This is a genomic window from Streptomyces sp. HUAS YS2 (assembly GCF_033343995.1).
In the GTDB taxonomy this organism is placed as follows: Bacteria; Actinomycetota; Actinomycetes; order Streptomycetales; family Streptomycetaceae; genus Streptomyces; species Streptomyces solicathayae.
Genome location: NZ_CP137573.1, coordinates 1,873,378 through 1,931,048, shown reverse-complemented (window position 1 = coordinate 1,931,048; position 57,671 = coordinate 1,873,378). Strand labels below are relative to the sequence as shown.

48 protein-coding genes (2 of these 48 only partly in view) are annotated in these 57,671 nt (G+C 71.9%); 34 read left to right on the top strand and 14 right to left on the bottom strand.

Features of this window, described 5'->3' with window-relative positions; all coding sequences use genetic code 11:
- A protein-coding gene (gene msrB, locus R2D22_RS08765) for a peptide-methionine (R)-S-oxide reductase MsrB (protein ID WP_318102425.1) crosses the window boundary here: on the top strand, positions 1-273 show its 3' portion. The gene continues 135 nt to the left of window position 1, outside the view; the window shows 273 of its 408 coding nt (coding positions 136-408); the start codon falls outside the window, past its left edge; it ends in the stop codon at positions 271-273.
- Positions 274-305: 32 nt separating this feature from the next.
- On the opposite strand, the gene R2D22_RS08760 is transcribed toward msrB, so the two are convergent.
- Positions 306-1,616, bottom strand: a complete 1,311-nt coding sequence (locus R2D22_RS08760) for a COG1470 family protein (RefSeq protein ID WP_318102423.1) — start codon at positions 1,614-1,616, stop codon at positions 306-308.
- Between the two features lie 198 nt (positions 1,617-1,814).
- Between R2D22_RS08760 and R2D22_RS08755 the strand changes: the two genes are divergently transcribed.
- The 21 genes from R2D22_RS08755 to R2D22_RS08655 all read left to right on the top strand — a co-directional run bounded on the left by R2D22_RS08755 (position 1,815) and on the right by R2D22_RS08655 (position 27,783).
- Positions 1,815-2,462 (top strand): response regulator transcription factor, encoded by a 648-nt coding sequence (locus R2D22_RS08755; RefSeq protein WP_318102421.1) that lies wholly within the window; start codon positions 1,815-1,817, stop codon positions 2,460-2,462.
- Positions 2,463-2,663: 201 nt separating this feature from the next.
- On the top strand, positions 2,664-6,674 hold the full coding sequence (locus R2D22_RS08750) for a hypothetical protein (RefSeq protein WP_318102419.1): 4,011 nt from the start codon (positions 2,664-2,666) through the stop codon (positions 6,672-6,674).
- Positions 6,675-6,687: 13 nt separating this feature from the next.
- Positions 6,688-7,350 (top strand): Pvc16 family protein, encoded by a 663-nt coding sequence (locus tag R2D22_RS08745; RefSeq protein ID WP_318102417.1) that lies wholly within the window; start codon positions 6,688-6,690, stop codon positions 7,348-7,350.
- Positions 7,350-9,371 carry an ATP-binding protein gene (locus R2D22_RS08740; protein WP_318102415.1) on the top strand — a complete coding sequence of 674 codons (2,022 nt, stop codon included), beginning with the start codon at positions 7,350-7,352 and terminating at the stop codon, positions 9,369-9,371. Before R2D22_RS08745 ends, R2D22_RS08740 begins: the two co-directional genes overlap by 1 nt.
- Positions 9,372-9,502: 131 nt before the next feature.
- Positions 9,503-10,222, top strand: a complete 720-nt coding sequence (locus R2D22_RS08735) for an eCIS core domain-containing protein (protein WP_318102413.1) — start codon at positions 9,503-9,505, stop codon at positions 10,220-10,222.
- On the top strand, positions 10,219-13,674 hold the full coding sequence (locus tag R2D22_RS08730; protein WP_318102412.1) for a hypothetical protein: 3,456 nt from the start codon (positions 10,219-10,221) through the stop codon (positions 13,672-13,674). Before R2D22_RS08735 ends, R2D22_RS08730 begins: the two co-directional genes overlap by 4 nt.
- Positions 13,675-13,714: 40 nt before the next feature.
- Positions 13,715-13,984 carry a ribbon-helix-helix domain-containing protein gene (locus tag R2D22_RS08725; protein WP_318102410.1) on the top strand — a complete coding sequence of 90 codons (270 nt, stop codon included), beginning with the start codon at positions 13,715-13,717 and terminating at the stop codon, positions 13,982-13,984.
- Positions 13,981-14,421, top strand: a complete 441-nt coding sequence (locus R2D22_RS08720; protein WP_318102408.1) for a type II toxin-antitoxin system VapC family toxin — start codon at positions 13,981-13,983, stop codon at positions 14,419-14,421. The genes R2D22_RS08725 and R2D22_RS08720 overlap by 4 nt, the downstream gene beginning before the upstream one ends.
- A 134-nt stretch (positions 14,422-14,555) precedes the next feature.
- Complete coding sequence (locus R2D22_RS08715; protein ID WP_318102406.1) at positions 14,556-16,133, top strand: phage tail sheath family protein; 1,578 nt, start codon at positions 14,556-14,558, stop codon at positions 16,131-16,133.
- A gap of 21 nt (positions 16,134-16,154) precedes the next feature.
- The gene (locus R2D22_RS08710) at positions 16,155-16,598 is read left to right on the top strand and encodes a phage tail protein (protein WP_318102405.1); all 444 of its coding nucleotides are present in this window, start codon (positions 16,155-16,157) and stop codon (positions 16,596-16,598) included.
- Positions 16,599-16,704: 106 nt separating this feature from the next.
- Positions 16,705-17,073 carry a hypothetical protein gene (locus tag R2D22_RS08705; protein ID WP_411977129.1) on the top strand — a complete coding sequence of 123 codons (369 nt, stop codon included), beginning with the start codon at positions 16,705-16,707 and terminating at the stop codon, positions 17,071-17,073.
- On the top strand, positions 17,070-17,225 hold the full coding sequence (locus tag R2D22_RS08700) for a DUF6760 family protein (protein WP_318102401.1): 156 nt from the start codon (positions 17,070-17,072) through the stop codon (positions 17,223-17,225). The genes R2D22_RS08705 and R2D22_RS08700 overlap by 4 nt, the downstream gene beginning before the upstream one ends.
- A gap of 1,191 nt (positions 17,226-18,416) precedes the next feature.
- Positions 18,417-19,736 carry a hypothetical protein gene (locus R2D22_RS08695; RefSeq protein ID WP_318102399.1) on the top strand — a complete coding sequence of 440 codons (1,320 nt, stop codon included), beginning with the start codon at positions 18,417-18,419 and terminating at the stop codon, positions 19,734-19,736.
- Between the two features lie 31 nt (positions 19,737-19,767).
- Positions 19,768-20,202 (top strand): phage tail protein, encoded by a 435-nt coding sequence (locus R2D22_RS08690; protein WP_318102397.1) that lies wholly within the window; start codon positions 19,768-19,770, stop codon positions 20,200-20,202.
- A gap of 12 nt (positions 20,203-20,214) precedes the next feature.
- On the top strand, positions 20,215-20,991 hold the full coding sequence (locus tag R2D22_RS08685; RefSeq protein ID WP_318102395.1) for a CIS tube protein: 777 nt from the start codon (positions 20,215-20,217) through the stop codon (positions 20,989-20,991).
- Between the two features lie 5 nt (positions 20,992-20,996).
- On the top strand, positions 20,997-22,856 hold the full coding sequence (locus R2D22_RS08680) for a VgrG-related protein (protein ID WP_318102394.1): 1,860 nt from the start codon (positions 20,997-20,999) through the stop codon (positions 22,854-22,856).
- A 34-nt stretch (positions 22,857-22,890) separates the two neighbouring features.
- On the top strand, positions 22,891-23,172 hold the full coding sequence (locus tag R2D22_RS08675) for a PAAR domain-containing protein (protein WP_318102392.1): 282 nt from the start codon (positions 22,891-22,893) through the stop codon (positions 23,170-23,172).
- 5 nt (positions 23,173-23,177) lie between these two features.
- Positions 23,178-23,615, top strand: a complete 438-nt coding sequence (locus tag R2D22_RS08670) for a GPW/gp25 family protein (RefSeq protein ID WP_318102390.1) — start codon at positions 23,178-23,180, stop codon at positions 23,613-23,615.
- Positions 23,612-25,558, top strand: coding sequence for a putative baseplate assembly protein (locus tag R2D22_RS08665; protein WP_318102388.1), 1,947 nt, complete (start codon positions 23,612-23,614; stop codon positions 25,556-25,558). The genes R2D22_RS08670 and R2D22_RS08665 overlap by 4 nt, the downstream gene beginning before the upstream one ends.
- A gap of 18 nt (positions 25,559-25,576) precedes the next feature.
- Entirely contained in the window at positions 25,577-26,095 is a 519-nt protein-coding gene (locus R2D22_RS08660) for a phage tail protein (RefSeq protein WP_318102386.1), read from the top strand.
- Positions 26,096-26,244: 149 nt separating this feature from the next.
- Positions 26,245-27,783, top strand: a complete 1,539-nt coding sequence (locus R2D22_RS08655) for a BTAD domain-containing putative transcriptional regulator (protein ID WP_318102384.1) — start codon at positions 26,245-26,247, stop codon at positions 27,781-27,783.
- 9 nt (positions 27,784-27,792) lie between these two features.
- Here R2D22_RS08655 and R2D22_RS08650 read toward each other — a convergent pair whose 3' ends face one another.
- Complete coding sequence (locus R2D22_RS08650; RefSeq protein WP_318102383.1) at positions 27,793-28,638, bottom strand: discoidin domain-containing protein; 846 nt, start codon at positions 28,636-28,638, stop codon at positions 27,793-27,795.
- Positions 28,639-29,045: 407 nt separating this feature from the next.
- Positions 29,046-30,116, bottom strand: coding sequence for a LacI family DNA-binding transcriptional regulator (locus tag R2D22_RS08645; protein WP_318102381.1), 1,071 nt, complete (start codon positions 30,114-30,116; stop codon positions 29,046-29,048).
- Positions 30,117-30,295: 179 nt separating this feature from the next.
- Between R2D22_RS08645 and R2D22_RS08640 the strand changes: the two genes are divergently transcribed.
- The 7 genes from R2D22_RS08640 to R2D22_RS08610 all read left to right on the top strand — a co-directional run bounded on the left by R2D22_RS08640 (position 30,296) and on the right by R2D22_RS08610 (position 36,351).
- Entirely contained in the window at positions 30,296-31,195 is a 900-nt protein-coding gene (locus R2D22_RS08640) for an ABC transporter substrate-binding protein (protein ID WP_318102379.1), read from the top strand.
- A complete protein-coding gene (locus R2D22_RS08635) occupies positions 31,192-32,310 on the top strand; it encodes an amino acid ABC transporter permease (RefSeq protein ID WP_318102377.1) in 1,119 nt (372 codons plus the stop codon). Before R2D22_RS08640 ends, R2D22_RS08635 begins: the two co-directional genes overlap by 4 nt.
- Position 32,311: 1 nt before the next feature.
- Positions 32,312-33,055 (top strand): amino acid ABC transporter ATP-binding protein, encoded by a 744-nt coding sequence (locus R2D22_RS08630; RefSeq protein ID WP_318102376.1) that lies wholly within the window; start codon positions 32,312-32,314, stop codon positions 33,053-33,055.
- Entirely contained in the window at positions 33,052-33,783 is a 732-nt protein-coding gene (locus R2D22_RS08625; protein ID WP_318102375.1) for a type 1 glutamine amidotransferase, read from the top strand. The genes R2D22_RS08630 and R2D22_RS08625 overlap by 4 nt, the downstream gene beginning before the upstream one ends.
- A gap of 118 nt (positions 33,784-33,901) precedes the next feature.
- On the top strand, positions 33,902-35,425 hold the full coding sequence (locus tag R2D22_RS08620; RefSeq protein ID WP_318102374.1) for a TerD family protein: 1,524 nt from the start codon (positions 33,902-33,904) through the stop codon (positions 35,423-35,425).
- A 138-nt stretch (positions 35,426-35,563) separates the two neighbouring features.
- A complete protein-coding gene (locus tag R2D22_RS08615) occupies positions 35,564-35,776 on the top strand; it encodes a hypothetical protein (protein ID WP_318102373.1) in 213 nt (70 codons plus the stop codon).
- Between the two features lie 80 nt (positions 35,777-35,856).
- Positions 35,857-36,351: a peptidylprolyl isomerase gene (locus tag R2D22_RS08610; protein ID WP_318102372.1), complete on the top strand. Its 495-nt coding sequence runs from the start codon at positions 35,857-35,859 to the stop codon at positions 36,349-36,351.
- 36 nt (positions 36,352-36,387) lie between these two features.
- On the opposite strand, the gene R2D22_RS08605 is transcribed toward R2D22_RS08610, so the two are convergent.
- The 7 genes from R2D22_RS08605 to R2D22_RS08575 form a co-directional block, all read right to left on the bottom strand.
- Entirely contained in the window at positions 36,388-37,722 is a 1,335-nt protein-coding gene (locus tag R2D22_RS08605; protein WP_318102371.1) for an MFS transporter, read from the bottom strand.
- A gap of 3 nt (positions 37,723-37,725) precedes the next feature.
- Entirely contained in the window at positions 37,726-38,202 is a 477-nt protein-coding gene (locus tag R2D22_RS08600) for a DUF5825 family protein (protein ID WP_318102370.1), read from the bottom strand.
- Entirely contained in the window at positions 38,199-40,064 is a 1,866-nt protein-coding gene (locus R2D22_RS08595) for a RiPP maturation radical SAM C-methyltransferase (RefSeq protein ID WP_318102369.1), read from the bottom strand. The genes R2D22_RS08600 and R2D22_RS08595 overlap by 4 nt, the downstream gene beginning before the upstream one ends.
- A gap of 82 nt (positions 40,065-40,146) precedes the next feature.
- Positions 40,147-40,269, bottom strand: coding sequence for a hypothetical protein (locus R2D22_RS08590; RefSeq protein ID WP_318102368.1), 123 nt, complete (start codon positions 40,267-40,269; stop codon positions 40,147-40,149).
- A gap of 97 nt (positions 40,270-40,366) precedes the next feature.
- Positions 40,367-41,152 (bottom strand): HAD family hydrolase, encoded by a 786-nt coding sequence (locus R2D22_RS08585; RefSeq protein WP_318102367.1) that lies wholly within the window; start codon positions 41,150-41,152, stop codon positions 40,367-40,369.
- Positions 41,153-41,273: 121 nt separating this feature from the next.
- The gene (locus R2D22_RS08580; RefSeq protein ID WP_318102366.1) at positions 41,274-42,470 is read right to left on the bottom strand and encodes a hypothetical protein; all 1,197 of its coding nucleotides are present in this window, start codon (positions 42,468-42,470) and stop codon (positions 41,274-41,276) included.
- A gap of 71 nt (positions 42,471-42,541) precedes the next feature.
- Entirely contained in the window at positions 42,542-43,012 is a 471-nt protein-coding gene (locus R2D22_RS08575; protein WP_318102365.1) for a MerR family transcriptional regulator, read from the bottom strand.
- A gap of 27 nt (positions 43,013-43,039) precedes the next feature.
- Between R2D22_RS08575 and R2D22_RS08570 the strand changes: the two genes are divergently transcribed.
- A complete protein-coding gene (locus R2D22_RS08570) occupies positions 43,040-43,174 on the top strand; it encodes a hypothetical protein (protein ID WP_318102364.1) in 135 nt (44 codons plus the stop codon).
- 353 nt (positions 43,175-43,527) lie between these two features.
- A complete protein-coding gene (locus R2D22_RS08565) occupies positions 43,528-43,821 on the top strand; it encodes a YciI family protein (protein ID WP_318102363.1) in 294 nt (97 codons plus the stop codon).
- A 115-nt stretch (positions 43,822-43,936) separates the two neighbouring features.
- On the opposite strand, the gene R2D22_RS08560 is transcribed toward R2D22_RS08565, so the two are convergent.
- Complete coding sequence (locus R2D22_RS08560) at positions 43,937-44,857, bottom strand: NmrA/HSCARG family protein (RefSeq protein WP_318102362.1); 921 nt, start codon at positions 44,855-44,857, stop codon at positions 43,937-43,939.
- 124 nt (positions 44,858-44,981) lie between these two features.
- Here R2D22_RS08560 and R2D22_RS08555 point away from each other — a divergent pair, with 124 nt between their 5' ends.
- Positions 44,982-45,524 (top strand): TetR/AcrR family transcriptional regulator, encoded by a 543-nt coding sequence (locus tag R2D22_RS08555; protein ID WP_318102361.1) that lies wholly within the window; start codon positions 44,982-44,984, stop codon positions 45,522-45,524.
- Between the two features lie 421 nt (positions 45,525-45,945).
- On the opposite strand, the gene R2D22_RS08550 is transcribed toward R2D22_RS08555, so the two are convergent.
- Complete coding sequence (locus R2D22_RS08550) at positions 45,946-46,323, bottom strand: hypothetical protein (RefSeq protein WP_318102360.1); 378 nt, start codon at positions 46,321-46,323, stop codon at positions 45,946-45,948.
- Positions 46,324-47,033: 710 nt separating this feature from the next.
- On the opposite strand from R2D22_RS08550, the gene R2D22_RS08545 reads away from it, so the two are divergent.
- On the top strand, positions 47,034-54,725 hold the full coding sequence (locus R2D22_RS08545; protein WP_318102359.1) for an RHS repeat-associated core domain-containing protein: 7,692 nt from the start codon (positions 47,034-47,036) through the stop codon (positions 54,723-54,725).
- A 1,068-nt stretch (positions 54,726-55,793) separates the two neighbouring features.
- Complete coding sequence (locus R2D22_RS08540; protein ID WP_318102358.1) at positions 55,794-56,738, top strand: Dyp-type peroxidase; 945 nt, start codon at positions 55,794-55,796, stop codon at positions 56,736-56,738.
- Between the two features lie 12 nt (positions 56,739-56,750).
- On the opposite strand, the gene R2D22_RS08535 is transcribed toward R2D22_RS08540, so the two are convergent.
- Entirely contained in the window at positions 56,751-56,936 is a 186-nt protein-coding gene (locus R2D22_RS08535) for a DUF397 domain-containing protein (protein WP_318102357.1), read from the bottom strand.
- On the bottom strand, positions 56,933-57,671 hold the 3' portion of the coding sequence (locus R2D22_RS08530; RefSeq protein WP_318102356.1) for a helix-turn-helix domain-containing protein. It continues 83 nt past the right edge of the window; 739 of the gene's 822 nt are visible here — the last part of the coding sequence; its start codon lies off the right edge, out of view; the stop codon is at positions 56,933-56,935. Before R2D22_RS08530 ends, R2D22_RS08535 begins: the two co-directional genes overlap by 4 nt.

The following is a 57,671-nucleotide window of genomic DNA, read 5'->3' as shown; positions in this document are numbered from 1 at the left end:
TACTCCTGCCGGGCGTGCGGCGCCGAACTGTTCACCTCGAAGGAGAAGTTCGAGTCGCACTGCGGCTGGCCGTCCTTCTTCGACCCGAAGGACTCCGACGCCGTCGAGCTGCTCGCGGACACCTCCCACGGGATGATCCGCACCGAGGTCCGCTGCGCGAAGTGCGGCTCCCACCTCGGCCACGTCTTCGAGGGCGAGGGCTACCCGACCCCGACGGACCAGCGGTACTGCATCAACTCCATCTCGCTGCGGCTGCGGCCCGACGAGGGCTGAGCCGCCCCCGGGCCGGGAGGGCGGCCCAGGGGCTACTCGAGCGTGCCGCTGAAGAGAGCGGCCGAATTGCAGCGGGTCGGGGCCGGGCCGGCTGGCGGCCGGCCGACCGTGCGGCAGGAGATCGTCACCGTGATCTCCTGCTTCGGTCCCGCCAGGATCGCCGACGCCCAGTGGAAGTCCTGCTCGCGGAAGTTCTCCAGAGCGGGCGCGAGCAGGGGCTTGCCACCCACCGAGATCGTGACGGTACCCGCGTCGCCCTGCGGGTTCTCCAGGACCAGGTCCGTCAGCCGCAGCACCTTGCCGTCCGGGACCTTGTAGGTGGCCGAGTCCGTGCCGTTCGCCGGGGCGGAGGCGGTCAGCCGGTGGGAGAACAGGGCCGCCCCCGGGAGCGGGGCCGGACCCGTGCCCGGCGTCGCCGAGGGCGACGGCCCCGGACTCGCGCTGCCGTCCGATCCGGGCTTGTCGTCGCCGGAGCCCCCCGACGCGGCGTCCTTGGCCTCGTCGGCGGCCTTCTTCGCGTCGGCGGCCTTGGACTCCGCCGCCGCGACCGGGCCCTTCACAGCCTCCTTGGCCGCACTGCGGACGACCGGACGCAGCAGCCCGAACCACAGGCCCGCCAGCACGCCCAGCAGCACCAGCAGCAGGAGCAGCAGCTTCAGCAGGCCCGCCGAGACGATCGGACGCTGCAGCAGGCTGCCGTCGAGCTGCGCCGGGGGCACCTCCGGCGCGCCGTCGGGGCCGGCGGACGGAGCCGCGGTGATCTGGAAGACGTGCGGCACGGCAACACCGCGCCACATCCACCGCTTCGGCCCGACGGGCAGCTTCACGAACGCCGCCCGCCCCGGCTCCACCACCGTGGGCTCGTCGGGCAGCCCGAATTTCAGCAGGTCGCTCTGGTCCTTGCCCGAAAGGGCGACGGACAACGGGTAGTTGCCGCGGTTGTCCAGAGCCACCTGGAAGCGGGCGCCGGTGCGGCCCTGGCCCAGCCGCGGGGTCAGTTCCGCGGTGAGGTCGGCGTACGGGCGGATGTGCAGGACGCCCTCGGGAACCGTGGCGTACTGGCCCTGTTCCTGCGGCAACACCCGCACGCCGTAGGTGAGTTCACCCGGTGGGACGGTCGAGTCCCGGGGCGGCCGGACCACCAGTTCCACCTGGCCGGCCGTGTCCGGGTACAGGGACAGCGTCGCGGGCTCGACCACCATCCACTGCGCGCCCGGCCCCAGCACCTCGAAGGCGTAGGCCTCGACGACGTTCCCGCTGTTGCGTACCTCGAGCGGGATCCGGGCCTCCTCGCCGGGCAGCACCGAGACAGGGGCGGCGTCCAGATGAGCGGAAGTGGTCATGTGAGGACAGTAGGAAGCCGGGCCGGAGGGCCACCGCTCCCATACGGACACACCCGGGGGCACGCTGCGTTGCCCGTTGAGTCCGCGTGGAGTGCCTGCTGACTGCCCGGGTGTTCACTGGGCCCACGGTGAGGCGGACCACGTACGGAATGCGGGGCTCTCACAGGGCGTGGGGGCGCCGAGCAGGGGGTGTACACGATGCGTTACCAGGGAGAGTGCGGTGCGGAGCGGATCCGGGTGCGGTTGACCGCCCAGGACCCGATCTCGCGGGCGGGGCTGGCGGGGCAACTGAGGAACTGTCCCGAACTCCAGCTGCTGGGTGAGGAGGAGGACGACGTGCCCCACGTGGCCGTGGTGTCCGTGGACCGGGTCGGCGAGGGAGAGCTGCAGACGCTGCGCCGCTTCCAGCGGGCCGGTGACAGCCGCATCGTGCTGGTGGCCACGGAGATCGACGACACCGGGCTCGTCGCCGCCGTCGAATGCGGGGTGGTGGGTGTCGTCCGGCGCGGTGAGGCCTCGACGGAGCGGCTGGTGCAGGTCATCACGGCGGCCGCGCGCGGCGAGGGCAGTGTTCCCGCCGACCTGCTGGGGCGACTGCTGGATCAGGTGGGCCGACTGCAGCGGCAGGTGCTCGATCCGCGCGGACTCGCGTTCACCGGGCTCGCGCCGCGGGAGATCGACGTCCTGCGGCTGGTCGCGGAGGGCAGCGACACCGCGGAGATCGCGCGGGCGCTGGCGTTCTCGGAGCGCACGGTCAAGAACATCCTGCACGACGTGACGACACGGCTGCAGCTGCGCAACCGCTCGCACGCCGTCGCGTACGCGATGCGGCAGGGCTTCATCTGAGCGAAGCCGGCGGCTGCCTCTTAGGGCAGCGGTGGCTACCCCCACCGCTGCCCCTCGCCCGGCTGTTCGTGCGGTGCGGCAGGCGACAGGGTTTCCCTGAGGAGGGCTGTCCGGACGCCGTCGGCACCGCCCCGGGGCGTCCCCGGAGCGCGCGGGGGAACCGTCCGGCGGACGCGCGTGCGACGAAGTGGCTTCGGCTTCATGCGAGGTCGGCGAGGGCTCGGTCTGCTGCTCGCCATGGTGCTGGTGGGCACGGTGCCGGCGGTGGGTCCTGCGGTCACGGCCGCCGAACCGCCGCCCGCGCGCGCCGCGGCCGACGAGCCCGCACCCGACCCGGGCCGGATCGCGTACGTAGGCGACGGCCCGCACCGCAGCGTGGCCACGGTCGGACCGCGCGGCGCCCTCACCCCGCTGCTGCCGGCCGGCACGGCGGGCAACGACTGCCAGGCCTCGGCGCGCGGCGACGACCTGGTGTGGGTCAGCGACCGCGACGGCACCGGGGAGGGCCTGTTCCGGCGCACCGGGGACGGACCCGTCACGCTCGTCCTCGCGCGCCAGGGGGTGCGGATCGCCGATCCCGTGCTCTCCCCCGACCGGCAGTGGATCGCCTTCGTGTCCTGGGAGAACGACGGCGGGGACGGCAGCTACTCGTCCCGGGACCGCTGCGACGCCTCCCGCGGCCGGTCCGGCGAGGGAGAGTCGGAGCCCTCCGTCTGGGTCGTCCGTACGGACGGCACCGGGCTGCGCGAAGCCGTCGAGGACGCGGACTGGGCCGACTGGTCCCCGGACGGTACGGAGTTCGTCTTCACGCGGGACGAGCGGGCCTACCGGACGACCGTGGCCGCCGGCGGCGCAGAGGTGCCGGTCTCGTACGGGGAGAGCCCCGCGGCCAAGCCCGTCTGGGAGCCCGCGCACCAGGGCGGCGGGGACCGCATCGCGTACATCACCCGGATCGTCGACCGCCGTCGGCAGGCGCTGGTCGTGGTACCGGCCGCCGGCCGGGGCGCGGTACCGGAGCAGCAGCTCGCGGTCGGGGAGGCGTACGCCTCGTCGGCACGGCACGCCGCCGCCTGGTCGCCGGACGGCGGGAAGATCGTGTTCCTCAACGACGAGCCGTACCTCGTCGACCCGGCCCAGCCGTGCGACTGCAAGGGCACGCCGCTCTTCGACCCGGAGGCGGTGGTGCTGTACGAGACCGAGAGCGTCGGCTGGTACACCCCGGCCGGCGGCGGCCCCGTCGTCATGGTGTCCGGGAAGGACCCGGAGGAGTTCGACATCGAGCGCCAGCGGGCTGCCGTACCGCTGGAACGGCTCGAACTGCGGGCCGCGCAGGGCGAGGAGAGCGCCCTGACCGGCCCCGCGTACGCGCCGGACGGGCAGCGGATGGCCTTCGTACGGATCACCGGGCAGCCGGAGTCGCCGGACACCGAGCAGATCCTGATCGGCCAGGAGCTCGGACTGGCCGGGGCGGTGCCGCTGCGGTACGAGGGGATGGGCGAGGGCGAGTACCAGCAGCGGCCGGCCTGGTCCCCGGACGGCACCAGGCTCGCCTTCGCACGGCGGGCGCGGCCCTCCTCCGACAACCCGCAGCCCAGGTCGGAGATCGCGGTCGTGGACGTCTCCCGTGGACCGCAGGACGGGCGGCTGCTCCACACAGTGCCGGGGCGTTCGCAGCCCGGGTACCTGTGTCTGTCGGACGACCGCGACCCGGCCTGGTCGCCGGACGGCGGCACACTCGCCTTCTCGAGGTGGAGCGTGTGCTGGGGGGAGATCGGCCTGGTCCCGGACACGTCCCGGAACGACGGCGGTCGTACGAGGGACGGCGGGACGGTGCCGGGCGACGGCGGTGGCACCTCCGACGGCGGGACCCCGCCCGGCGGCGGCGCGAGCAGCTCCGGGGGCGACGGCAGCAGTACCTCCGACGGTTCCGCCCTGCCTGAAGGAGACTCCCGCGACCGGCACATCTGGACCGCGCCCGCCCGGAGTGGCGGCGGCGCGCAGTTCGACGTCTCGGCGGCCCAGTGCGGCGAAGCCGACTGCCGTGTCGTCGACGTACGACCCGCCTACCGGCCCGGCGTCGGCAGCATCGCCTTCGTCCGCCAGACCGCTGTGCCCGTCGACGGCCCCGGGCTGCTCGCGGCTCCGCCCTCCGGCTACGAGGGCCCGCGCATGGTCCTCGACGTGCACGGCGACGGCACGGCCTGCCGCGCACTCCTGCCGTTCGGGAACCAGTGCCCCCTGACGGTGCCCGGGCCGGACGGCGAGGAGCTGCCCTACGACGAGCCGGACAACCCGGCCTGGTCACCCGACGGCACCCGGCTCGCCGTCGATGTGCGGGTGTCCGGCTGGGACGGCGTGCGCGACCGGCGGATCAGGGTGCTCGATCCCGCGGACGGCCGTGGCGAGACCCTGCCCGGCAAGCTCTCCAACGGCCAGCAGGAGCCCACCTGGAAGCCGAGCTCCGACCTGCGCGTGTCGCTCACGACCGACGACTCGCCGCTGATGCTGGGCGACACCGGGACCGTCGTGCTCGTCGTGCGGAACCAGGGCGTGGCCGACTCCCCGCGTACCCGGGTCCGGGTGAAGCTGCCGCCCGGCCTGGAGTCCGTCGGTCCGAGCGACCCCGCCGGGGCCTGTGCCGCCGATCCGTCCGACGCCCTGCAGCTGGTCTGCGAGGTGGGCGTCCTGCGATCCGGGACGCAGACGCGCATCACGCTCGGCGTGAAGGGCCTCGCACCGGGCGAGCAGAAGATCGAGGCGACGGCGGAGGGCGGCCTGACGGACCACCGGCCGCAGGACAACAGCACGTCGCTCGTCGTGCGCGTCGTGGTCCCGGACCTGGCGGTCACCGCCACGGCCACCCCGCCCGTCGTCGAGATCCACGAGCGGTCGACCGTGGAGTTCACCGTCCGCAACGCCGGCACCGCGACCGCCGAGAACGCCGTGCTCAGGCTGACCGTCCCACCGGGGCTCACGCTCGTGTCGGGCACGCCCTGCCCGGCGGCCGGCTGCGCCCTCGGCACCGTCGCGGCCGGCGCGGAGAAGAAGATCACCCTCGTCTACACCGCCGAGAACGCCTTCTCGGGAACGATCGAGGGCCGGGTCGAGTCGACCACCCGCGACGAGAACCCCGACAACGACCGCGCGGCGGTGGACCTCACGGTCGTCGACCCGCGGCTGCCCGACCCGGCGGTCACTGTCACCGCGACCCCGGCCCGGGTGCCGACCGGCGCCCCGTCGACCGTCGTCTACACGGTACGGAACCTCGGCGACGCCACCGCCAGGTCGGTGCTGCTGACCCCCGTGCTCGCACCCGGACTCACCGTCGTCACCGCCACCCCCGCCTGCCCGGCCACCGGCTGCGCGCTCGGGGACCTCGCGCCCGGCGCCACGGTGACCGTCACCCGGGTGGTGACCGCGAACGCGCCGCTGCGGGGGACCATCGCCGGTACGGTCACCACGCCCGGCGCCGACTCCGACCCGACGAACAACTCCGCCTCGACACCGCTGACCGTCGACAAGCGGCCGCAGCGTCCTCCGGCGCGCTCGGCGGACCCGTCCGTGTCGGTGACCGCCGGGCCGCGCACGGCGTACTCGGGCGGCCGGATCACCGCCGAGGTGACCGTCCTGGGCGGCGGCGCCGTCACGGCCACCGGGCTGACACTGAAGGTCGTGACGCCGCCCGGGCTGCGGCTCGTGTCGGCGACCCGGCCGCCCTGCCTGGCCGCGGCCGGCTGCGGGCTCGCGAACCTCGCCCCCGGGGCGCGTACGACCGTACGGCTGGAGCTCGCGGCGGACCGGGCGCTGACCGGGGCCGTCACCGCGACGGTCGCGACGACCGGCTCGGACGGCAACCCCGCCAACAACACGGCGAGCGCCGCTCTCACCGTGCGCGAGCCACGGCTCGTGCTCAACCCGGAGCTGGGGCCGCCCGGTTCGGTGACACAGGCCACCGGCAGCTCCTTCCCGCCCGGGGCCACGGTCCGGCTGCGCTGGAGCGAGGGCGTGACCGTGGCGGCCGCACCGGTGGTGGTGCGCGCGGACGGGACCTTCTCGGCGCCGGTGCCGGTGCTCGTCCAGGACACGCTGGGACCGCGGGAGCTGCGGGCGGCCCACGCGGGCGTGCCGGCGCCGCTCTTCCGTGAGGTGAAGGCCGGGTACCTGGTGGTCCCCGGGGTGCTGCAGCCGTCCGACTTCCAGTGGCGCAGGTGAGGTGGGTGACGCCGTGATCCATGAAGTGGACGAGGCCCTGCGGGAGTTGGTGCGCGCGGAGGCGCTGGGGGACGGTGCGGGCGTCGACGTCGTCTTCGACGCGCCGACCCGGGACTGGGCGGCCCGTCGCAACACCCCGACGGTGAATCTGTACCTGTACGACATCCGCGAGGACCTGCGGCGCCGTTCGCGGGGCCGGCAGAACATCTACGACGAGCAGGGCCGGGTCACGGCCCGGACCCTGCCGCCGCGCTACTTCAAACTCTCGTACCTGATCAGCGCGTGGACCCAGCGACCGGAGGACGAACACCGCCTCCTCTCCTCTCTGTTGGCGTGCTTCCTGAGGCACGACGCACTGCCCGGCGGGCGGCTCGGTCCCGAGCTGACGTCGACCGGCCTGCCGATCCCCGTCTCGATCGCGCTGCCGCCACCGGAGGACCGGGCCTTTGCGGACGTGTGGTCCGCCCTGGGCGGAGAACTGAAGCCCTCGCTCGACGTCGTGGTCAGCGCGCCGGTGACCACGGCGCCGGTGTACCCGGCCGGGCCGCCGGTGGAGGAGGGGCTGGCGGTGGACCTGTCCGACGTCCGTGCGCCGTCCGTTCCTCCGGCGCCCGCGCCCGTTCCGGGGCCGCGTGGCCCGCGCGTGCGCCGCCCGGGTCACCGGACGGGGGCCTGATGGACCATCTGCTCGGGCGGCTCGGGATCGTCGAGGCGCGGGTGCGCCGGGCCGTGCTGGCGCGCCGGGCCGGGGACCCGGAGGCGGACGACCCCTTTCGGGGCCTGTACCTGTCCGACGACGCGGTCCTGCGTATCCTGGACGAGCCGGCGACGGTGCCCCCGCCGGACCCGGTGGACGGGGGCGACCGGGAGGCCGTGGACGCCCTGGAGGCGGCCGAGTCCTCCCGGCTGTACCGGCTCCAGCGCGACTTCGGCCTGGAGCCGCTCGATGTCGAGCTGCTGCTCATCGCGCTTGCCCCGGACCTCGACCGGCGGTTCGAGCAGCTCTACGGGTACCTGAACGACGACGTGACGCGCCGCCGCCCGACCATCGGTCTCGCCCTGGGCCTGTGCGGGGTGGCCGCCGTGTCGGCGGCGGCACGCGCTCGACTGACGGCCGGCGGGCCGCTGGTGGACCGCGGCCTGCTGCTCGTGGAGGAGCAGGAACGGGCTTTCCTCGGGCGGTCGTTGCGCGTCCCGGACCGGGTCGCGAGCCATCTGCTCGGCGACGACGCCGGGGACCCCGCACTGGTGGACGTGGTGCGCCCGGTGCGGGCGGCGGGCCTGCCGGAAGGCGCGCTCGGCGACCTGCCGGAGCGGCTGGCCGACGCCGTGGCCCAGGCGATCTCGCCCGTGTACATACGCGAGCCCGCGGGCGGCACGGCGCAGGAGCTGGCGGCGGACGCCCTGGCCGGGGCGGGGCGCGCGGCGCTCGCCCTGGACCTGGCACGACTGGCCCGCCGTCCCGACCCGGCGGCACTCGTCCTGGCTGCGGGCCGCGAGGCGGCGCTCGTGGGCGCGGGCCTGATCGCGGCCCCGGCGGAGGCCCTGGCGGAGCGGCCGGATCTGCTGCGGACCCTGGCGGGGCTGCCCGTACCGGTGCTGATGGCGGGCCAGGTGGGATGGGATCCGCAGTGGTCGGACGGTACGCCTCTGCTGGTGGAGGTCGAGCGGCTGGGCGCGGCGGCCCGGGCGGCGTTGTGGTCGTCGGTCCTGGGAGGGGGGACGGGAGACGCGGTGGCGGCCTTCGTCCTCACGCCGGAGCAGATGCGGCGCGCGGCCTCGGCGGCCCGACAGCAGGCGGTGCTGGCCGGCCGACCGGTGGGCGAGGCGGAACTGCTGCACGGTGCGCGGGCGCAGAACACCTCCGGCCTGGAGCGACTGGCCCGCCGGATCAAGCCGGGAGTGGGCTGGGACGACCTGGTGCTCCCGGCGGGGGTGCGGGGGCAGTTGCGCGAGCTCGCGGCGAGGGCACGGCACCGGGACCGGGTGCTGGGGGACTGGGCGATGCGGCCCGGCGGCGGGCGGGGGCGCGGGGTGATGGCCCTGTTCGCGGGGGATTCCGGGACCGGCAAGACCATGTCGGCGGAGGTCATCGCCGGGGCGCTGGGGCTCGACCTCTACACGGTCGACCTGGCGACGGTCGTGGACAAGTACGTGGGCGAGACGGAGAAGAACCTGGAACGGATCTTCACGGAGGCCGCGGGGGTCAACGGCGTGCTGCTGTTCGACGAGGCGGACGCAGTCTTCGGAAAGCGGTCCGAGGTGAAGGACGCGCACGACCGGTACGCCAACGTGGAGAGCGCGTATCTGCTGCAGCGGATGGAGACGTTCGACGGGCTGGCCGTGCTGGCCACGAACCTCCGGGCGAATCTGGACGAGGCCTTCACCCGCCGGCTGGACCTGGTCGTGGACTTCCCGCTGCCTGACGCGGAGCAGCGGGAGGCGCTGTGGGACCGCTGTCTGGGCGCCTCCCTTCCCCGGGCGGACGACCTGGATCTGGCCTTCTGCGGGCGGGCGTTCGAGCTCGCGGGCGGTGACATCCGCTCCGCGGCTGTGACGGCGGCCTATCTCGCGGCGGAGGCCGATCGCCCGGTGTCGATGGCGGACCTGGTGGCGGCGGTGGCGAGGGAGTACCGGAAGCTGGGGCGGCTGTGCCTGGAGAGCGAGTTCGGGCCGTACGTGGGGCTGGTGCGGTAGGCCCGGTGGCAGGGCGACGGCTGCCCGAAGGGGCAGCCAGGGTGCCCCCGGCGGGCGCCCGGGGCCCCTGCCCACGAGGCGTCGCGCAGTGCATGGTGGCGAGGAGTGCGGCCGCCCAGGCAGGGGGAGAGATGCACGGACACGAGCAGGGACACGACCACGACGCGGAGTGCGTGGCCGGTCCGCGGCCCAAGGCCGACCAGGTGACCGCGGCCGCCCCCGACGCGCTGCTGCTCAAGGCCGCGGCCGGCGGGCGGGCCGACGCGCTCGGCCCCGGAGGGATGCTGCGGCTGCAGCGGTCCCTCGGGAACAGCGGTGTCGCCGCGGCGATCCAGCGTTCCTCCGTGCACGACGTGGTGAACTCGGGCAGCGGCCAGGCGCTCGACCCCGAGGTCCGCGGCGACATGGAGGCCCGGCTCGGGCACGACTTCGGCGACGTCCGGATCCACACCGACGCCGCCGCGCACGACTCGGCCAAGTCGGTCGACGCGCATGCGTACACGGTCGGTTCGCACGTCGTGTTCCAGCGGGACGCCTACGATCCGGGCTCGCACCAGGGCCGCACCACGCTGGCGCACGAACTGACGCATGTCGTGCAGCAGCGCTCGGGCCCCGTGGACGGCACCGAGACGGCCGGCGGCATCAAGGTCAGCGACCCGTCCGACCGGTTCGAGCGCGAGGCCGTGGCCAACGCCGACCGGGTGATGGCCGCCCCCGCCCCTGCGGCGCCCGTGGCCCCTGTGCAGCGCGAGGCCGAGGACTCCGGCGGCGAAGAGCCCTCCGTGCAGGGCATGTTCGTGCAGCGCGCCGCGGGCGAGGAAGCCGAAGAGGACGAGGCCCCGGCGGAGTGAAGGCCGCCGCGGACCGGTCCTCCGGTGACGAGCCGGTACGGGAGAGCGCCGGGCCGCGGCGCCCCGTACCGTCCGCTGCTGCCACCACCGCCCGCCCCCGGACCGTCGACGCCCGCACCCTGCAGCGGCTCCAGGCGCGGGCCGGGAACGCGGCCGTGGCCCGGCTCGTGGCGAACCGGGCCCCCGCCGGCGCCACGTCCTCCGGCACAGGACCCGCCGTCCAGCGCCTGGACTCCCTGCCCGTCGCGCCCACCGGTCTGACCCCCGCCACCGACCCCCGCTTCAAGAAGGTCGCCGGGGACCTGCGGGCCAAGAAGGTCACGCTCACCAAGCACCCCACCGCCGCCTCCCAGGCCAAGGCGGCCCAGGACGCGGCGAAGCCGCCGGGGGACGACAAGGAGGCACAGGCCAAGGCCGCGCAGGCCGGTGAGATGGGCGCGGCGAAGCCCGGCACCTTCGACAAGGAGGCCTTCGTCGCGGCCGTGTCCGCCGCCATCGCCGCGAAGGCGCCGAAGTCCCTCGACGAGGCGGACAAGTTCACCGAGTCCGGGAAGACCGACGAGATCAGGTCCCAGGTGTCGGGCCAGGTCAAGACCGGCAAGGAGGGCTCGGCCAAGGACATCACGGAGAAGACCGCCAAGGCCCCCGACGAGTCCAGGGCCGTCGAGAAGCCCGTCACTCCGCTGCCGGGGCAGCCCGCACCGCCGACGCTCGCGCCCCCGGACCCGAAGGCGGCGTCGGCGGCGAAGGCCCCGCCGGAGCAGACCGACCTGAGCACGGGGCCCAAGGAGACCGACGCCATGATGGCGGAGGCCAAGGTCACCCCGGAGCAGCTCGCGACCTCCAACGAACCGCAGTTCAAGGAGGCGCTGGACGCGAAGAAGGACTCCGACGCCCACGCGGCCACGGCTCCCGCACAGTTCCGCGCGGGCGAAGCCGCCCGGGTCGCCGCCGAACAGGGCGGCGCGGCCGCCGCGGGCCCGGCCGGCGTCCAGGCCATGACGGCGGCGAAGGCGGGTGCCGCGCAGCAGGTGGCGGCCGGCCAGGGGGCCGCGCAGTCCAAGGAGGAGCAGGAGCGGGCCCGCGTCTCGGCGGAGATCAAGGGCGTCTTCGACGCGACGAAGAAGGAGGTCGAGGGCATCCTGGGCGCCCTCGACACCGAGGTCGAGACGGCGTTCGACACCGGGCAGAAGGCGGCCAAGGCCGCGTTCGACGCCGACCACCGGACCAAGATGAAGGCCTGGAAGGACGAGCGCTACTCCGGCGTCACGGGCGCGGCCCGCTGGCTGGCGGACGCCGTCCTCGACCCGCCGCCGCGCGCCAACCAGATCTTCGCCGAGGCCCGGCTGGTCTACGAGCGCGAGATGCGCACGGTCATCTCGAACATCGCCGACCTGATCGGCAAGCGGCTGGCCGACGCGTCGAACGCCATCGCGCGGGGCAAGCAGAAGATCGCCGACAAGGTCGCCGAACAGCCCGCGAGCCTGCGGAAGTTCGCCCAGCAGGCGGCGAACGACATCGGGGGCGAGTTCCAGCAGCTGGAGTCCTCGGTCTCGGAGAAGTCGCAGTCGCTGGTGCAGGACCTGGCGGACAAGTACGTCGCGGCGCGGGGCGAGCTCGACGAGGAGATCAAGAAGCTCCAGGAGGAGAACAAGGGCCTCCTGAGCAAGGCGAAGGACGCGGTCGCGGGCACGATCGAGACGGTCCTGAAGCTGAAGGACATGCTGCTGGGGGTGCTGGCCCGGGCGGCCGGTGCCATCGACAAGATCATCACGAACCCGATCGGCTTCCTCGGCAACCTGGTCAACGCCGTCAAGGCGGGCGTGACGGGCTTCGCCGCCAGGATCGGCGAGCACCTCAAGAACGGCCTCAAGCAGTGGCTGTTCGGTCAGTTGTCGGCGGGCGGCATCGAGATCCCGGAGACCTTCGACGCCAAGGGCATCCTCAAGCTGGTCCTCTCGATCCTCGGCCTGACGTGGCAGAACATCCGGACCCGCATCGTGGCCCGGATCGGCGAGCGCGCGATGGGCGCGCTGGAGACCGGCTTCGAGATGGTCCAGGTCCTGATGACGGAGGGCATCGGCGGTCTCTGGAAGTGGATCGTCGAGAAACTGTCCGACCTCAAGGACACGGTCATCGGCGCGATCAAGGACTTCGTGATCGAGAAGATCGTCACGGCGGGCATCACCTGGATCGTCTCGCTGCTGAACCCGGCGTCGGCCTTCGTGCGGGCCTGCAAGGCGATCTACGACGTGGTGATGTTCTTCGTCAACCGAGCGGCCCAGATCAAGAGCTTCGTGGACTCGGTGCTCGACTCGATCGAGGGCATCGCGAGCGGCGGCGGTGGCGGCGTACCGGCCATGATCGAGGGCGCGCTGGCGAAGGCGGTCCCGGTGGTCCTGGACTTCCTGGCGAGCCTGCTGGGCCTGGGCGGCATCTCGGCCAAGATCAAGGAGATCCTGGAGAAGGTCCAGGCGCCGGTGATGAAGGCCGTCGACTGGGTGGTCGGCAAGATCGCGGACGCGGGCAAGAAGATGATGGGCAAGCTGAAGTCCAGGGTCCAGGGCGGCGACGACTCGCCCGAAGGCAAGAAGGCCCGCCTGGACAAGGGGGTCGAGGCCGCGATGGCGTTCGGCAACCGCTACGCCGGACGCCCGGTCGGACGCCTCGTGCTGGCGCCCGCGTTCGCGGCGATCCGCGTACGGTACGGGCTGACGAGCCTGGAGCCGGTGCAGCGGGGCAACCGCTGGGCCGTCGCCGGGGCCGTCAACCCCACCCGCGAGGAAGAGATCGCCGCGATCGTGCGAGGGGAGATGGACCACGAAGAGGACCCGTCTGTGGTCGGCCACTCCTCGGAGGCCCCCGAGGGTGCGTTCGGAGAAGGTCGGGACGCTGGCCGGGAGCCCGGGCTGGCGCCGGAATTCGACTCCGCCGAGCGGATCGCCGCCCGTGGGCGGGAGCAGGCGAGGCGTGGCCAGGGGGACCAGGCGACGCGCCGGGCGGCGGCCGAGGCGTCCGAGGAGGACTTCGAGCGCGGCAACGACTTCGACGCGCCGGGCCGGGCGGGCACCACGCACCAGGAGGTGCACGTCACGGGCGGGCGGCGTGGCCACAATCGGCTCGACGGCTACACGCCGGGGCAGGAGCGGCAGTCCTCGAAGAGCAGGCAGTACGCGGGAGCCCGGCCGGACCGGCTGACGGACGACATCAACGAACTCGACGAGAAGTACGGCGAAGGCCGGCGGATCGCCGACACTCCCACGACGAGGGCGGCCGGCATCGCGGGGACGCGGCTGAGCGGCCAGGCCGTGATCAGGGTCCCCATCCAGGACCAGCCGCTGTCGCAGGAGGACCGGGAGCTGGCCGCCCGACGGGGCGTGGAGATCCGGGACGACGCCGGCACGGTGCTCAACGAGGACGAACTGCTGGAGGAGAGGCGCCGCCGGCGGTGACGCGCCTGCCGAGATGGTACACAACCTGTACCATCTCCCTATGGCTCTGAAGCGCACCAATGTCTACGCCGACGAGAACGACCTTGACCTGCTCAAGGAAGCCGCAGCTCGGTTGGGCCGGTCGGAGGCCGAGATGATTCGCGAGGCCATTCACCGCATGGCCATGGCTCACCGTGTCTGGGACGAGCCGTTCGTCTCCGACGAAGAGACCTTCGACTTCGGCGGGCCGATCACCAGGGACGACATCCGTGCCTCTGTCTCGGAAAGGCCCGAAGCGCCCGAGCAGGGACCGGAGGGGCACGCGGCGTGATCGCTGTCGCGGACACGTCCGGGCTCCTCGCACTCTTCAACTCGGCGGACCCGGCGCATCACGAGTCCAGGAAGGCCGCGGCGAGGTGTGGCGTACTGGTCGCCACACCGCTGGCCCTGACGGAGGTCCACCAGGTCGCGGGCAGCCGGCTCGGGCGGGCAGCCGCCGATGCGATCCTGCGGGTCCTGGCGGCAAGAGTCCGGGAGACTCGGCTTGTCCTCGCGCCCCCCACCGCCGAGGTCCTCGACGCCGCGCTGGCGGTACGCCGGCGGTACGCCTCACTCGACCTGGACCTGGTGGACGCGGTGAACGTCGCCTTGGCCGCGGAGTACGACACGGACCTCCTGCTGACCCGTGACCTCCGCGATTTCCGGGCGGTGAGTCCGCTGGGAGACCGGTACACGCACTTCCGGATCCTGCCCGACGACCTCGTCTAGCGACGGGGTGGCAGCAGGGCGGGTGCCCGAAGGGGCAGATTGGGATTCCCCCGGGGCCGTCCGGGAGGTCATGACCTTGGTGGGGCGTGCGGCGCAGGCTGGGCGCGACCGCTACGTCCCAGGGGAGGGCCAGGATGCCGTCGTACCTGTCACCAGGCGTCTACGTCGAAGAGGTCGAGGCCGGCTCGCGCCCGATCGAGGGCGTCGGGACCGCCGTGGCCGCCTTCGTGGGGCTGGCCGCGGAAGGGCCTTGCGACACCCCCACCCTGGTGGCGAACTGGAGCCAGTTCACCTCCACCTTCGGGGACTTCGTGGAGGGCTCGTACCTGGCCCACGCCGTCTACGCCTACTTCCTCAACGGCGGCGGGACCTGCTACGTCGTACGGGTCGGCGGGGACGGATCGGCTCCCGCCCAGGAGTCGCGGCCCGCGGCCGCGAAGCGGGGGAAGGCCGGGGCGCTCCCCGCCGGGCCCCGGAGTCCGCTCGGCGGCTTCCAGGTCGCCGCGCTGGAAGGGACCGGCGACGGGATCACCGTCGAGATCGCGGACGCCTCCGGTGACTCACCAGGCGAGGACGCCTTCACGCTGAACGTGAAGCGCGGGGACCGGGTCGAGGAGGCCTGGCAGGTCTCCGCCAAGCGCAGCCAGCGCAACTACGTGGTGACGGTGGTACGGGACAAGTCGCGGCTGATCATCGTGGAGGACGGCGGGCCCTCGCAGGCCCAGGCCCGGCCCGAGAACCAGACCGTGGGCCTCGCCCCGGCCCCGCCGCCCGCCGCCGTACCAGCCGTCCCGGTGTCCCTCGCGCCGTCGGACTATGTCGGCAGCGCCGACGAACGCACCGGCTTCGGCGGTCTCGAGACGGTCGACGAGATCACCATGCTGGCCGTGCCGGACCTGATGAGCGCCTACCAGCAGGGCGCGCTGGACGCCGAGGGCGTCAAGGCCGTCCAGTTGGCGATGATCGCCCACTGCGAGCTGATGGGGAACCGCGTCGCGATCATCGACCCGCTGCCGGACCTCTCCCCGCAGCGGGTCAAGGAGTGGCGGATGACGGGCGCCGGATACGACTCCAAGTACGCGGCCATGTACTACCCCTGGGTGAAGGTGGCCGACCCCAGTGCCCCGAACCAGATGAAGTTCGTCCCGCCCAGCGGGGCGCTGGCGGGCGTGTGGGCCAGGAACGACGAGAGCCGCGGGGTGCACAAGGCACCCGCGAACGAGGTCGTGCGGGGGGCGGTGGACCTGGCGGTCCATCTGACGAAGGGCGAGCAGGATCTGCTCAACCCGATCGGTGTGAACTGCATCCGCAGCTTCCCGGGACGCGGGATCCGGGTGTGGGGCGCGCGGACCCTGTCGTCCGACCCGGCCTGGCGTTACCTCAACGTGCGGCGGCTGTTCAACTACATCGAGGAGTCGATCCTCATCGGCACGCAGTGGGTGGTCTTCGAACCGAACGACGACGCGCTGTGGGCCCGTATCCGGCGGACGATCTCGGCCTTCCTGGTCAACGAGTGGCGCAAGGGCGCGCTCTTCGGGCTGACGCCCGACGAGGCCTTCTACGTGAAATGCGATCGCGAGACGAACCCGGCGGAGGGCATCGACGCGGGGCAGGTGGTCTGTGAGATCGGGATCGCGCCCGTGAAGCCCGCCGAGTTCGTGATCTTCCGGCTGGCCCAGTTCTCGGGCGGCACGAGCCTCGTCAACGAGTAGAGCGGATAGGGGGCGGACGTCATGGCACTTCCGGACATGGACACCTCGGTCGGTCATTCCTTCGGGCTGGAGATCGACGGGGTCGTCATCAAGCAGATCAACGAGGTGACGGGCCTGAAGATGGAGCAGGACGTCATCGAGCTGAAGCAGAACACGGCGGACGGCAAGTACGTCATCAAGAAGCTGCCGGGGCGCGCGAAGGCCGGCGAGGTCACGCTGACCCGCGGTCTGACCGCCGACAACAGCTTCGAGAAATGGATCAAGGACGCACGGTTCGGGAAGATGGCCACCGCGCGCAAGGGCGGCGCGATCATCGTCTTCGACTACGAGGGCGTGGCCATCAAGCGGTACACGCTGGTCAACGCCTGGCCGAAGAGCCTGGAGATCAGCTCCCTGAAGGCCGGTGACACCAGCGTGCTGACGGAGAAGCTCGTCATCACGTACGAGCAGATGGATGTGGCGTGAGGCCCTGATGCGTCGTCAGATCGCGCCCGAGGCGGCTCCGGCCGTCGAACCGCCCGCGTCCGTCCCCGCGTCCGTCCCCGCGTCCGCTCCGCCGGCTGTGGAGCGGATGCGGACCGAGTTCACCTTCGAGTTGCCGCGCGGGTACGTGGACGGCGCGGGGCAGGTGCATCGGACGGGCGTCATGCGCCTCGCGACCGCGCGAGACGAGCTCGTGCCGCTGCGGGACGACCGGGTGCGGGAGAACCCGGCGTACCTCTCGGTCGTGCTCCTTGGCCGCGTGGTGGAGCGGATCGGCTCGGTGACGGACATCCACGCGGGCGTCATCGAGGATCTGTTCGCCTCGGACCTGGCCTTCCTCCAGGACTTCTACCGGCGGATCAACGCGGAGGGGCACACGCGGGCCCAGGTGACCTGTCCCTCGTGCGCCACCGGCTTCGCGGTCGACCTGGCAGGTGGGCGCCTGGGGGAATCGTGACGTACGCGACCGACGACCTGTACGACGAAGTCGCGTACATCGCCTATCACTTCCACTGGGGAATGGACTCGATCCTCGACCTGGAACACCCGGAGCGGCGTCGGTACGTCGATCAGATCGCCCGCCTGAACCGGCTGGCCGGAGGGCGGTGAGCGGTGGGGGTCCGGGGGTGGCTCAGGAGCCGGTTCACACAGGGCGGTCCGGGCGCGGACGGAGCGCCGGCGTCGGCGGCGGCCGCCGCGGCCTCGGGGCCGACGTCGGCACCGGCGCCGGACGTGGAGCCGGGGTGGCGTGAACTGCCGGTGCAGCGGCGCACGTTCGGAATGCCCGCGCTGGTCACGGATCCCGAAGGCTTCGGGGCGGGGTTGGCCGCCTGGCAGAACCCTTCGCTGTCACGGGCGTTGGGGCACGCGGTGACGGCGGAGGCCCCGTCGGGCGTGGTGCACGGAGTCGCGGACGTACCTCCCGCCGGTGGAGTGGTCCAGCGGTGGGAGGCGCCGGGGTCGGGATCGGTGGCGCGCGAGGCGCAGCCGCAGGCGCCGGGGGCACCGGCGGTGCCGGTACGGCGGGCGGAGGCTTCGGTCGCGTCCGGGGGCGAGCCGGTTCCGGTTCCGGTGCAGGTTCCAGGAAAGGGTCCGGATCCCGATCCGGTGCAAAGGACGGAGGCTTCGGCGCCGATCGAGGCCGTGCCCGTGCCCGTGGCTCCGGAGCCCGATGCTTCCGAGGTGCCATCGGTTCGGCCGCAGCCGCCCCTGCCGGTGCTGACCGTGGCCCGGTCGGTGGAGATGCCGGTGCGCAGGCTGCCGGCCGCCCCCCTGCCACCTGCTCCGGTTCCTGTTCCGAATCCTGATCCGCTTCCCGCTCCTGCCCCGGAGCCGGTGCCGCCGGTCGCATCACCGTCACCTGATGTCGTCCACGTCCAGAGGGAGCCGGAGCCGGTCACGGCGCGCGAGACGCCGGTGGTTCTGCGGCGAGAGGTCGGGCAGGCGCCCGAGTCCGCTCCCGAGCCCCAGGTGCGGCCCCTCGTGACGGAGCAGCCGATCGTGGGGGTGTCGCTCCCACAGGAGGCCGGCTCGGCGCCTGAGGCCGCTCCCGTACAGAGGGCCGGTGAGCCGGCTCCTGAGCCGCAGCCGCAGGGGGACGTACGGCTGGTGGGGGAGCGGCCGATCACGCCGGTCCAACCGGCGGTCGAGGCAGGCGAGTTCTCGCCCTTCGCGCTGCCTGCGCCGGAGGCGCCGCAGCCGCATGCCCAGCCCCTCATGCCGGTGCAGCGGGTGGCGGAGCCGAGCCCGGAGACCGCGCCTGCCCCTGCCTCTGCGCCGTCACCCGAGCCGGAAACTCCGGTGACCGCACAGCGCGCGCTGGAACCGTCTCCCGAGCCCGAGGCGGACGGAGTCCGGTCCTTGCTGGGAGAGCGGCCCCTGGAACCGGTCAGCGGGGACGACGTCCCGATGGATCCCGGGGCGAAGTCCGGGGCGCAGTCCGGTACGGAGACCGAGGGGCGGTCGGCCATAGAGCCCCCGGCGCACCTCCCGGCACCGCTGCCGCCCGTATCCGCACCCGTACCCCAGCCCGCACCCCAGCCGGTGCAGCGCGCCACGCGCAGGCCGGGCCTCGGCGCTCCCATCCCGGCGGTGCCGGTGCAGCGCGAGACGCCGGGAAGTCCCGTCACCGCCCCAACCCCTTCGCGGGCCGGGCGCATCGGGGAGCCGCTCTCCGAGATGCCCGTACCCGTACCCGTACCCCCGCCCGCACCACCCCAGGAGGACCGCGTCACGCCCCCGACAGCGGTGGTGGTCCCCGACCCTTCCGCCGCACCGCCGGCCGAAGATCCCCGCCCACAGGCCGTCGTACGCGCCCTCCCCGTTCAGCGCGCGACCGTCCTGGTCCCAGAGCCGGGCCCCGAACCCGTCGCCGGCCTCGTCGGAGAGCGTGGCCTTGAGCTGCGTTCCGCGCCGACCCCCGAGGCCCCCGAACCCGCCGAGCGGCCCGGCTCCCCGAGCGCCCCGGACCCCACCGAGCCCGTGGTCGTGCCGGTGTCCTGGGTGCCCCCGCCCACCCCGTCACCGGCCACCGCACCCGCGCCGCCGTCAGCCACGCCGCCGTCTCCCGCGCCCACCCCGCTGCAGCGCACCGTGACCACCGACCCTCCGGCACCCTCCGTGCCGCCGGGCTTTGCCGCCGTACTGCAGCCGTACGACGCCCCCTTGCGACCCGGCCCGCCGCCCGGCGAGCTCCGGCGCCCTGAGGCGGTCCAGCGTCTTCTTGACGCGGTTCCGTCGTCATCGGCCCCGCAGCCACCGCAGTCTCGGCCGCTCGCCCCGGCGCTCCAGCGGGCCCCCGAGCACCCCGCCATCGAGCACCCGGCCACCGAGCCCCCGCCGCAACCCGCCGTCCGGACCTGGCCAACCATTCAGCGCGAGCCCGCCCCCGAGCCCGCCCCGGCCGCCGAGCCCGCCCCCGCGCCCGTCCCGGCCCCCGCGCCCCCGGCCCAAGCGCCGCCCGCAGCGGCGCCACCAGGTACCGCCCCGCCCCCCGCCGCCCCCAAGGAGTCCACCGACGAACTCGTCCGGCGTCTCATCGGCCCCCTCAGCCGCCTCCTCCGCGCCGAACTCCGCCTCGACCGTGAACGCGCGGGCGTACGCCTCGACCCCCGCCACTGAGCAGACCGAGCACCGAGCAGAAGGAAGCCCCATGGCACAGGAGCAGGACCCCGCCGTCAGCGTGTGTTTCATGGTCGAGATCGACAACATCAACCTCGGCGCGTTCAACAGCTGCGAGGGCCTCGGCTGCGAAGTCGTCATGGAGCAGCGGGAGGAGGGAGGCAACAACGGCTACGTCTGGCAGCTGCCCACCCGCATCAAGTACTCCAACATCAAGCTCAGCCGCCCCGTCACCAAGGACACGGAGAAGGTCACCGGCTGGCTCTCCGGAATGATCGCCGGCGTCCCCCGCAAGACCGCGCACATCAGCGCGATGACGGTCGACGGCACGGTCGTCGCCCGCTGGAGCCTCATGGACGTCGTGCCGGTGCGCTGGACGGGGCCGCAGCTGAACCCCGAGACCGTCAAGGTCGCCACCGAGACCCTGGAGATCGCCCACCACGGCTTCATCGACGCCGGGCGCTAGGAGGCGATCCCCATGACCGGTCAGCCCGTCGCCTTCATCGCCTCCGCCCCGCCGCCGGGTCCTGCGAAGGACCCGAACGGCAGCGGCGGCGGCTCCCGCCCCAAACTCGAACGCGCCTATCTGGAGCTGCGCCAGCCACCGGCCGACGGCGGTACGACGACGCCGGGACCGCGCATGGGGAAGATCGACTTCCAGTTCAACCCGAAGGAGCTGACGCTCGCCAAGACGGCCAAGTGGGAGCGGAAGACCGCCAAGGGGGCCAAGAAGGCCGGCCCCGCCGAGTTCAAGGGAGCCGGTCCCTCCAAGCTCACGCTGGAGATGTTCTTCGACGCGACCGACGTGCAGGACGACCGGGTCGTGAAGTCCGTCGAGGAGCTGCTGTCCTGCTGCGTGCCCACCGACCAGACCCATCAGAAGCAGCAGGGTGTGCCGCCCTGGGTGATCTTCCACTGGGGCGGGCTCACCGGCTTCGTCGGGTACGTCAGCCAGGTCCAGGCGAAGTACACGCTGTTCACCCCCGGCGGCCTGCCCATCCGGGCCACCTGCCAGGTCACCCTGGAGGAGATCAGCGGGCCCGTGCCCGGCCAGAACCCCACCTCGGGTGCGCTCGCCGCCCGCCGGGTGCACCGGGTGGTCACCGGGGACACGCTCGCGCTGCTGGCCTGGCGGGAGTACGGGGACCCCGCCGCCTGGCGGGACATCGCGCGGGCCAACGACATCGACGACCCGATGCGGCTGGCCCCCGGGACGGAACTGCTGCTGCCCGCCGCCGAGGAACTGGGAGCCTGACGCGCATGGCCGGTGAGAGCTTCGCCAACACCCTCGCCGTCGAGGTGAACGGGCAGCCGCTGCCCGCGCCCGTCGCCGAACTGATCGTCTCCGCCTACGTCGACGACAGCACCCAGCTGCCCGATCTCTTCGTCGTCCGCTTCCGCGATCCCCACCACGCCGTCCTGCAGAAGACGGGCATCACCATCGGCACGCCGATGAAGCTGTTCGCGCGCGCCGGGGACGACCCGCAGCGCGAACTGCTGGTGTCCGGCGAGGTCACCGCCGTCGAGATCGACCTCGACACCACCGGCACCTTCACCGTGGTCCGCGGGCTCGACCACGCGCACCGCTTCTTCCGGGGGCGCAGGGTCGCCGGGTACCGGCAGATGACCGCCTCCGACATCGCCGTGCAGGTGGCCAAGCGGGCCGGGCTGCCCGTCGGCACGGTCGACGCCACCACCACGGTGTACGAGCATCTGGCCCAGCCGGGCATCACCGACTGGGAGTTCCTGCACCGGCTCGCGGACCTCGCGGGCGCCGAAGTGGCCGTCGTGGACGGCAAGTTCGTGTTCCGCAACCCGGCCCGGGCGGGCACGGCCCCGTCGACCTCCACCCGGCCGCAGGCCAGCCCGTACGTGCTCGAGTTCGGACGGAACCTGCTGCGCTGCCATGCCGCCGTGACGGCCGCCGACCAGGTCCAGCAGGTCGAGGTGCGCGGCTGGGACGTCCAGGCCAAGGCGGCCGTCGTGGGCCGGGCCCCCGCCGACAGCAGCGAACGGGTGCAGCTCGGGCTGACCCCGGGCCGGGCCGCCGACGCGTTCGGCAAGGCGGTCTTCCTGGCCACGGACACCCCGTACGGCACCCAGGCCGAGGCCGACCAGGCGGCGAAGGCGCTCGCCGCCGACCTCGCCGCCTCCTTCGCGGAGCTCGACGCGGTCGCCATGGGCATTCCGCAGCTGCGCGCCGGGACCGCCGTCACCCTCGCGAACGTCGGGGCGCCGTTCGAGGGCAAGTACACGATCTCCGCGAGCCGGCACGTGTTCGACCCCGACACCGGGTACCAGACGTGGATCACCGTCGGTGGCCGTTCCAACCGCTCGCTGTACGGTCTTGCGTCGGGCGGAGGCGGGGGCGGCGGACTCGGGCAGGACCGGGTCGGCGGACTCGTCAACGCGACGGTGACCGACACCCGCGACCCCGAGGGACGGGGCCGGGTGAAGCTGGCGTTCCCCTGGCTCGACGGGGACTACGTCAGCGACTGGGCCAGGACCGCCGAGGCGGGCGGCAAGGGCGGCGGCGGCATCTTCGGACCGGAGGTCGGCGACGAGGTGCTGGTCGGCTTCGAGCAGGGCCGGGTGGACCGTCCCTACGTGCTCGGCGGCCTCTACAACGGCCAGGACAAGCCGTACGCACACGACTCCCCGCTCGTCGACTCCACCAGCGGGGCCACCAACAGGCGGTCCCTCGTGACGCGTACCGGCAACCGGCTGGAGCTGCTCGACGCGGCGAACGGGCCCAAGGGAGTCCGTCTGGCCACGGGTGACGGAAAGCTCACGCTGCACCTGGACCAGAAGGCCACCTCCATCACCGTGCACAGCGACGGCAAGGTCGAGATCACCGCCAAGGAGAAGGTCGCCGTCAAGGCCGACTCCGGCATCAGCCTGGACGCGGGCACCGGGAAGCTCGAACTGTCCGGCCAGTCCGTCCAGGTGAAGGCGCAGACCGGCGTCGAGGTCGACGGCGGAGCGGGCGCCCTGAAGCTCCAGACGACCGGCCAGGTCGACGTCAAGGGCACCACGGTCGGGGTCGACGGCCAGGCCGCCACCGAGATCAAGGGCGGCGCCAGCTGCTCGATCAGCGCCGCCCTCGTCCGCATCAACTGACGTACCAGCTGAACGACCAGAGGAGACACGACAGATGCCGCCTGCCGCACGCGTCGGTGACCCCACCGGGCATCCGGGGGTGATCGGGCCGCCCGGAGTGCCCACCGTGCTCATCGCGGGGATGCCCGCGGCCGTCGTCTCGACCCCGCACATCTGCTCCTTCCCGCCGCCGGCCGTGCACCCGCCGTCCGTGATCGCCCCGCCCGGCTGCCCCACCGTCCTCATCGGCGGCCTGCCCGCGGCCCGCATGGGCGACATGGCCGCCTGCGGGGCGCCGATCGTCATGGGCGCGGTCACCGTCCTGATCGGGGGCTGAGCGCCGTGGGAGAGCAGTTCATCGGCTCCGGCTGGGCCTTTCCGGTACGCACCGACGCGACCGGCTCCGTGGCCCTGGTCGGCGGGGAGCGGGAGATCGAGGAGAGCATGCGGCTGATCCTCGGTACCGCGCCCGGGGAGCGGCCCATGCGCCCGGAGTTCGGCTGCGCGATCCACGACCACGTCTTCGCGCCGGCCGACGCGGCCACCGCCGCGCACATCGCGTACGAGGTACGGCTGTCGCTGGAGCGCTGGGAACCGCGGATCGAGGTGGTCGACGTCGGCGTCACCTTCGACGCGCAGGACGAGGGCACCCTCTACATCGACATCCGGTACGCCACCCGGGGGACCAACGACCCCCGGAACCTGGTCTTCCCGTTCTACGTGATCCCCGCGCACGACGGCGCGGCCGCGGACGGCGGCGGAGAGGCGGGGGACCGGTGACACTGCCCGAGCCCAATCTCGACGACCGGCGCTTCCAGGATCTCGTCGACGAGGCCAAGCGGATGGTCCAGCAGCGCTGTCCCGAGTGGAGCGACCACAACGTCTCCGACCCGGGCGTCACGCTCATCGAGGCCTTCGCGCACATGACCGACCAGCTGATCTACCGGCTGAACCGGGTCCCGGACAAGAACCACCTGGCGTTCCTCGACCTGATCGGGCTCACCCTCCACCCGCCCGCGGCCGCCCGTACCGACGTCACCTTCTGGCTGTCGGCGCCGCAGGCCCAGACGGTGCGGGTGTGGGAGGGGACCGAGGTCGCCACGCACCGCACCGAGACCGAGGAGGCCGTGGTCTTCTCCACGGTCGGGGAACTGGCCGTCGTGCCCGTGGAACTGGCCGTCCTCGCCGTCGCGGGCGGGGAGCCCGGCGCCGTCGCCGCCGACCGGGGCCCCGAGCTGGCCGCCGGACGCGGGGTGCCCTGCTTCTCCGGCGTGCCCCGCCCGGGCGACGCGCTGCTCTTCGGCCTCTCGCAGGCCGCGCCGTCCTGCGTGGTCGCGCTGCGGCTCGACTTCCCGGTCGCCGGCCACGGCATCGACCCCGAACACCCGCCGCTGGCCTGGGAGGCGTGGACGGGCGAGGGCTGGACCCGCTGCGAGGTCGACCGAGACGGCACGGGCGGCTTCAACCGGCCCGGCGACGTGCTGATCCAGCTGCCCGCCGGGCACCTCGCCTCCGTGGAGGCCAGGCAGCGGGCCGGCTGGCTGCGGTGCGTCGTCCAGGCCCCGGTCGCGGGGCAGCGCACGTACTCGGCCACCCCGGAGCTGCTGGCCGCCGAGGTGTTCACCATCGGGGGGACCGCCCCTGCCGTGAACGCCGAGCGGGCGGGCGAGGAACTCCTCGGCACGTCCGAGGGGTTGCCCGCCCAGACGTTCGCGCTGGACCGCGCCCCGGTGGTGGCGGGCGGCCCTCCGTTCGTCGTGGAGACGGCGGGGCCCGACGGGGAATGGGCGCCGTGGACCGAGGTCGAGCACTTCGGGGAGTCCGGCCCCCTGGACCGGCATGTACGGCTGGACCGCAGCACCGGCGAGGTGAGCTTCGGCCCCGCGGTGCGGGAGGCCGACGGCACCCTGCGCCAGTACGGAGCGGTCCCCGCGAGGGGCGTTCCGGTGCGGGTGCGCGCGTACCTCGCGGGCGGCGGCCGGCGCGGCAACGTGGCACGCCGCGCCCTCGCCGTCCTGCGCAGCTCGATCCCGTACATCGCCCGGGTGGAGAACCGGAGGGCGGCGAGCGGCGGCGTCGACGGCGAGGACGTGGCGAACGCCCGCCTGCGCGGCGCGCTGGCGCTGCGTACCCGGGAGCGGGCGGTGACGGCCGAGGACTACGAGTACCTGGCCCGGCAGGCGGCCCCCGAGGTCGCCCGGGTGCGGTGCGTGGACGCCGGCGCGGGTGGGGTCCGGGTGCTGCTGGTGCCCGCCGCCGAGGACGACGGCGAAGGGCGCCTGGAGTTCGGGCGGATGGCCTGCCCGCCGGAGCTGCTGGCCGGGGTCGCCGGGCATCTGGACGAGCGGCGTGTGCTGGGCGCCCGGCTGGTCGTCGAGCCGCCGTACTACCAGGGCGTGACCGTGGTCGCGGTGCTCCGGGCGGCGCCCGGCATCCCGGTCGCCCGGGTGCAGCGGACCGCGCTGTCCGCCCTGTACCGGCATCTGAACCCGCTCACGGGCGGGCCCGGCGGGGACGGCTGGCCGTTCGGGCGTGCCGTGCACAGCGGGGAGGTGTTCGCGGTGCTGCAACAGGTCGCGGGGGTGGAGGCGGTGGAGAGTGTGCGCCTCTTCCCCGCGGACCTCGAGACCCGGCGGCGTGGCGAACCCGCGGACCGGATCGCGCTGGACGCGGGGTCGCTGGTGTTCAGCTACGACCACCAGGTGCGGGTGGACGTGGGATGAGCGACGAGGGGCGGGGCCGTGAGTGAGCGCCGGATCGTGCCCGGGCTCCGGACCCGGCATCCGCTGGGGCTCCAACTGCCGGGCGTGTACGCCGACGACGACTTCGTCCAGCGGCTCACGGAGGGGCTCGACGAAGTGCTGGCGCCCGTGCAGGCGGTGCTCGACAGCCTGCCCGCGTACTTCGATCCGCGCCTGGCCCCCGAGGACCTCCTGGCGCTGCTCGCGGCCTGGGTGGGCGCGGAGGGCGAGGTGCGCGGCGCGGTGCGCGGGCACGCCTCCCGGGGGACCGCGCAGGGCTTGGCGGAGCAGATCCACCGGACGTTCGGGATCACCCCCGAGATCGAGGAGAGCGGCGGCACGGTCTGGTCGGCGACCGCGCGGACCCCGCTCCCGGGGACGGCGGAACCGCGCCTGACCGTGCGGCTGCGGGGTCCGGACGCGGCGACGGTGGACGTGGCGGCCGTGTCGGCCTTCGTGGCCCGCAACCGCCCGGTGCACATGCCGTTCACCGTCGAGGTGATCCCCGGTTCGCCCTAGGGGCCGTCCACGGCATCGGCACAAACGTGCGCCTGTCTGCACCGAAGGCGCACAGCTCTTGCACCGCGAGGTCCGGATGGAGTATTGAGTTACTGCTCAAATGCGGAGAGTGAGAACGAACGTTGGCTTCCGTCGGGGGAAGAGGCCTCATGCGCGGAACGGTGCGCGAGCGGCTGGTGCCGGTGCTCGCTCGGGGGACGGCGCCCCTGACCCTGGTCGTCGCGCCTGCCGGATACGGCAAGACCACCCTGCTCGCGTACGCCGCGGACGCCTTCCCCGGGAGGGTGCTGCACTGGCGGCCGTCGCGGGACACGCTCGGGGTGCATGCGCTGCTCGCCAGGCTCGGGCGGCAACTGGAGGTGGCCGACCCGGTCTCCGTGGAGTCCGTCCTGCTGGCCGTCGAACGGTGCGCGGATCCCGTCCTGCTGCTCGTGGACGGCGCCCAGCACGTGCACGGCACCCCGGCCGAGGTCGTACTGGAGGAACTGGCCCTGCTGGCACCGCCGAACCTGCGGCTGATCCTGTCGGGCCGCCGGATGCCCGCACTGAACCTCACCCGACTGGAACTGGCCGAGACACCGGTGCTGAGTGCACGTCAACTGCGCCTGCACACGAGTGAGATGGCGGCGTCGTTCGCCGACGCCCCCGAGGTCGCCGGGAGGCTGGCCGAACTCACCCACGGCTGGCCCGCGCTGTTCAAGCTCAGCGCGCCCGCGGTGCTGGCGGGCCGCGACCCGCTGGACTCGGCCGCCCTGCGCACCTACCTGGACAGGGAGGTGCTGGGGGTGCTGCCGCCCCGGCTGGCGCACCTGATGGAACGCGCCCCGGGGGCCGCCGGACCCGAACTGCCGGAGTTGGCGGAGGAGTACGGCCTGGACGCCGACGTGCCGTTGCTCCGGGCGCATCTGGCCCGGCGCTGCGGGCCGGCCGCCCGGCCCGCCGTCGTCACGAACCACGCCTTCGCCGACCAGGCCGCGCCGCTGTCGCTGCGCTGCTTCAGCCGGTACGAGGCGACGCTGGCCGGCCGGCCGCTGGACTGGAGCCGCGCCCGGCCGCGGGTCCGGGCACTGGCCCGGCTGCTGTCCGTCCACGCGGGCCGGCCCGTCCACCGGGAGGCGCTGATGGCCGCGCTGTGGCCGGAGAGCCCCGCCCGCACGGCCGGCCGCGGGCTGCAGGTCGCGGTCTCGGCCCTGCGGACCGTCCTGGAGCCGGGCAACGACCGGGGGCGGTCCCAGATGCTGGTGCGGTCGGGCGAGGCGTACATGCTCGTACTGGAGCCCGGGGGCAGCTGTGATGTGCGGGCCTTCGAGGCGGCGGCCGGGGAGGGCGTACGGGCCGCCGCGCACGGGGACGCGGAGCGGGCGGCGGGGGCGCTGGGGCGGGCGCTGCGGCTCTACACCGGGGAGTTGCTGCCGGAGGACGGCCCGGCGGAGTGGGTGGTGCCGATCCGTGAGCGGTACCGCAATCAGGCCGTGCAGGCGGCGCACACGCTGGCCGAGGTGGAACTCGGCCGGGACCGCGCCGAGGCGGCGGTGGCCGCCGCCACGCACGCCCTGTCCCTGGACCCCTTCCAGGACGCGGTGTGGCGGCTGCTGATCGCCGCCCACCGGCAGGCCGGTGACCCGGTGGCGGCCCGGCACGCGGAGCGTCGGCACGCACAGATGCTGGACGCCCTGGGCGTTCAGTAGCTCGTGCCCTCAGCGCCGCTTGAAGAACTCCACCTCGGCGACGGCGAGATACCGGTCGGGCTGTGCCCCGTACGCGCCCCTGACCGTCAGCCGGACACGGACGGCCTCGCTGACGGGCAGGTGGAAGCGCTGCGGGCCGGGTACGTCGGCCAGCCGGACGGTCCGGACGGTCGTGCGGCCGTCGCTCGAGGTCACGGTCACCTCCAGGCCGGCGGGCCGTGCCTGGGTGAGGAACTTCTCGGCCACCGGGGAGCCGCCGGGGTGGACGACGAGGTCGAGCAGGCGGATCGGTGCGGCGAAGGAGGCCTCCAGGTACTCCCCTTCGGCGGCCCCGGGCCGCGCGGGCGTCCAGTGCTTGTCTGTGGTCCCGTCCACCGCGAGGGCGGCCGGGTGCTGCCGCCGGGCACTCGACGCCGTCACCTTCGTCGCGTGCACCTGCTCGGTCTTCGACGTCCGGTCCCGTACGGCCTCCACCGCGCGGCCCGCCTCGGCGCGGAAGACGTACCCGGCCGCGCCGAGGGCGACGAGGACCAGGAGGGGCAGGACGAACCGGGGCCGCCGCCACTGCCGGCGAGCCGGCCGCTCCCCGGCGACGGGCGACCGCTTGGCGCGGCGCGTGAACAGGCGTCGCCACCAAGGGGGCTTGGGTACGACGGGGGCGTCCGCGAGGGAGGCCCCGCAGCGTCGGCAGTAGCGCCGGGTCGCCACGTTCCCGCTGCCGCACTGGCCGCAGATGAGGTCCCCTGCCTGGAGCGGTGGCTCGGCGGCGCCCCGGTCCCGGGACGGCGGCGGTGCCGGACGCCCGGGCTCCTCGACCTGAGGCTGTACGGCGCGCAGGGGCGGGGTGGTGGGCATCGGCGGGACGGCCGGGCGGCTCTCCGGGGGCGCGGATTCCGCACTTCGGCCGGCGGCGTCCGGAGCTGCGGGTTCCGCACCTCGGGCGGTGGCCTCCGGCCCTCCGGCAGCGGTCTCCGGCCGTCGGGCGGCCGCCTCCGGCCCCGCCGGGGCTGCGGCTGCCGGGGTATTCGGCCGCGCCCACTCGAGGAACGCTCCGCAGGACCCGCAGAACTGCTCGCCGGGCTCAGCCCGGTTCCCGCACTCGGCGCAGTTGACCACGGACCCCTCACCCCTTCCGCACCCCATGCTGGGCCATGCCGCGCGCCCCTCGCACGCCTGCGAGGGCAGCCGCCCACACGCCCGCCCTTGCCCTTTCGGGCTGTCACGGCGTCAGACCCCCGGCCGCGCCTTCGCCGGGTCCTCCGCTACGCCCGCGAACCCGCGGACGAGCCCCCGGCGTCGCGTCGCGTCGAGGCCCGCGGCACCACCGCGCACGGCACCGTGACCTCGCGCCGCGGGCGGCCGTCGAGGACGTCGATCAGGAGGCTCACCGCCTCCGTCCCCAGGCGGCGGGCGTCCAGGCTGAGGGTGGTCAGGGGGAGGGACCAGTCCTCGGCCGTGCCCGACTGGTCGGTCTCGCGCATCACGCTGACCAGGAGGTCGTCCGGGATGGTCAGCTCCAGCCGGCGGGCCGCGGCCAACAGGGCCTGCCCGTACGTCTCGTTGAGGCCGTGGACGGCGTCGGGGCGGTCGGGGTGCGACAGCAGGCGCAGGGCCGCCTCGATCGGCTCCTCCGATGCGGCCGGAGCGTCGATCAGCGGCTCCTGACCCGCCCCCGCGCACCACTCGCGGTAGAGGCGCTCGCTGTCCTCGGTGTACGCGTCCGGCTCGGAGCCGGACAGCAGCCCGACGCGGCGCGCCCCCGCGTCGCGCAGGTGGTCGAGGACGTCGGCCATGCCCCGCTCCAGATCGCTCTCGACGGTCGGCACGTGCTCGTACCCGGGGTCGATGGGGCGCCCGTCGGTGACCACCGGAAGCCCGCGGCGGGCGCAGTCCGCCAGCAGCGGATCGTCCCGCACCGGGTCGACGACGATCAGACCGTCCATCGGGACCCGGGCCCACAGGCCCGACACCGGGTCGCCGGGGACGACCACGAGCGCGTAGTCGCGCTCGACCGCCGCCATGGAGGCCCCGGCGGAGAAGGCGGCGTAGTAGGGCCGGTAGGTGCCCTCCCAGGGCTTGCCGGTCATATGGCCGACGGCCAGGCCCAGGATGCCGGTACGCCCCGAGACCAGCCCGCGGGCGACCGGGTCCGGGCGGTAGCCGAGCTCCTCGGCGGCCCGCAGCACCCGGTCGCGGGTGGCCGCGGCGATCTGGCCCTTGCCGCTGAGCGCGTGCGAGACGGTGGTGATGGACAGGCCGGTGGCCTGGGCCACATCGCGGATGCCCGTCCGGCGTCCGGACGGGCGGTCCCGTTTCGTTCCCCCGCTGGTCATCTGGTGCTGGTCCCTCCGTGTGGGTGCCGTACGGGTCAAGGCTGGCAGACGCGGAGCCCCGCTCCAAGGCCTGTCGCCCAAAACGTTTTGGTTTCTTTGAGCTGCGGGTCTTGACGCGCCCAAAACGTTTTGGGCACCGTATCGCACACCCCGAGACGACGAACCCCGAGGAGCGCTCCATGCGCAGCTTCCGCATGCCCGCAGTGCCCGTACTCACCGCCCTGCTGCTCACCGCGCTCACCGCCTGCGGCGGCGGTGCGGTGGGCGGCGGATCCACCGCCCACACCACCGACTCCAAGGGCTCCGGGACCTATGGCGACTGCGAGGTGACCGGCGAGAAGGGGTCCATCGCGCTCGACACCGTCGAGGACGGCACCCTGACCGTCGTCGGCGACCTGCCCAGCCCCGGCTGGTGGGACGGCGACACGGTCGCGCAGATCGACAGCGGCTACGAGTTCTGCATGGCCGCGAACATCGCCCACCGCGCCGGCCTGGACCGGCTCACCGTCCGCAACGTCTCCTTCGACGCGCTGGTCGCCGGCAAGACCGACGGCTTCGACCTGGCCCTCGCCGAGATCTCCATCACCGACGAGCGGCGCAAGGTCGTGGACTTCTCCGCCCCCTACTTCGACTCCAACATCGGCGTCCTGGTGAAGGCCGACGCCCCCGTCACCCAGGCGGACATCGGCACCAAGCGGCTCGGCGTCAAGCAGGGCACCACCGGCGCCGACTTCGTGCGGAACACGCTGAAGCCCAAGGACGAGCCGAAGGTCTTCGCAGGCGACGTCGAGCTCCAGGCCGCCCTGCAGGCCGGCCAGATCGACGCGGCCCTCACCGACGTCGCCATCGTGCTCGGCAAGGCCAGGGAGTCGAAGGGCAAGCTCGCCGTCATCGGCCAGTACGCCACCGGCGAGTCGTACGGCGCCCTCTACCCCAAGGGCAGCAAGAACGCCGCGGCGATCAACGGTGCCATCGAGCAGATGCGCAAGGACGGCACCCTGAACACGCTCGCCACCACCTACCTGGCCGAGGCCTTCGGTGGCGACCCGGCCGCGATCCCCGTCTGGAGCGCGAAGTGAGCCTGACCTCCGACCTGACCTCCGACCTGTCGAAGACCGAGGGGACCGCGGCGCCGCGCGCCGTGACCCCGCCCCGGCCGGCCCTGCCGCTCGCGTTCGGCGCGACGGCCGGCATCCTCGCCGTCGCCGCCCTCGCCGCGGCCACCGCCTGGTCCGTACGCGACGCCCTGCCCGGCGGCGCAATGACGGCCGGCGCCGGCGCGCTCGCGGTGACCGTCGCCGTACTGCCGCTGCTGCGGCCCGCCGTGCGCGCCCTGCGCGCGGGCCGGGACGCCGCCACCGCCTGGGCGGAGGAGCGCAGGGCCGACGCCCGGCGCCTGACCGCCGAGGCCCGCGAGGACGCCCGGACCGTCCTCGGCTGGTGCCTGGTCGCGCTCTGCCTCCTCGGCGGGGTGTGGTTCGTCCTGGCCAACGACCGCGCCGTCCAGCGCACCTTCTTCGACGGCGACGTCATCGGCCTCAGCATCACCGAGATCGCCGCCGCCTTCGGCACCAACCTCTTCATCGCCGTCGTCGCCCAACTGCTGATCCTCGTCTGGGGACTCGCCCTCGCCCTTGCCCGGATGGCCCCGGGCCGCGCCGGGCGCCCCCTGCGGCTGCTCGCCACCGGCTACATCGACGGCTTCCGGGCCGTACCGGCGATCATCATCATCTACCTCATCGGCTTCGGCCTGCCGCTCGCCGAGGTCCCGCTCCTCAGCTCCCTCAGCCCGGTCTGGTTCGCGATCCTCGCCCTCACCCTCACCTACGGGGCGTACGTCGCCGAGGTCTTCCGCGCCGGCATCGAGTCCATCGCCCCCGGCCAGACCGCGGCCGCCCGCTCGCTGGGCCTCTCCCAGGGCGCCACGCTCCGCCACGTGGTGCTGCCGCAGGCCACCCGGCGCGTCGTCCCGCCGCTGCTCAACGACTTCATCAGCCTGCAGAAGGACACCGCGCTGGTGAACGTCATCGGCACCATCGACGCCTTCAACCAGTCGAAGATCTACGCCTCGAACCACTTCAACCTCTCCTCGGTGACCGTGGTCGCACTGCTCTTCGTCGTCATCACCATCCCGCAGGCCCGGCTGGTCGACCGGCTCGTGGCCCGCGAGAACAAGCGCGGAAAGGAGGCCTGACATGCCCTTCATCGAAATCGACACCGTGCACAAGAGCTACGGCACCCACCCGGTCCTCCGCGGGATCGAGCTGGACGTCGAGCAGCATCAGGTCGTCACCCTCATCGGCGCCTCAGGCAGCGGCAAGTCCACGCTGCTGCGCTGCATCAACGCCCTGGAGGACATCGACGGCGGCGAGATCAGGGTCGGCGGCGAGGTCTCGTCCGGCCGCGGCACCGACGTGGACCGGCTCCGCCGCGACGTCGGCATGGTCTTCCAGCACTTCAACCTCTTCCCGCACATGAGCGTCCTGCGCAACGTCGCGCTCGCCCCGATGCGGGTCGGCGGCGTCCCGCGCGAGGAGGCCGAGGACCGGGCCCGCGCCCTGCTCGCCCGCGTCGGCCTCGCCGACAAGGCGGACGCGCTGCCGGACCGGCTCTCCGGCGGACAGCAGCAGCGCGTCGCCATCGTGCGAGCCCTCGCCACCGGGCCGCGCGCCCTGCTCCTGGACGAGATCACCTCGGCGCTCGACCCGGAACTGGTCGCCGAAGTCCTCGCCATCGTCCGGGAACTGGCCGATGGTGGCATGACCATGCTGCTGGCCACGCACGAGATGGGTTTCGCACGGGAGGTGTCGAGCAAGGTGTGCTTCCTGCACCAGGGCGTGCTCCTGGAGGAAGGGCCGCCCGAGCAGATATTCGGCGACCCTCAGGAGGAGCGGACGCGGGCCTTCCTGCGGCGCATCGTCGAGGCGGGACGCCTGTGAGCGCCCCGGTGGTGCTCGTCGTCGAGCACGAGGACGGCACGGGCCCGGCGATGGTGGGGGAGCGGCTGACGGAGGCCGGGCTCCGGCTCGACCTGCGCCGCCCCTGGCGCGGCGACCCGCTGCCCACCGGCCTCGACGAGCATGACGCGCTGCTGGTGCTCGGCGGGTCCATGGGCCCGTACGAGGACGAACGCGCCCCCTGGCTCCCGCGGGTACGCGAACTCCTGCGGCAGGCCGTCGCCCGCGACCTGCCCACCCTGGGCATCTGCCTCGGTATGGAACTCCTCACCGCCGCGTGCGGCGGCAAGGTCGGCCACGCCGCCCACCCGGAGGTCGGCCTCGTCGAACTGACGCTCCTTCAAGAGGCCTCTGCGGACCCGCTCTTCGCGAACCTCTCCGACCGGCTCCACGCCGTCCAGTGGCACTGGGAGGAGACCGAGACGCTCCCCGAGGGCGCGGTCCCCCTCGTCACCAGCGACCGCTGCACCCACCAGGCGTACCGGCTGGGCGGCAGGGTGTGGGGCGTGCAGTTCCACCCGGAGGTACTGGCGCCGGACATCGCCCAGTGGGGCCGCGCCGACGACACCCCCGTACGCGAACTGGGCCTCGACCCCGACGAGGTGCTCCGCACGGTGGAAGCGGCCGAACCGACCTTGCGCGCCGACTGGGGCCGCCTGACGGAGCGCTGGGCGCGCGTCGTGACGTCCCCCACCCCCCAGGGGCCGTAGGACGCGGCACCGGCCGGCGATGCGTCACGCGTGTCTTGTCCCGCGAGCCCCGAAGGCCGCAAGATCCTTGGTGATCGATCCACGGATTCACGTGGATGATCGATTCAGGGGAGGGGAAATGATCAAGGGGGGCAATGCCTTCGTCCCGACCGTGCCGTTGCGGATCGCGGTGCGGACCGGGGTGGACGTGACGGCGCTGCTGCTGACGGAGAAGGGCCGGGTCCGGGGGGACGCGGACACCGTGTTCCACGGTGCGCCGGTCCATCCGTCGGGCGCCGTGCGGCTGCTGGGGGAAGAGAGCGGCACCGTGTGGCTGGAGGCCACACTCACCGCGATCGAGGAGGGCATCGAGCGTGTCCTCGTCGTCGGGTCGACGGAGAGCGGCGCGATGCGGGACGTCCACGGGCTGTCCGTGGAGGCGTTCGCGCCGGACGGCACGTCGGTCGTGTGGTACGACGTGACCGACGCCGGCGGTGAGACGGCCATGGTGCTCGCCGAGCTGTACCGGCGCGCGGGGGGCTGGAAGTTCCGCGCGGTGGGTCAGGGTTATCTGAACGGCCTCGCCGGCCTGGCGGCGGACCACGGCGTGGACGTGGCCGAGGAGGCGCACGCGGCACCGATGCCGGGCGCGGGCCCGGTCCCGTTCCAGGCTCCGGCGCCGGCCCCGGCTCCGTTCCAGGTCCCGGCGCCACCACCGGCCCAGGCTCCGTTCCGGGCCCCGGCTCCTGCTCCGGCCGCGTTCCAGCCCCCGCCTCCGGCTCCGGCCGCGTTCCGGCCCCCGCCTCCGGCTTTCCAGGCGCCGCCCCCGGCTTTCCAGGCCCCGCCTCCGGCTCCTCCGGCTGCGTTCCCGCCCCCGGCTTTCCAAGCGCCGCCCCCGGCCCCTGCCCCGGCTCCGTTCCAGGTCCCCGCTCCGGCTCCGGCCCCGCTGTCCGCGCCCGTGGCCGCACCGCCCGTGCCGGAGGCGGCCGTGCCGGACCGGTCGTTCGGCGCGGTCTTCGAGCCGTACACGCAGACCGGCCGGGACAACGACGTGATCACCGTGGACGGGCTGCCCCCGGGACCGGTCGTGGTCGAACTCGCCATCCGGGGCGACGGATACACGGGCCTCTGGCCCCTCACGCGGTTCAACAAGGAGGGCGACACCCTCGTCAACAGCACCGAGGAGAACTTCCAGGGCCGGGTGCTCACCCACGTCCCCGGCAACGGACGTCTGCGTCTGCAGCTGAAGGCGGAAGGCCCCTGGCAGCTCCGGGTCCTGCCGCTGGCCGCCGCGGCGCGCCTGACGGAGGAAGAGCTGGTGGGCGGCGGCCCCGACGTCCTCCTGCACACAGGAGGAACGGCCGACCTGGTCCTGCATTACCGCGGCGACGACAACCTCATCGTCAACCTCTACGAACTGGCGGGGCACGACGACCCGACGACCCTTCCCGAGGACGACAATGTCGTCAACGAGATCGGCAAGCGGCGGGAGGCCGTACCGCTCCCCGAGGGCCCGCTCATCGTGCACCTGGAGATGGCGGACGGTCCCTGGCGGGCTCAGCTGAAGCGGGTGCAGCCCCACAGCGGGCCGTCGACAGGCGGTCTCGCCGGTGTGACCGACATCCGCACGGCCCAGAACCGGGCCTGGTGGGGCAGGCGCTGACGACCCGGCACCCGGGGTGAGGGTGCGGGGGCCGGCAGGCCGGGCCGCGCCCCTGGGGCCCTACCCGCTCCGGGTGCGGGGCGGGACGGCGTACAGCAGGGCGTCGAGCATTCTGGTCCGGGCGACGCAGTCATCGCGATGTGCCTGGCCTACCCGCCGGAGGAGTTCCCGAAGACGCTGCGGCGGATCGCCGCGGGGACGGTCGACGCGGCGGGCCTGATCACGGATGAGGTCGGCCTCGACGGGGTACCCGACGCGTTCGCGGCGCTCGCCGACCCGGCCGAGCACATCAAGATCCTGGTCAGGCCCGGTGCGCGGGAGGCGTCCCTCCTTCGGCCCCGTTCGTCCTGAGTGGGCGGTCCGGTGCCGGGTGGTCCTGACGCCGTCTCTTATTGTGGTGCCCGACCATTCGAATCCCAGAGGAGCAGCGCATGAGCCAGAACGTGTTTTTCGAGGTGTCCGCGGACGGTGAGCCGCTCGGCCGCATCGAGTTCAAGCTGTACGACGACGTCGTCCCCAAGACGGCCCGCAACTTCCGCGAGCTGGCCACCGGCGAGAACGGCTACGGCTACAAGGGTTCCCCGTTCCACCGGGTCATCCCCGAGTTCATGCTGCAGGGCGGTGACTTCACCAACCAGAACGGTACCGGCGGCAAGAGCATCTACGGCGAGAAGTTCCCGGACGAGAACTTCCAGCTGAAGCACGACCGTGTGGGCCTGCTCAGCATGGCGAACGCGGGTCCGAACTCGAACGGCTCGCAGTTCTTCGTCACCACCGTCCTCACCCCCTGGCTGGACGGCAAGCACGTCGTCTTCGGCGAGGTCGTCGAGGGCATGGACGTCGTCAAGGCGATCGAGGCGCTCGGCAGCCGGCCGGCCGGCCGTACCTCCAAGAACATCGTCATCACGGACTCCGGCGTCGTCTGACGCATCCCCCGGCGGGGCGCACAGCCCCGCCGGGAGTCACCCCGTGGGCGGCTCGTCCGGCCGTGGCCCCGTCGCGGTGCGGTGCGGGAGCCAGAACGAGGCGGCGGCCAGCAGCGCCGTCGCCGCCGCGCCGGTCAGCACCGGGGCGCTGCCCGCCCAGGCCGCCAGCGCGCCCCCGGACAGCGCACCGACCGGCACCGTGGCCAGCAGCGCCGCCTGGGCGAAGCCCGCGACCCGGCCCTGCAGCCGGGGCGGGGCGATCAGCTGCTGGGTGGTCGTCATGGAGATGGCCCAGACGGTCGCCATGCCGCCGAAGACCAGCTGGTACGCGAGCAGGGCCGGGAAGGCGAGACCCAGCGAGGCCGCCGGGACCAGGAAGATCGAGAGCGCCGCGACCAGGGCGCAGATCCGGGTCGCCCGGTACAGCCCGATCGACGTCGCGAACCGGCCCGCCAGCGCCACCCCGCCGACGGTGGCCACGCTGAACGTCGCGTACACCGTGCCCAACTGCCAGGGAGCCAGAGCGAGTTCCCGGCCTGCGTACAGCACGAAGAGCGCGTCCGCGGCCCCGCTGCCGAGGTTGAACCCGGCGCCCGCGAGGACCTGCCGGCGCAGCACCGGCTCCGCCCGCACCACCGCGAACCCCTCGCAGAGCGCCGCGAAGCGCGGGCCGCGGGCCGCCGCCGGCACGGCCGGCCGGTTCAGCGACGCGGGCAGCGCGAACAGCAGCGCGGCCTCGACGGCGTACGCGGCCGCCGCCGCCAGGAGGGCGGGCGCCGCCCCGGCGAATCCGACGAGGACACCGCCCAGCGCGGGCCCGCCGATCTGACCCGCCGTGCGCGCCCCGGTCAGCGCCGAGTTGCCGGCGAGCAGCCGCTCCGGCGGCACGACCCGGGGCAGCGCCGCCTGCAGGGCCACCGCGAGCGTCCAGGTCAGCGCGCCCGACAGCGCGGCCACCACGTACAACTGGGGCAGACCGAGCCGGTCCATCGCCCCGGCCACCGGGACCGAGCCGACGACCACCACCTGGAGCGACGTGAGCGTGACGGCCAGGGCACGCAGCCGGGCCCGGTCCGCGAGCACGCCGGCGAACGGACTGAGTACGGCGCCGGGGAGGTACGTCAGGGCCAGCAGCGCCGACGCCCCGAACGGGCCCGCGTGCAGCCGGGTCACCGCCAGCAGCGCCAGTGCCAGTGCGGTGATCTGCCGGCCGACCGAGCTGGCCGCCTGCTCGCCGCAGAGCAGCAGGAACGGGCGGTGCCGGCGCAGCTCCCGCCACGGCGCGTGACCGCCGCGTCCGCCGCGACCGCCCGGACCGTCGCCGTCGGCGGCGCCGGTCGTCGACGCGGGCGGGACGGGCGACGACCCCACCGATCAGACGCTCGTGCAGGGGACGGGCCAGCGGCGCAGCCGCGGCGGCAGGGCCACCGCCCAGCCGTCCGTGACCAGGACGAGCCGCTCGTCCGCGAGCAGTTCGACCGCCTCGCGCCCGGCCGGGCCGAGCCCGTCGAGCTCGGTGGGCTCCTGGACGGCGAGGAACGCGTCGAGCAGCGACGGCTGGTCGAGGGTGAAGCGGGCCGAGGCGGCGGGGTCGCGGCGGTCCATCACCGTCACGAAGTCCGGGCCGCGCCGGTGGTAGAACAGGCCGTACGCGTACCGGGACCGCCACGCCCGCGCGGCGTCGCCCGACTCCGGCGGCGGGAGATGGTGCAGCAGCGAGGCGTCGAAGGGCAGGGCCTCGGTGTCCGGGACCCAGCGGACCGTGCGCGCCGCGCTCTGGCACTCGCGCAGCAGACGCACCGCCTCCACAGTGGCCCGGCCGCCCGCGCCGAGCGGCAGGGTGGTGTTCATGCGGTCACCGCCTCGATGTCTTCCGCGGGCGCGCCGATCGGGGCGTTCCGCAGCGGCAGCGTCACGTACGAGCGGCCGTCGAAGAACAGCAGCCCCAGCGCGACCCCCTCGTCCAACCACTCCGTGACCCGGTCCGCAGCGATCTCCTGCCCCTCCTCGGCGAGCAGCCGGTGCAGGGCAGGACCGGAACGGCCGTGCTCCAAATGCCGGAACGCCGCGGCCTCCCAGCCGGACAGCCGGTGCGTCCGGCGGGGCCAGCCGGTCCGCCGGTCGTGCACCAGTACGTCGCCGTCCTCGTCCGACTCCATCAGCAGCGTCGAACCGGCGTGCCCGGCCCGCCAGTCGGCCACCGCCCGCGCCAGCCGCTCCTCCGCCGGGCCGTCGACGCCGCGCGGCGGAGTGTCGAACAGGTAGACCAGATCGCAGAGTTCGTCCTCGGGCAGGTCGTACACGTGCCGGTACATCTCGGCCGGGCTGCGCTCCGCGAAGCCCAGCGCCGGGTCGGCGAAGTGCGGGCTGAAGCGCTCCAGTTGGATGCGGAACGCGCCGCCCGGCGGCTGGAGGTGGACCAGCGCGGGGAACTGCGCGACGACCGGGTCGTAGTCCGCCGCGGTCTCCCCGGGGAATCCGTACAGGTAGTTCCACGTGCAGGTCAGCGACAGATCCGCGCACTCGCGCAGCGTGCGGACGTTGCGCGAGCCGGTGACACCCTTGTCCATGAGCCCGAGGACGCGGTTGTTGAGGCTCTCGATGCCCGGCTGGATGTGGACCGCGCCCGACCGGGCGAGCAGCGCCAACTGCTCGGGCGTGAGGTTGGACTTGACCTCGTAGTGCATGAGCAGGTCCCAGCCGCTGTCGGCGGCCCGCGGCAGGAAGTCCGTGAAGTACGCCATGTCGATGATGTTGTCGACGGTGACCACGTCGAGGATCCGGTGCCGCCTGACGAGCCGGTCGACCTCGTCCCACAGCCGCGCGCCGGGCTTCGCGCGGAAGGCCATCGCCGAGCCGTTGAGCCCGCAGAACGTGCAGTGATGCTTCTCGCCCCACCAGCAGCCGCGCGCCCCCTCGACGACCAGCTTCGGCCGCACGTACTGGGCGACCGGAGAGGCCTCAACCTCGGCGGCCCAGACGTCGTAGTCGGGGGACGGGATGTCGAGCGGGGCGACCGTACGCCGAGACTCCTCGTTCGCCCGCGAGGTCCCGTCGTCCCACCAGCACAGGCCCGGCACGTCGCGGGGCGCGGTGCCGGCGTCGAGGTGGCCGAGGAGCGCGGGGAACGCGTACTCGCCCTCGCCGCGCACCACGTGGTCGACGAAGGGATGGTTGCGGTGCAGGGCATGGCCCATCGGGCCGTCGCAGTTGCTGCCGCCGAAGACCACGGTGAGGCCGGGGCGTCGGCGCTTCAGCTCGGCGGCGAGCGCGAGCGAGGCGACGTTCTGCATGAACGTGCTGGTGAAACCGACGACGTCCGGCTCGTCGACGAGGATCTCCACGGCACTGCGGGCGACGAACTCCGCCGCGTGCACGCGCATGGCGTGCGCCTTGTCGACGGGGATGCCGCGTCGCTCCGCGTACGCGGCGAGGGTCGCGACGCCCCAGTCGGGGTCCTGGTACAGCACGCCGGAGAAGACCCAGTCGCCGAGCCCGTCGAAGATCGAGTCGCTGCCGACCTCGACGTGGTCGGCGGGCCGCAGCAGGCCGTCGGTGCGGTCGAGCAGGAACTCGGCCCAGCGGAGCGAGCCGTGGAACTCGCGGACCTCGTCGCCGGGGCGGGTACGGGTGAGGAGGGCGTGCAGCAGGCCGATCTGGAGGGACGGCAGGTCGATGGGCTGCCAGGGCATGGTCACCAGATGAACGCGCATGCGGTCCTCTTCTCGCGGGGCGGGGACGGGGCGTCGATGTCCGGCGTCCGAGGTGCCACGCCGGACACCGACGCCCGCCCGCTCAGGACGCGGGCCGCTTCTCGATGGTGAGGCGGTCGCGCTTCCTGGCCTCGTCCTTGACGGCGACCTTCTTGATCTCCGGCTTGGCCCGGGTGTCGTCCTCGGGTGCCCTGTTGCTCTCCATGGTTCCCTCCCGTTCCTCAAGTGCGTTGACCGTAGGCGTCGTTACCAGTGGTACGCAAGGTAGGGTTTCAGCCGCCCGCGCCGTGTGTGGCGCGTGCTCAGAGACCGCCGTCGAGCAGGAACTCCACATGGTGGGCCACGCCGTCCTCGTCGTTCGAGAGCGTGACGAAGTCGGCGGCGGCCAGTACCTCGGGATGGGCGTTGGCCACGGCCACTCCTGTGCCGGCCCAGGCGAGGGCGGGGAGGTCGTTGGGCATGTCGCCGAGGGCGACGACGTCCGCGGCGGAGAAGCCGTGGGCGTGCGCGATGCGGCGGAGGGCCGAGGCCTTCGTGACGCCTTCCACGGTGATCTCGCAGAACGCGGAGCCCGAGGCGGTGATCTCGTACCCCTCCGGCAGGCGGGCGGCGATCCGGGCGCGGTAGTCGAGGGCGTCGCCGTCGAGCTGGACCAGGAGTTTCCCGACGCCGGTGTGGTCGAGGGCGGTGTCGAGGGCGTCCATCCGTATCGCGTCCAGGGCGTCGAACGCCGGGACGTGGAACCGGTGCTCCAGCAGGAATTCCAGATGGCGTTCCGCGCCCATCCGGGCGGTCGGTTCGTGCCGTCGCAGCACATCGAGCGCGTGCCGGACGCGTTCCGTCGTCACCGGCCGGTAGTCGACCACGGCCTCGGCTGCGAAGTCGTACGTGAGGCAGCCGTTGCCGCACACCACCACCGCCTGGTGGCCGAGTTCGGCGACGATCGGCCGGACCGCCCGTACCGGCCGCGCCGTGGCCAGCACCAGCAGCCAGCCCGCCTCCCGCAGCCGGCCGATCACCGCGCGGGTGCGCGCGCTGATCCGGCCGGCCGAGTCCAGCAGGGTTCCGTCCAGGTCCGTCGCGATCATCCGACGTCTCACCGCATCGCCTCCCGGCTCTCGCCGGTCCCGTGAGCCGGCGTACATCATCAGGAGGATGCCCCCGAACAGGCCCCTCCGTACGCGCTGTCGGGACGCCGTCCCGTCACGCTCAGACCGTCGTGCGGGGGAGCGCCTGCACCGCCCAGGCCGCGCGCCGCGACAGATCGCCGAGGTCTCCGTTCGGGCCCGTCATGCCGTCGAGCAGGGCACGGGCCTCGTCCAGCGCCTCGCGCGCCTGCCTTGCGCGGCCCGCTTCCGCCTCCGCGAGGGCCAGCCGCAGGAACTCCTCGGCCACCATGCGGCCGGTCCCGCGCCGCCGCCAGCCCTGGGCCGAGGTGTCACCGACCGGCTCCGGCAGGCCGAGGCCCAGCTCCTCCTGGCCGGGGACCGGCGGGACGGAAGGCGGCAGTGGCGGGGCGTCGAGCGCGGTCACCGCACGGTCGAGGGCCCGCCGGGCCGCCGCGTGGTCGCCCGCGAGCCGTTCGAGCCGCGCCAGGATGCGGCTGGCGGCGCCGCGTGCGAGTGCCGTGTCCTGAAGAGAGAGGAACAGCCGCTGGGCGCGGGCCGCGTGCCCCGGATCGCCCACCGCCTCCAGGCCCTCCACGATCCGGCGCAGCCGCACCGCGTCCGGCCCGGTGTCGTCCAGGAGCCGGATCAGCCGGATCCGCGCCTCGGCCGTGAGCCCGGCCCGAGCCGCCACGGCGACCCACCCGAACTCGTCGCCCTCATCCGGCAATTCACCGAGCTCCGGCTTGTCCGGCAGCCCGGCCGCGAGGACCTGCTCCCGCAGCGTCGGCCGGGGCAGATCGTCGAGCAGCTCGTACGCCAGCCCCTCCTCGGCGTTCAGGAGCACGTACCCCGGCTCCGTGCGCAGCAGCGTGCCGTGCAGCCGGGCGAGCAGCTCCTCGGGCGAGCGCTCCGGAAGCCCGAGTCCCGCCCGCAGCTCGGCTCGCATCGTGTCCAGCTCCGGCGCGTAGGGGAGCTGCACCGCCTCGCGCGCGTCCGCGTCCGGATGCAGCACGTCCCACCAGCCCGGCAGCCCGATCAGGATCTCCAGCGCGTCCGTGACGCTCTCCCCGAGCAGCCCTGCCTCGCCCTCGGACGAGGCGTAGAGCACGGCCGTCCCGTCGCACAGGAAGTACGTGCCGCCCGTGTCGTCCCCGGCGATCGGCTCCAGCGACGCGCCGGAGACGAGCACGACCTCTTCGCCGTGGTCGGCACGGGCGAGGTCGAAGTTGAAGGGGAACGCCGCGAGCTCGGCCAGCCGCGGCCGCTCCCGCAGCACGCTCAGCAGGGAATCCGTCATGCCGCCGAAGGTAACAGCGCCCGCCGACAGGGAGCCGAGGGGGCGGCGCGGTTCCTGACCCGGACGGGGGATCAGGGCTCCCCGCGCGAGCCCGGGGGAACCGGCACGGATGCCGAAGGCCGTGCCTCCCCGCCCTGGGCCGGCGGGATGCGGGCCGCTATACGGGCGCGGGCGTGCGGGCACTCGTGGAAGGCGATCGGACAGTCCAAGGCGTGCTGAACGAGTTCCTTGGCCGCCCGGGCGCGCTCGATGCGGCGTTCCAGTTCGGCCACATGGCGGCGCAGCAGGTCGGCGTGATCCATCGGATCGCCCGTGGAGAAGAGTTCGCGGACCGCTTCGAGGCCCAGGCCCGCTTCCTTGGCCATGAGGATCAGCGCCACGCGCTCCAGGTCGGGCGGCCCGTAGCGGCGCCGGCCGCCCGCGTCCCGCACGGGGGCCAGCAGTCCGACACTCTCCCAGTGCCGCAGCACATGCGTGGCCAGGCCGAAGCGATCAGCCAACTCGCCGATCGCCATGGGGTGTTCGGTGTCGGTTGACTTCATGTGCACATTAAGCCGCAGGGTGGCCGCATGAACAACGACACCGAATCCGCGACGCTCGCCGTCACCCGGGTGGCCAACTCGTGCGTCCTGATCGAGATGCACGGCTGCGCGGTGCTGACCGACCCGTTCTTCACCGAGCGGTGGCACGTGCGCCGGGGCTAACCGCTGGGCCTCACCGTGGCGGAGCTGCCGCCGCTCACGGCGATCGTGGCCAGCCACTCCTTCCCCAACCACTGGGACCTGCGCGCCCTGGCGGAGTACCGCCACAAGTCCGCGACTCCGGTCTACGTGAGCAGCGCCAGGATGGCGGCGCCGACACCCGGGACCTGGCCCGGAGGGACCCGACGGCGCCGCGCGTCGTCTGCCTGCCTACGGGGCGGCGCTGGGAGTACGAGGGGTGAGGGCCAGGTACGAAGTCAAGCCGTCTCGGGGCGCAGGACGAGCCCCTGGGTCCTGCTCTCCCGATCGCGGGAATCGGTTCGAAGTGCCGCAGGAGGGTCCAGTACAGTCCGAGGATGTTCGTTGTCACGGTGTCGTACACAGCGCCGCTCGACGAGGTGGATCGGTGGAGGCCGGCCCATGGCGAGTGGTTGACCGACCTGATCTCGCGACAGTTGCTGCTGGTGGCCGGCCGTCGGCCGGAGTGGGTCGGGGGCGTCTATCTCGTGCCGGGGATGTCATCGGAGGAGGTCGACCGGTTGCTGGCGACCGATCCGTATCTGCTCAACGGCGTGGCAGAGCATCAGGTGGTGGAGTTCACGCCCCTGCTGGTGGCACCTGGCCTGGAGGAGCTCAAGTCCCAAGGCTGAACGCCGAGTTGGCCGGGTCGGGCCAGTAGTCGGGGCAGAGTCCGGCGACCCCGGCCCCGGCTCCCGCACCGCGAGGGACGCCGGAACGGATGCTGTGTGGGCGGGCGCTCACGCGTCATGTCCCTGCGGGGCGCGTGGAGTCCAGGAACGCGGCGATCTGGGACGCGCCGGTGCGCTCCAGCCAGGTGTCGAAGTCCATCGCGGCGGGGTGGATCCTCCGGGTGGCGGGAATGTCGGCGCGGTAGCCGAGGGTGTTGAGCCACTCGTTGGCGTAGGCGAAGTCTTCACTCAGGGCCCGGATCGTCTCGATCGGGATCTGCACGTAGGGCAGCGGTATGCCGAGCGACTTCCCGATGGCCGCGGCGATCTGAACCGGCGTGAGTTCGTCCCCGGCCAGGGAGACCTGCCGGCCGATCCACTCCGTCGGCCGGGAGAACGCCAGCGCGGCGACGGCGCCGACGTCGTCGACGGCCATGATCTGCTGCGGGACCTCCGGCGCGAGCCCGGTGGACAGATTTCCGTTCCGCAGCGCGTATCCACCGGTGAAGTTCTCCATGAAGGACACCGGCCTGAGGATCGTCACGGGCAGGCCGAGCGAGGCGATGTGCTGCTCGATCCGCCACTTGCTGACCAGGTTCACCGGAACCTTCTCCTCCAGGTGCCGGTCTGCTTCGGCGACCGACGTGAAGACGAAGTGCCCGATGCCGGCGGCGCGTGCGGCCTCGGCGACGTTCACGCCCCAGCGCACCTCGTCCTCGGCGGTGAAGTCCGGTGCCGTGCCGGGCGAGCCGACCGTGGGCTGGACGCTGAACAGGCCCCAGGCGCCCTCGGCCGCGGCGGTGAGGGAGTCGGCGTCCTCCATCTGCGCCCGCACCACCTGTGCGCCGGCCCGCGCCAGCGCTTCGGCCGGTGCCCCGTTCGGGTCGCGCGTCAGTGCGCGCACCTGCCAGCCGTCCCGGAGCAGGTGATGCGTCACGGCCCTGCCCTGCAGGCCGGTCGCCCCCGCCACCACGACGATCTTCTCCGTCAGCTTCACGTTTCCACTCCATCGCGCCCTTGGGGAATGGGAGCCATCCCGTAAGTGGGGTGGCCCTCCGTTTCTCGTTCGGTACGATATGGAGGACCACCCCACTTTTCAACCCGTCAGGAGCACCCGACCGATGCGCGCCGACGCCCGCCGCAACGTCGAGAAGATCGTGGCCGCCGCCGGGGCCCTGATCGCTGAGCACGGCGCCGACGCCTCCCTGGAAGAGGTCGCCCGTCGCGCCGGAGTCGGCTCGGCGACCCTGCACCGCCACTTCCCCTCCCGCCAGGCACTCCTGGAGGCGGTCTTCAAGGACCGGGTGGAAGCCCTGTGCGCGAAGGCCGGCGATCTGCTCGCCGAACCCGACCCGGGTCAGGCCCTGTCCACCTGGCTCCGCGCGGTCGGTGCCCACGCCGTGGCCAACCGCGGACTGGGGGCGTCCCTGATGCGGGACGCGGATCCGTCACTGGGCGAGTCCTGCCACGACATGGTCACCAATGCCGGAGACGCCCTCCTCGCGCGCGCCCGAGCGGCAGACGCCGTGCGCCCCGAGATCACCATCACTCAGCTGCTGAAACTCGTCGGCGCCATCGCGCTGGCAACCGAGCGGGACAACGACGGCCCGGCCGAGGCCGACCAGCTGCTTGCGATCGCCATCGACGGCGTACGTCCGCGCTGACCGCCCCTGACCTGCCGAGCGCGGACATCCGTAACGGCTACGCCCGCTTCTCGACGCGCTCAGCAAGCACGGCTTCCCCATACTGGGTGGCGGCTATGGCGATCGCTTGAAATTCGTGCAGCGACACGACTGCGACGTGGGGCGTGCGGGTCCCGACGGATGGTTCGGCGGGCTCGCCGATCACGATCGCGTGCGTGCCATTGGACATACCCGCGGACCAGGCATCGGTCGAGCGACTCGGCGGCCTGGGCCAGACACGGGTCCTCGAGCCTGGCCCCTATGACGACCGAGCCCACGACGAGTTGGAACTGAAAGAAGTGCGCATCCCGGGGGTCACCCGCCGGGGTCAGGATCAGCCCGAATCGGCCGTCGTCGGTTGAGATACGCATGCCTATGACCGGAGCGACGTCATTCAACGATCTCAGTGTGCGCCGTGTCCTGAGTCGTAACGGTCGAGAAACTCGTTCGCCGGCAGGTCGAGCGCATGCAGCTTCGAGAACACCTCCGTACCCGCGCCCACCTCCTCGTCGGCGTCCGAGATCCGGTACGCCTGCACCATGTCGAGGACCTCGAAGCCGCTCTCCCTTGCGTATTCGGTCGACTCCCGCTCAGCCACTTCGATGGCTTCTTCGAGTGACCACGCTCGGAACAGCACGACGCGCTCCTCGTAGGGACGGTTCTCCCAGTCCAGCCATCGATAGAAGGTTCTGACGCCGTACCACGCCTTCGGCTCTCGCTTCATCGCCGGCCTGCCATATCCCCTCGCGTTCCCACCGTGATCACCGTAGAGCAGATCCACTTTGGCAACAGGCCCTGGCGGTCGGCAATGCTTCACCCGCACTCCTTTCCCTCTTACCTAAGTTCACCGAGCTCCGGCGACCCCGCCGCGAAGAAGTGCTCGCGCAGCGTAGGGCCGTCGAACCTGACAGCGCCCGCCGGCGGGGGTCCGAGGGGGTGGGAGGTTCTGTGCCTGCTCAGGGCATGCCCGGAACTGGTGCCGTCGGGGTTGGTTGGGCGCTTTTCAGTCGTGTGGGGGTCTCGTTGTTAGGGGTGTTACGCGTGGTTATGGCGGGTGAGTTGAGACGTATGAGGTGAAGAATGTGTGATCACGGTGAGGCCGGTATGTGATTAGCTCGCGTTTAGTTCATGTGTGCGATTGACGGGGTGTGTGTAGGTTGTGACGGCCTGTACGGGGAGTGCGGGCTTGTCCTGGGCCTTGTGGGCCTGGTGTTGCTCTGGGGAGGGCACGTGCGGGTGCACGGCGAGCGGTTGGGGATTCGGCTGTCGAGAGGCTGGCGGTCGTTGACCGTCGGCGTTCTTGCGGTGGCATTGACGGCGGGGACGGTGTCGGCGGAGGCCGCGTCTCCTACGCCGTCCACATCACCTGTCTCGTCGCCGTCGCCGGCTCCATCCCTCTCCGCGGCTCCGTCTTCAACTCCGTCTCCGTCCCTTTCGGCAGCGGGATCGCCATCGACCACTCCGAAGCTGCAGGCGGGTCCGAGCAAGCAGTTGGCCAGGGCGGCGGCCGCGGCCGCCGAGGCGCCGACGACCGACGACGCGGTGTACGCGTACGACGCAGTCGGCCGCATGGTCGGCATCACCGACCCCACCGGCGAGACGGCCCGCTACCGCTACGACGCTGCCGGCAACCGCCTCGCGATCGAGCGGTACCCGTCGAGCACGGTCTCGGTGCTGTCCGTGGTGCCGGTCCGGGCGGCTGTCGGACAGGTCGTGACACTGTCTGGCACCGGCTTCTCCACGACCCTCGCTTCCAACACGGTGAAGTTCGGCACCGTGAATGCCCAAGTAGTCTCTGCTTCGACGCCGCGCCGCCTCACTGTGAAGGTTCCGGCAGGCGCAGTGGCCGGCAAGGTGTCGGTGACCGTCGGGACCTCGACCGCCGCGTCATCAGAAACGTTCACGCCGGCAGCCCCGGCCCCGGTTATCTCGAGGGTCGAGCCCGACACCGGCTACGTCGGTGCGGAAGTGGTGGTCACGGGCTCGGGGTTCGCCGACGCCGCCACGGACAACGTGGTGCGATTCGGGGGCGGGATCGTCGCCCAGGTGAAGACCCGTACGGACACGGCTTTGACGGTGTTCGTGCCGCCGGGTGCGGTCAACGGGCAGATCGAGGTGGAGACCCGCGACGGGCGGGCCACGTCCGCGACGACGTACCAGGTGCGGTACGGCACCGGTGAGGGGCAGATCGAGTCGTCGGAGACGACGTCGGTCACGGACACCACGCCGCCGACGCTGGCGGTGACGACACCCGGCAACCGTGCGCAGGTGCTGTTCGACGCCGACAAGGGCGAGGACATCGACTTCGCCATCACGAACTCCACGTTCACCAGCACGGTGACGATGAAGCTCTACGACCCGCAGGGCAGCCAGTTCGGCGGGATCGGCTACTTCTCCTCCGGCGAAGACGACTGGGAAGTCCACAACCTGCCGCTCGGTGGGCGCTATTCGCTGATCCTGGAGCCGGGCAGCAGCAACATCGGCGGCGCCACCGTCACCCTGTCGAACCCGGCGACTGCCGTGCTGGACCTGGCCGGCCTCTCCGCCGACCTGGCACTCAGTCGAGCGGGCCAGGACGGCAAGCTGACGTTCGACGCGACCCTGGGGCAGTCGGTCAGTCTCGCCGTGCAGGGATCTGGCATGACCGGGTCGATGTACGCGCGGCTCTACGACCCCGACGGCATCGAGGTGAGCAGCGCCTCGATGGGGGCCAACCGCTCGACCGACATCGACGTCGACGCGCTGGCCAAGTCCGGTACGTACACGCTGCGGCTCGACCCGGACGACGGCCGTGCCGCCGCGGTGAAGGTGACCGGGTCGCGCTACGTGGACGCCGGCACGCTCGATCCGGTCGGCCCTGATGTCACGATGAGCCTCCCTCGCGTGGGCCAGAACGGCTTCGCGCGGTTCGCAGGCGAAGCCGGACAGGGCTTCCACCTCGGGGTGGCGTCCACGGGCTTCGCCAGCTGGGTGGAGCTGGAACTGTTCCGCCCTGACGGCACCCGTCTCAGCTCCCACAACGTTTACACGAACGGCATCGACGACGTCGACTTCCCGGTACTGCCTGCCACCGGCACGTACATGCTCCGCATGGCGCCCGACGCCGTGGAAGCCGGAACGCTGAAGCTCACTCTTTCCCGCACCCTCGCCGTGGCCCCGTTGTCGACGACGGGCGCCCCGGTCGCGGTCGACGTCACCCGCGCCGGGCAGACCGCCGAGTCGGTTGTTCAGGGCACGACCGGTGACACGTTCTCCCTGGCGATTTCGTCCAACACCTTCAGCGGTGCCGTGAACGTGGACATGTTCGCCCCGTCCGGCGCGAACATCCTCAGCGGGGAGTGGCTAAGTTCGGGCCAGACCCGGACCATCGGCCTGCCCGCGCTCACGGAGACAGGCGCCTACCGGGTCGTCCTCAACCCGGATGACGCCGCAACCGGCGCCCTGTCGCTGTCCCTGTCCGCGGATGCTGTGGTGAACCTGACAGCCGACGGGCCGTCGGCACCGGTCGCGCTGAACCGGCCGGGCCAGCGTGCCCGGGTGAAGTTCACCGCTCCTTCGAGCGGGGTGCTCGGGCTGGCACTGACCGGCGTGACCTTCGGCACGTCCACGGAGCTGAAGCTCTTCGGCCCCGCGGGCGGCAGCGGCACGAGCGTTGCCACGGTGTCATCCAACACCGACGACGTCGCCTACCTGCCCGGTCTGACCGCTGGCGCCGCGTACACCGTGGTCATCACGCCGAGCAGCGCGGGCAGCGGCAATGCGACGCTGTGGCTGTCAAAGCCGGTCGCCGCCGGCGCCCTGACTGGGACCACCCCGAAGACGGGGACCGTCACGCGGCCGGGCCAGCGGCTGGAGTTCACCCTTGACGCGACCGCCGGTGACGGCATGGGCGTCGCGTTGTCCGGTAATACCCTCGGCACGATCAGGGTCCTCGCCGCCGCCCCCGGCAGCAGCACCGAGAACGACCTCACCTCGGTGTACTCGGCCACCGGTCTGGCCGAGCTCAAGGCACCGCTCGCGGCGGGCACCCACCGCGTGATCGTGCAGCCCTTCGGCCCCACCACGGGCGCCGTGACCGCGACCCTGCTTCCGGACGTGAACGGGGGTGCGCTGAGCACCGACGGCACCAAGCGCCCGGCGGCGATCACTACCGCAGGCCAGAACGCCCACTACACCTTCACCGGCACGGCCGGACAGAAGCTGACCCTGGGCCTCGACGCGCCCCCCTACTACTGGTACCTGACGGTCACCTCGCCGAACGGGACCAAGCTGGTCAACGAGCGGTCGATGTCGGACACCACGCTCTCAACCGACCTGCCCACGCTGCCCGAGACCGGCACGTACACGGTCGTCGTCGACCCGTGGTCGCTGAAGACCGGCACATGGAACGTCGGCCTGACCACCACGGCGTCCCCGCTGGCCGCCCCCGCGCCCAAGAAGACGGCGGCAGCGGGAAAGACGGACGCGTCGGCGAAGGCCCCTGGCGTTGTGCCGTCGGGTGCCGACGCGTGGCAGCCGGCCAAGGCGAACCTCGCCGGCCGTGACTGGATCACCGAACGCGGCAGCACCCCGCCCAAGGCCCCTGCAGCGCTGCGAGCGGCAGCGAAGACGACCGCGCTGACCGGCCGTGTTTTGAAGCTGGACGGCAAGCCGCTCCCGAAGGTGACCGTCACCGCGGGCGGCAAGACTTCCCGCACTGACGCGCAGGGCCGGTTCCTGCTCGCCGGGATCAGCCCCGAGGCGACCACCCTGATCGTCAACGGCGAGAGTGCGAACACCAAGGACCGCTCGTACGGCCGCTTCGACATCCACGTCCAGCCGAAGGCCGGCCAGACCGTCGACTTGGGCTTCCCGGTGTGGATGACCCCGCTCGACACGAAGCACACGGTCAAGTTCGCCGTCCCGGCGAAGACGGACGTGGTCCTGAAGACCCCGCAGATCCCGGGCCTGGAGGTCCGAATCCCCAAGGGCTCGGTGGTCCGCGACGACAAGGGCAAGCCGGTCACCGAACTCGGCATCACCGCGATCCCGATCGACCGTCCGCCGTTCCCGCTGCCGAAGAACAGCATCGTCCCCGTCTACTTCACCGTTCAGCCCGGCGGCACCTACGTCTTCCCCAAGGGCGCTCAGATCGTCTACCCGAACTACACCCGCGAAGCCCCCGGCAAGCGTGTGGAGTTCCTGGACTATGACCCGAAGAAGAAGGGCTGGTACGTCTACGGCCACGGCACCGTCACCCCCGACGGTCGCCAGGTCGTGCCTGACGCCGACACGCGCGTGTGGGCGTTCCACGGCGCGATGTTCAACACCGACGGCTGGCTCGGCTGGGCGACCTCCTGGCTCCAGGACGCCTTCGACTGGCTCTCCGGCGACCCGGTCGAACTGTCGACCGGCTACCTGACCGACAGGCACACCGACCTCGCCGTCGCCGACCGGCGCGGCAACGCGGAAGTCACCCGCACGTACTGGCAGGGCGACACAGACAAGCGCGCCTTCGGCATCGGACGCGACCTGATCTACAACGCCTTCCTGCACTCCCAGAACCAGTGGCAGGAGGTCGACCTCTACCTGCCCGGAGGGTCCAAGGTCCACTACGTCCGGACTTCGCCCGGCGCAGGCTGGGGCGACGCCGTCTTCGGACCGACCGGCTCTCCCGGCGCGTTCGAAGGAACGAAGATCGCGAACAATGGCGACGGCGAGTGGGAACTGACCTTCCGTGACGGCACCGTCTGGACCTTCCCCCAGTACGCGCCGCTCGCCGAGATCCGCGACCGCCACGGCAACAAGACGAAGATCACCCGTGTCGGCGGCAACAAGGGCGACATCACCCAGGTCACCACGGCAGGCGGCCGGTGGGTCTCCTTCGAATACGACGCTCAGCACCGGGTGAAGATCGCGGCGGACAACACCGGCCGCACCACGAGCTACACCTACGACTCGACGGGCCGGCTCGAGACGGTCACCGACCCGGCGGGCAAGATCAGCTCCTACACGTACGACGGCACGTCGAACCGCATCAAGACGGCGAAGGACGCCCGCGGCATCGTCTACATGAGCAACGTGTTCTACGCGTCCGGTCGGGTGCAGGAGCAGACCCTCACCGAGGGCCAGAAGTACACCTTCACCTACACCCTTGACGCAGGCCGCGTCGCCATCGCCAACGTCACCCAGCCCGGCGGTGCGCTGCGCCGGGTGTATTTCGACACCGCCGGCTACGGCTACAAGGAAATCCAGGCCACCAACACCGCCGTGGCCCGCACCACGGCTTACACCCGTGACCCCGCCACACACCGGGTCACCCAGGTCACCGACCCCTACGGCCGCAAGACCGACCTCACGTACGACGCCAACGGCTACGTCACCTCCACCGCAGAGCTGGTCGGAACCACCGACGCCCGTGCATCGGGCACGACCGTGTTCAACGGCCCGTTCGACCAGCCGACGAAGTACACCGACCCGCTCGGTAACGCGACGACCCTTGCGTACGACGCCGCCGGAAACCTCGACAAGGTGACCGACCCCGAAGGCCGGATCACCCAGTACGACTTCGAGCCCGACGGCCAGCTCAAGTCGGTCACCGCGCCCGACGGCTCCGTCACCTCGTACACCTACCGCTACGGCGACCTGGTGTCGGTCAAGGATCCCCAGGGTCGCGTCAGCAGCCAGTTCCACGACGCCGCAGGTCGCCGCATTGTCACGGTCGACAACACGGGTTCCGCCAGCAGGGTCGTCTACGACGTCCTCAACCAGGCTCGCTCGGTCACCGACCCGCTCGGCCAGGCCCTGAACCTCGACTACGACGACAACGGCAATCTCACGAGCCTGACGGACGCCCGCGGGAACAGCACCAGCTGGACCTACGACCAGGCCGACCGGCCCAAGACGGCGACCGACCCCTACGGTTCGACGGCCGGATTCGAGTACCACCCGGCCGGCCAGGTCTCGAAGGTCACCGACCGCATGGGCCGTGTGGCCACGGCCGAGTACGACCTGCTGGGCCGGGCGAAGAACACGAAGTACAACGTCGACCTCGCCGGCCAGGCAGAGTCGACTGTCACCTACGAGTACGACGCGTACGACCTGCCGAAGAAGGTCTCCGACACGGCTGTGGGTGACCAGTCGTTCACGTACGACGTCTATGACCGTACGAAAACCGTCACCGGTCCCACCGGCACCGTCGTCTACGACTACGACAACGCCGACCGTCGGAAGACCATGACCGCCGGCGGCGTCACCACGGCCTACGGCTACGACAGGTCGAGCATCCTGACCAGTGTCAAGGCGGGAACCCAGGAGGTCACCTTCGGCCTCGACCCCGCGGGCCGGGAGCAGACCGCCACCTACCCCGGCGGCATGGTCCGCACCACCGGGTACGAGACCAGCGGCGCCGTCAAGTCCATCAGCTACGCGCAGGGCGCCACCTCGGTCGGCACGCTCACGTACAACCGCGACGCCAACGACCAGCAGATCCGCCTGCGCGGCACGCTGGCCAGCGTCGCCGTCCCGGCCGCGGAGAGCGGCAGCGTCTTCGGCAAGGACAACCGCCTCAGCACCTTCAACGGCCGCACCTTCACGTACGACAACGAAGGCCAGCTCACAGGCGACGGCAACAACACCTACGCCTGGAACACCCGAGGTGAGCTGACCGGCGTCAAGAAGACGACCGACGGCACCTCTCTCGGCGCTTTCGGCTACGACCCGCTGGGCGGCCGCGCGAGTAAGACCCTCGCGGGCGCGACGACGAAGTTCCTGACCGACGGCTCCAACCCGGCGGTCGAGCAGAACGCAGCGGGCGATCCGACGGCCACGGTGACGGCGTCGGGCCTCGACGAGTACCTCCTGCGTACGGAGAACGGCAAGACCCAGACCTACCTGACGGACGCCCTCGGCACGGTCGTCGGCCTGGCGAACGCCGACGGGACGGTGGCCACTCGCTACACCTACGACCCGTACGGCCAGCCGACCGCGTCGGGCACGGCGACGTCGAACCCGTACACCTTCACGGGCCGCGAGGAGGACAAGGGCACCGGCCTCCTCTACTACCGCAACCGCTACTACCAGCCGGAGACCGGCCGCTTCATCAGCCAGGACCCCATCGGCCACGCCGGCGGCCCGAACCTGTACCAGTACGCCCTCAGCAGCCCGACCAACTACACCGACCCGTCGGGCAACAACCCGCTCATCGTCGGCTGCATCGGCGGCGCGATCGGCGAAGCCTTCATGGACTGGGGCCTCCAGCGCCTGTCTGGCAAGAAGGTCGACTGGGGGCAGGTGGGTTCCTCCGCGGCCATGGGCTGCGGCATGGGGATGCTGGGCGGACTCGGCAGCATGCTTAAGTTGGGCAAGAAGGCCGCGAAGGCCTGCGAGGTGGGTGGCAACAGCTTCACCGGCGACACCCCGGTTCTGATGGCCGACGCTACCCACAAATCCATCAAGGACATCCAGGTTGGCGACCAGGTCCTCGCCACCGACCCCGAAACTGGCGAAACCGGCCCCCGCGCTGTGACCGCCCTCATCCAGGGAACTGGCGACAAGCAACTTGTCGATATCACGGTCGACACCGACGGAGTTGGAGGAAGCGAGACTGCCAAACTGACCGCCACCGACGGCCACCCCTTCTGGGCCGCCGAAGCCGGTCAGTGGACGAAGGCCAGCGACCTCAAAACAGGCCAGTGGCTCCAGACCAGCAGCGGCACCTGGATCCAGGTAGCGGCAGTCAACCCCAAGACTGCGTCGACCACGGTCTACAACCTGACCGTCGACAACCTCCACACGTACTATGCGCTGGCGGGTCAAGCTCCCACTCTGGTCCACAACTGTTCTCTTACAGGCAAGTTGGCCCAGTGGATCAAGAGGAACTCTCAGGATGACTACATCGTCTACCACGGACTAAACGAGGCTGGCGACGTGATCTATGCTGGGATAACGAACAATTTGGCGCGGCGAAAGGCGCAACATATTAAACAAGGTTACGGTGTCGTCAACCTTGTCCCTCTGTACACCGGGTTGAGGAAGTGGCAAGCGCGCGGCGTGGAGCAAATCTTGATTGAACGTGTTAAGGCTACAGGGCTTAGTCGTGTAAAGAACGGCAAGCCCTACGGGCAAAACAACTCAATCAACCCGGCAAGACGAGAGATGTACGACGCTGCCACGTCGTGGGCAAGAGATGAATTCGGCCTCTAGCTCCATAATTGTCGTGCGGCGGTAGGGCGGGTGATCAGCTTCACTTCCCTGCCGCTGCCGATATGTCTAGCGAGTAAAATTCGATCTCGCAATGCGAAGGGAATTTGATGAAGTATCCATTTTCGCCAAAATCTAATAGGTACCTGGTGCCTGGGCAATTCTGGCCCATCCCCCTTGCGGACGGCAGATACGCCTGCGGCAGGGTCATTGATGTAGTGCCTCCCGGGGTGTCGGATCCACATGTCCCCAACCTTGGCACGAGGTCATTCCTGGCCGGCCTCATGGACTGGGTTGGCGAAGGGCCACCCGAAGCTCGGGACCTTGAGGGAGCCGTACTTCTCGACCAAGGTCAGGCGCACATTGGGATGATTTCTGTTGGCGGGGGCCGCATCTTGGGTGAGCGGCCACTTCAAGCTGACGGAATTTCACCGCTTTTCTGGGTAACTCCGGTAAGCCTCGCCGATAAGACCCGGTACCTCTATCAAGGGTTTCATCGTATCCGAGAAGCTGAGCCGGAAGAATGTCAGCCATACTTTGGGTTTTCGGCCTGGAGTAAGCCGTATTTGCAAGCTAGGGCTAATCTGAGGTTCGTGGACGGTCGGCTCCCGGTGGATGACTATCGAACTTATGCTCCGTTCAGTCCAGATCTCGCGTGACGATTCCGGCTATGCGGTGTCGGCAGAGGCGGGACCTGAACCGAGTAGCTTGAAAAGGTGGCAACTCGCTCCTGCTCGGATGCCTCGGCACCCCTGGGCGGTAATGTGCACCGGGGTGGGCGTCGGACATCTTCGATAGGGCTCCCGAATTACTGAAGGAGATGCTGTGATGGGGAGACGCTTGCGGCGCGATGAGCGAAGAGAACTAGGTCGTCGGTGAGGCGGATTGGGGTCGGTTCAGACGAAGCTCGTGCAGCGCTGACCTGCAGAGAAAGAGATGCGAGGCATGAGGGCCGTAAAGCGGAGGGCTGTTCTAGGTGGGGCGGCTGCTGTGCTGTCCGGGGGTGCTGCAGTGGCCGTTTTGGCTACTCGTGAGCCGGGTTCAGGACAGCGGCCTGGTGGTGGCGGCGTTGTGGCTCTGGGTTCGCTCGCTCCGCTCTCGTATCAGCGGACCGTTGCGCTTGATCTGGGTGATCAATCGGTTCCTGGGCGTCGGCAAGAACTGCTGCGCCTGTCTGCTGAGTTGGTGCGCCAACGTGGTGCTGGGCTTGAAGCCAGGATTGGTCTCGGGGACGGCCTTTTAGTGGATGGAGTCAGGCCGCGGCAGCTCAAGGAGATGGATTCCTTCGCCGGGGATGTGCTGGATCCTGCCCAGTCGCACGGCGATGTTTTGGTGCAGTGTGCGGCTTCTACCGCTGCCGGAGCCCGGTCGGGCATGGATCAGGTCGTGGGTTCGGTGCCGGGGTGGCGGGTGCGGTGGAGTATTGATGGGTTTCGGGCTGACAACCGGGCAGAGGGCGGGCGCGGGTTGGCGCGGAATCCGTTTCACTTCACTGAGGGGTTGGGGAATCCAGGCAGCGAGGCGGAGACTCTTGACCGTGTTCTTGTGCGGGCGGATCAGGGGGAGCCGGACTGGGCCGTGGGTGGGTCGTATCAGGTTGTGCGGATCATTCGGCTTGCCACCGAGTTGTGGGACAAGGACTCCGTCGAAGAGCAGGAGCGGATTGTCGGGCGGCGGCGGGATGGGCGGTGGCTCGACGGGGCGCCGGCCGGGGAGCAGCCCAACTATGCGGCGGACCCTGCCGGGAAGTTGACGCCGCTGGATTCGCATGTGCGGCTTGCGGTGCCTGATCGGCGTCAGTCGCCGCCTCTCGTACGGCGCAGCTACTCCTACGACCGGGGCGACGGGGACGTCGGCCTCGTGTTCTCGTGCTTCCAGCGGGATCTCGCCCAGGGCTTCGAGGCAGTCCAGAAGCGGCTTGAGGGGGAGGCCATGGCCAAGTACCTGCTCACCACGGGCGGCGGGTACTTCTTTGTTCCTCCGCCCGGTGATGAGTGGATCGACGCCGTCGTCTGAGACCCCCTCGTGTCAGGACTGCGTCGCGTAGGCGACGAAGTCTGACCAGACGGTGGGGGCGAGGGTGAGTTGGGGGCCCGTGGGGTTCTTGGAGTCGCGGACGTGGACGGTGGTGGGGCAGGTGGCTACCTCGACGCAGTCGTCGCCGTCGCCGCTGCTGTAGCTGCTCTTGAACCAGGCCAGTTCCGTGGTGCTCATGTCGCTCCTCGCGTCCGCCGCAACAGGCTCAGGGAGTCCTCCGGGGTAAGAGCCTGTGACCGCATCCTGGCATACCGCATCTGGAGGATGCTGACCTCTTTGGGGTCGGCGATGAATTGGCCCCCGCGCTGGCCCTCGCAGTAGCTCAACCACTTGTTGTCCGGGGTCTCCAGCAACCGCATTGGGCCGGCCAGGCCCGCGTGGTGGCCGCGCGTCTTCGGCATGATCTGGACCTCGATGTTGCGGTGCGCCGCCATTTCGATGATGTGGTCCAGCTGTCCCCGCATCGCCTTTGCCCCACCCGTCGGGCGTTCTACGACGTGCTGCTCCAGGATGAAGCTGTACGGCGTGTTCGGGCGCCCTGTCAGCAACTGCTTCCGCTCCATCCGGGCCACCAGCTGCGCCTCGATCTGGTCGCCGGCCAGTGGTGGCCGTCGCTCGTCGAACAGCGTCCGCGCATACGCCTCCGTCTGCAGCAAGCCCGGTACCAGGCGGTTCTCGTACGTGTACAGGGCCAGCGCGTCCACCTCCAGCTTTGCCCACTGGCGGAACCAGCTCGCCAAGCCAGGCTGCCTCGACAGGTGCTTTGCCGCTGCCCGGATCACTCCGAAAGCGTCCAGGCCCTCCTCCGCCCGGTCCACGAAGTCGGCCGTCGGGAAGCGGCGGCCCTGTTCGATCGAGGCGACCGTCGGCAGCGAGTAGCCCACTCTCGGCGCGAACTCCTCCTGCGTCAGC

Coding starts and splice junctions, on each gene's coding strand:
- R2D22_RS08590 (WP_318102368.1), bottom strand. CDS start 40,269: ATGGAGAGCAACAGGGCACCCGAGGACGACACCCGGGCCAAGCCGGAG.
- R2D22_RS08680 (WP_318102394.1), top strand. CDS start 20,997: ATGGCCGGTGAGAGCTTCGCCAACACCCTCGCCGTCGAGGTGAACGGG.
- R2D22_RS08755 (WP_318102421.1), top strand. CDS start 1,815: ATGCGTTACCAGGGAGAGTGCGGTGCGGAGCGGATCCGGGTGCGGTTG.
- R2D22_RS08555 (WP_318102361.1), top strand. CDS start 44,982: ATGCGCGCCGACGCCCGCCGCAACGTCGAGAAGATCGTGGCCGCCGCC.
- R2D22_RS08580 (WP_318102366.1), bottom strand. CDS start 42,470: ATGACGGATTCCCTGCTGAGCGTGCTGCGGGAGCGGCCGCGGCTGGCC.
- R2D22_RS08595 (WP_318102369.1), bottom strand. CDS start 40,064: ATGCGCGTTCATCTGGTGACCATGCCCTGGCAGCCCATCGACCTGCCG.
- R2D22_RS08760 (WP_318102423.1), bottom strand. CDS start 1,616: ATGACCACTTCCGCTCATCTGGACGCCGCCCCTGTCTCGGTGCTGCCC.
- R2D22_RS08715 (WP_318102406.1), top strand. CDS start 14,556: ATGCCGTCGTACCTGTCACCAGGCGTCTACGTCGAAGAGGTCGAGGCC.
- R2D22_RS08725 (WP_318102410.1), top strand. CDS start 13,715: ATGGCTCTGAAGCGCACCAATGTCTACGCCGACGAGAACGACCTTGAC.
- R2D22_RS08740 (WP_318102415.1), top strand. CDS start 7,350: ATGGACCATCTGCTCGGGCGGCTCGGGATCGTCGAGGCGCGGGTGCGC.
- R2D22_RS08565 (WP_318102363.1), top strand. CDS start 43,528: ATGTTCGTTGTCACGGTGTCGTACACAGCGCCGCTCGACGAGGTGGAT.
- R2D22_RS08645 (WP_318102381.1), bottom strand. CDS start 30,116: ATGACCAGCGGGGGAACGAAACGGGACCGCCCGTCCGGACGCCGGACG.
- R2D22_RS08675 (WP_318102392.1), top strand. CDS start 22,891: ATGCCGCCTGCCGCACGCGTCGGTGACCCCACCGGGCATCCGGGGGTG.
- R2D22_RS08650 (WP_318102383.1), bottom strand. CDS start 28,638: ATGCCCACCACCCCGCCCCTGCGCGCCGTACAGCCTCAGGTCGAGGAG.
- R2D22_RS08570 (WP_318102364.1), top strand. CDS start 43,040: ATGAACAACGACACCGAATCCGCGACGCTCGCCGTCACCCGGGTGGCC.
- R2D22_RS08610 (WP_318102372.1), top strand. CDS start 35,857: ATGAGCCAGAACGTGTTTTTCGAGGTGTCCGCGGACGGTGAGCCGCTC.
- R2D22_RS08620 (WP_318102374.1), top strand. CDS start 33,902: ATGATCAAGGGGGGCAATGCCTTCGTCCCGACCGTGCCGTTGCGGATC.
- R2D22_RS08735 (WP_318102413.1), top strand. CDS start 9,503: ATGCACGGACACGAGCAGGGACACGACCACGACGCGGAGTGCGTGGCC.
- R2D22_RS08615 (WP_318102373.1), top strand. CDS start 35,564: ATGTGCCTGGCCTACCCGCCGGAGGAGTTCCCGAAGACGCTGCGGCGG.
- R2D22_RS08600 (WP_318102370.1), bottom strand. CDS start 38,202: ATGAACACCACCCTGCCGCTCGGCGCGGGCGGCCGGGCCACTGTGGAG.
- R2D22_RS08750 (WP_318102419.1), top strand. CDS start 2,664: ATGCGAGGTCGGCGAGGGCTCGGTCTGCTGCTCGCCATGGTGCTGGTG.
- R2D22_RS08535 (WP_318102357.1), bottom strand. CDS start 56,936: ATGAGCACCACGGAACTGGCCTGGTTCAAGAGCAGCTACAGCAGCGGC.
- R2D22_RS08705 (WP_411977129.1), top strand. CDS start 16,705: ATGCGGACCGAGTTCACCTTCGAGTTGCCGCGCGGGTACGTGGACGGC.
- R2D22_RS08585 (WP_318102367.1), bottom strand. CDS start 41,152: ATGATCGCGACGGACCTGGACGGAACCCTGCTGGACTCGGCCGGCCGG.
- R2D22_RS08655 (WP_318102384.1), top strand. CDS start 26,245: ATGCGCGGAACGGTGCGCGAGCGGCTGGTGCCGGTGCTCGCTCGGGGG.
- R2D22_RS08640 (WP_318102379.1), top strand. CDS start 30,296: ATGCGCAGCTTCCGCATGCCCGCAGTGCCCGTACTCACCGCCCTGCTG.
- R2D22_RS08710 (WP_318102405.1), top strand. CDS start 16,155: ATGGCACTTCCGGACATGGACACCTCGGTCGGTCATTCCTTCGGGCTG.
- R2D22_RS08575 (WP_318102365.1), bottom strand. CDS start 43,012: ATGAAGTCAACCGACACCGAACACCCCATGGCGATCGGCGAGTTGGCT.
- R2D22_RS08690 (WP_318102397.1), top strand. CDS start 19,768: ATGGCACAGGAGCAGGACCCCGCCGTCAGCGTGTGTTTCATGGTCGAG.
- R2D22_RS08630 (WP_318102376.1), top strand. CDS start 32,312: ATGCCCTTCATCGAAATCGACACCGTGCACAAGAGCTACGGCACCCAC.
- R2D22_RS08685 (WP_318102395.1), top strand. CDS start 20,215: ATGACCGGTCAGCCCGTCGCCTTCATCGCCTCCGCCCCGCCGCCGGGT.